The organism is Priestia megaterium (assembly GCF_009497655.1).
Classification (GTDB): Bacteria; Bacillota; Bacilli; order Bacillales; family Bacillaceae_H; genus Priestia; species Priestia zanthoxyli.
In genome coordinates this window covers 3,350,666-3,406,839 of the sequence record NZ_CP023317.1, presented here as the reverse complement: position 1 = coordinate 3,406,839, position 56,174 = coordinate 3,350,666, and the positions used below count along the sequence as shown (strand labels likewise).

The following is a 56,174-nucleotide window of genomic DNA, read 5'->3' as shown; positions in this document are numbered from 1 at the left end:
CGTTGAAGATTGGACTAGAATCAATAAAAAAGTTCCTCGTTTAGTCGATGTACTACCAAATGGTCCTGTAGGTCATACAACTGTTAAGGTATTCTTAGCAGGTGGAGTACCGGAGGTAATGCTTCATTTGAGAAAATTAGGTGTCTTGCATGAAGATGTGCTAACAGTTACTGGAGAAACTCTTGGTTCAAACCTAGATTGGTGGGAAAAATCAGAAAGACGTGCAATGATGAAAAAACAATCGTTAGAGGCTGATGGAATCAATCCTGATGATATTATTATGGATCCAGCCAAAGCAAAAGAAAAAGGTCTAACTTCCACAGTTACATTCCCGAAAGGAAATATCGCCCCTGAAGGATCAGTAATTAAATCAACTTCTATTGATCCATCTGTGGTAGGAGAAGACGGGGTATATCGACATAGAGGAAAAGCAAAGGTCTTTACTTCAGAAAAAGCAGCCATAAAATCGATTAAAACAGGAGGCATAGAAGCAGGAGATATAATGGTAGTTATGGGCGGTGGTCCTTCAGGAACCGGAATGGAGGAAACATATCAATTAACATCGGCCTTAAAACATTTGTCTTTTGGAAAACATGTTTCCTTAATTACAGACGCGCGTTTCTCTGGTGTTTCTACTGGTGCCTGTATCGGACATATTGGACCTGAGGCATTAGCTGGGGGACCAATTGGAAGATTACGTGATGGAGACATAATTGAAATCATTATTGACCGTAATCAATTAGTGGGTTCAGTTAATTTTGTTGGAACTGAGAATACAAGACTTTCTTTAGAAAAAGCAACTAAAGTCTTGCAAGAACGTGACCTTCATCCAGAGCTAAAACCGGATCCGGGTCTTCCAGATGATACTCGTTTGTGGGCTGCGCTTCAATCAGTCAGTGGAGGAACATGGCGTGGAAATATCTATGACACAGATCGAATTATTGAGGTTCTAAAAGCAGGCGTAGAAGCATTAGACAAAGAAAAAACATTAGTACAGAATTAACCTATTAATATTAATTTTAAAATATTTATGACTTTAATTGAAAGCGTTTACTAAAGGGCGTTTTTTCAAATAGTTGTACTTTATGACTAGTAAACAAAATAGCATAAGCGTCCTAGAGTTACTTACTAATTAAAATATAAAATTAGTGTTTCAATAAGTGGAGCAAGTAAAAATATTTTAATTATTTTTTGGAGGTATATCATGCCATTGTTTATAGTAGCGATTGGGATTATTCTGTTGCTAATTTTGATTACTGGATTTAAATTAAATACATTTGTTTCATTGATAATTGTATCTTTTGTTGTATCTTTAGCACTTGGAATGCCTATGGAAAAGGTTGTCACATCCATTGAAGCTGGATTAGGAGGTACACTTGGTCATATAGCTTTAATATTTGGACTTGGTGCAATGCTTGGTAGATTAATTGCTGACGCAGGGGGAGCTCAGCGTATCGCCATGACTCTAATTAACAAATTTGGAGAAAAAAGAATTCAGTGGGCTGTTGTAGTTGCTTCGTTTATTGTAGGTATAGCTTTATTTTTTGAAGTAGGATTAGTTTTATTAATCCCAATTGTATTTTCGATTGCGAAAGAATTAAGAGCCTCTATCTTGCACTTAGGTATTCCTATGGCTGCAGCTTTATTAGCAACTCATAGTTTCCTTCCCCCACACCCAGGACCAACAGTCATAGCTGGTGAGTATGGTGCTGACATTGGATTAGTTTTACTCTACGGTATTATTGTTGCAATACCAACCGTCATTATAGCAGGTCCTCTATATACTAAGATGGCTAAAAAAATCGTACCTGATGCATTCAAGAAGACGGGTAATATAGCTTCTTTAGGTGAACAAAAAACGTTCAAACTTAACGAAACACCAGGTTTCGGCATAAGCGTATTAACTGCAATGTTTCCTGTTTTATTAATGTCTATATCTACAATTCTTGATATGATTCAAAAATCAGTAGGATTTGAAGATGATACAACGATTGAAATAATTCGTCTTATAGGAAACCCTTCATCTGCAATGTTGATATCTTTAATTCTTGCATTTTATACAATGGGAATAGCAAGAAATACTCCTATAAAAGAAGTTATGAACTCCTGTGCATCATCAATTGCTGCAATTGGTATGATGCTATTAATTATTGGAGGCGGGGGTGCCTTCAAGCAAGTACTAATTGATGGTGGTGTAGGAGATTATGTAGCAGAATTGTTTAAAGGAACTTCAATGTCACCTATCATACTTGCTTGGGTAGTTGCTGCATTATTACGTATCTCTTTAGGATCAGCCACAGTTGCCGCTATATCCACTGCAGGATTAGTTATTCCAATGCTGTCTCAATACGATGCTAATTTAGCCTTAGTAACTCTTGCAACTGGAGCGGGAAGCTCAATATGCTCACATGTTAATGATGCAGGATTTTGGATGATTAAAGAATATTTCGGGTTAAGTATGAAAGAAACATTTTCAACATGGACAATACTTTCAACTATTACTTCCATAGCAGGATTAGGGTTTATTTTATTATTAGATACATCTGTAATTATCTCAATAATATTAATAATTTCCATTAGCACAGTAGCAATGTATCTCAGTATATTTAACAAACCTTTCAAGCAACCTAAGGATAAAAACGACGTTTTAGACGTATAAAGGTGTAAAGCTTTTTAAAAGACAAATAGTGATTTTATATTTTTGAAGATATGGAGTTAAACAAGGCAGCTATATATTTGGTTGCCTTGTTAGTGAAATTGAACAATTTGAATTACATTCCTTGTACGATCATTTGCACTCGAAATATATCTGAGTCCATAATACTTAACTTTTTCAATTTTTCTTTTCGTATCATTACTTACTGTATAATTTACCATGTAATTTATTCATCAGTTCCCCCTCAAACATAATTATCTTTTTTTAAAACCCTCTATGCAAACTATTACCAACGAAATAGTGCCCCAGCTAATACTAGTCTTTATTTTTAAATCCCAAAGACCGTATTCATTAAGGTTTAAACGATACGTAGACTACCAGTGTCTACAGTGACCTTTAGAAAAAAACAGGGTGATTCATAAAAAATAGAAACAAAACTCACCGAAAAATCACATTATTAGCTATTTCAGTTTTTAAAATTATGATGTATGATAAGGTTTGCAAAATGATAAATAGGATAATTAAATTCTAACCTTTATTTACTCTTATGTGTGATAATTTAATAATAGGCAATTAGAAAAGAGTGATTAGCTTGGAAGAGATAAATCTTGATAAAGTGTATTAATCCAATGAATGTCTAGATAAGGGAAGTAGGAAATGCCCCAATCGCAATTCAGCTTACTTCAAAATCTCCGTAAAAGGTGAAAATCTCTTATATGGATATTGAGAATGCAGTCTGTAACCATATAAAGAAGGAGAAAAATAATGAAAAAAGCTCTCATTTTTTGTTCAGTTCTTATACTCCTACTCTTAGGAGGAGGGATTTACATAGATCATTCTAGAGAAAAACAAATGGAGCAAAAACAAAATGATCAAATGTTCCATAAGGCAGAGCAGGCAGCCATTACATACTTTAAAGAAAAAAGACATAAAGACTTAGTGGTGGAAAAAGCAGATTTTGCGGACCGTGGTTTTGAGTATATAGAGGTAACGGGAAAGGTGAAAGAAGGCGAATCGAAGCAATACGTAGTAAACGTCAGCTATAATGATAACTACCGCGTTACTTCTATTGTTGATATGAATTAAAAACAGATAGAAAAGCTAAAAAAGCACTCACCACAAGTGAGTGCTTTTTCATTAAATAAACAATCCAACCATAATACCTGTTAAAATCGATCCCATTGTAGCGACTAACAGCATTTTCAAACCAAACTTTGCAACGCGTGAAGCTTGTTCGCCGTTGATTGCTTGGATCGTACCAAGAACGATACCGATTGAGCTGAAGTTTGCAAATGAGATTAAGTAAGCTGATACGATACCAATCGTTTTTTCAGAAAGGTGAGGCATCATTTTTTGGAAGTCAAGCATGGCAACGAATTCGTTTGCTACTACTTTTGTTCCCATTACGCCGCCGGCTCTCATCAGTTCGTCTGCCGGGATACCCATGATAAAGGCAATTGGGTAGAAGATATAGCCTAAAATGTCTTGAACCGTTAATCCGATGACACCGTTTAATACGTAGTTCACTAATGCTAAAAGACCAACGTATGTAACAAGCATAGCTGCTACGATTAACGCAACGCGTCCGCCGTCTAGGGCTCCGTCACCGATTGCTTCAAACAGCGTGCCTTGTTTAGCAGGCGCTTTGATATCGACTTCATTTTCATCTTCTACTTTTACTGGTGCAACGATAGAAGAAACGATTAAACCAGAGAATACGTTTAGCGGAAGGGCAATTAATACGTATTCAGCCGGGATCATCTGCATGTATGCGCCTAGAATCGAACAAGAAACGGATACTAAAGATGTTGTTGTAACGATAAATAAACGGTTTGGCGTTAAACCTCCGATGTGGTTTTTTACCGCAATTAATGCCGTTGTATCACCAAAAATCATCGCGTTCACGGCTGTGAAGCTTTCAATTTGGGGAAGTCCGGTAATTTTTGAAACAAGTCCTCCGATATATTTGATCCCAAAGGGTAAAATACGAGAGTAGTTTAAAATACTTAATAATGCTGAAACGAATACAATCATAACTAACGTTTGGATAAAGAAAATGCCTTTTCCTGCAAGATCTCCAAACACGAACGAAATTCCGTCGTTACCAAATGATAAGATCTTTGTAAATACACTTGTGATAAAGTCAAGCACCTTGCGACCAATCGATGTATTCATCATAAAAGCAGAGATAGCAAGCTGGATGACAAGCATAACTGCGATGCCTTTATAGTTGATAAGTTTCCTGTCGTTTGACATGAGGAATGCAACTGCTAAGATAATTACAATCCCGATAATTCCCATTAAAATTGACATTTACTTTTCTCCTTACATGTATTCTATATTTATAAAAGAGGGACGTGCATAGAAATGACTATGCAAATCGGCCTCTATTTTATACAAAAACGGAACTTCTACGCCAATTTTGTTAAAAATGGGCAAAATTTTTTAGGCCATTGTAAAAAATGACGTAAGTGTAAAATAATATTTACTATGTGCTAATATGTAAAAAAACATGCAGAACTGACATAATAACTTATATTTCGACAGCCTCTACTATCTTAAATCATTTTGAACAAAAGAAAAAGGGGAAATGAAGATATTTTTAATATAATTGTGAAATATTTTTAAAAATTTATGATACTTCCGGTTCTTGGAATTACAGCATGAGAAGTAAAAAAGAGACAAAACGACCTATAATACGTCGTTTGAGAGAAATATTTCCTTTTTAATGGTAGGATATTCATGAGGAATGACAAAGTAGTTATATAAAGGAGTTAGAAATGAATAGTATTCAAACCTTTTTTTCAAAGCATCCGAAATGGTCGTATACCGGAAATTTTTTGGTAACACTGGCGTGCGTAGCGGTGTTTCCATCTTTATTTATGCCGACCGTTTCAGGAGTGCTGCTTGGATTTGTTGCAGCTACCGCTATTAATTATGCATTAGGACTTAAGTGGAAGCCGCTGAGACAGCTCATAAGTACATCCAGTAAATAAAACGCTCTATAAATGTGGTAAACTAGTAAAAATGATAAAAGAGGTGTAAACATAATGACAACACCCGAGAGAAAGCTGATTCATTTAGCAACCGGCATGCCTGAACAAATGGCATACGGCTCTGACAAAGAAATGCGGACAGGTATATGCAAAAAGCAAGTAGACGAGACCTTTTTAGCAAAAGAAGGGTTTCAAGGCGACGGCGTAGCGAACTTAAAGTATCACGGCGGACCGGATCGTGCGGTGTGCGTGTATCCGTATGAGCACTATAAAAAATGGAACGAAGAATTTGATACGGAGCTGCCGATGTCTGCGTTTGGAGAAAATCTTGTCTTAGCGGGCATGGTTGAAAAAGACGTATGCATTGGAGACGTTTATCAAGTGGGGGACGCTGTTATTCAAGTGACGCAAGGTCGAAATCCATGCGACACGATTACAAAGAGAACGGGCGTTAAAGGTCTTTTAAAACGAATGATTGAGACAAGCTATACCGGCTACCTTTGCCGCGTGCTGAAAGAAGGCACAATTACGAAAGACGCGGAAGTGAAATTAATTCAAGCTCATCCAGATCAAGTATCCGTTTGGTTCACGCTTGATTTATATTTCCATCATTCAAAAGATGTAGAAGGGATGAAGCGGGCGTTAGAAGTTTCTGAACTTGCGGAAGACTGGAAAAATAAATTTCAAACGCGTATTGAAAAGGCTCTTTCTGTCGCGCAGCGATAAAAAGTAAATGCCCTCCAATCGTTAGAACGTATCTAACGATTGGAGGGCATTTTTTTCTTAGAAGCGTCCGTATCCTAAGAAATGATCTTGATAGTAAGAAACATCTAGGTCAGCTACTGCTACACCGTGTGAACCAGCATGAATCATTTGGCCGTTTCCGATGTAGATTCCCATGTGAGATGGGCCGCTTGTGTATGTGTTTTGGAAGAATACTAGATCGCCTGGTTGTGGAGACGAAATTTTTGTCGCCATGTTCCAGTAGTTGGCTACGCTTGTACGTGAAATGCTGTGACCGCTATGGTTGAACACGTATGCGATAAAGCCTGAGCAGTCAAATCCGCTTGGTGTGTTTCCTGCCCATTGGTAAGGTGATCCTACTAAACTACGTGCAACATTTACTGTGCTTCCAGAAGCCGTGCTTGTTGTTGGAGCAGGTGCTGGTGTGCTAGTTTCTTTTGCTGCAGATGTAGATGCAGATGCTGTAGAAGTAGAAGGAGTTGATGTGCTTACACCTTTTACTTGGCTTGCGCTTGGTTTACCTGATGCAATTGTTACGTAGCTTGAGCTTTTTGAAATCCATTTGTTTGGTGCAATTTCAACTAAGCCGTTTGCTTCTTTTAAAATAGCAAACTCTTGGCCTTGTGTTGCCGTTCCAACAACTGGAGATGAAAAGCTAGCTCCTTGACGAATATTTAACGCACTCACGTTTACGATGACTTTTTGATTAGTAGTAGTTGCTTGTTGTTGAGGTACGCTTGGCGTTACCTTTTCTTGTACGGGTGCTGGTGCAGCGCCTCCGTCATTTGCACTTGCTGAAGTTGTGCTAAATGTTAGGGCAGCGGGAACAAGTAATGCTGCTAACCCCATATTCATAACTGTACGATTTGCTTTCTTTAGCATGTTCTTTCTCCCTTTCCATAACTTGTTTTATTCACAACTGTGAGTCTATCAATCCTGACAGGAAAAGTAAACATCTAATTCCAAATTACGACATTTTGTAACATAGTTTTAATATTAAAGGGCGATATAAGTAGAATTGTCACCTTCTCTGTAATAATTCTGACAATTCATCTAGGTAGAAATGTTTAGGAGATTCATAGATTTATTAGAAAATATGTCAGCTAAATGAAAAAGGGGAGCAGAAACCCAGCAGCTGAATGGCTTCAAGGCTTTTAGGATGTATAAAAGCTATAGGTAAAAAGTGATATCGCCACTAGCGATACACTTTATTTTTTTCTAAATGAGCACATAGAGAAGAAAGATACGCTGTCATAAAAGAAACTCAGTTACTATAACTGCTATACATAAATTACATCAAAAGCATCCAGTTGAAGCGAGTGAAAAAGAAGCGTAGTATACAAGGAGGAATGAACGCGTGAATCATTTACATTCATATATGTAGGAGTGGTTGTTGTATGAAACAGTCATCATCTTTTATTAATGGGATTCTTTTAGCTGCTCTTGTACTGATTTGGGGATTAACATGGCCGATGTCGAAGCTTGCGCTTGGCTATTCATCGCCTATTTTGTTATCTGGACTGCGGTCATTAAGTGCGGGAATCATCTTATTAGCAGTCGCACTGCCAAGAGCTAAACAGCTTCACTGGAAGCAGAACTGGCGTAAATATATGGTGTCAGGTCTATTTAATTCAATCTTATTCTACGGTCTGCAAACGATTGGACTTATGTTTATGCCAGCAGGGGTCTTCAGCGTGATTGTCTATTTGCAGCCGGTGCTCATCGGCATCATTGCATGGATGTGGATTGGAGAAAGCATGAACGCTGTGAAGATAGGTGGCTTGCTTCTTGGTTTTGTAGGTGTGTAGCTACCATCAGCATGGGAGAATTATCTGCTAATGCTTCAGCCGTTGGAATTATTCTTGCTGTGCTTACGGCACTGAGCTGGGCGATTGGAACTGTCTATATCAAACGTATTAGTGACAGTGTAGATGGCATTTGGCTTATTACCATTCAAAGTCTTGTCGGCGGAGTCGTTATGACAGCGACCGGCAGCGGAGTGGAAGGATGGTCTCATATAGTGTGGAATTCATCATCTATACTGCTGCTTTTATTTTTAGCACTGTTTTCTGTTGCCGTTGCGTGGCTCATTTATTTTTATTTGATCAGTAAAGGAGAGGCCAGCAAAGTGGCGTCCTTTAATTTTCTTGTTCCCATTATTTCAATTGTCATTGGCACGCTCTTTTTAGACGAACCTTTTACATCGTCACTTCTTGTAGGGCTAGTGCTTATTATTATCAGTATTTATTTAGTGAATAAAAAAGCGAAGAATCAAAAGTTAAAGCCCTCTGATGGAGGAGATCAGGCAGCGTAAAGCTATCCATAAAAAAACCGTATTCGCAACTCGAATACGGTTTTTCTTCTATTCAGCAACTTCTGTTTCATTTGCTTTTAGCTTTTCATAAAATACGCCAAGCGAAGTCGTTACATACGGAACGAGCCATAATAACCCGATGCCAAGCGTGATCATACTTAAAATTCCCCAGCCGATAAAGCTTAAAAGGAGTAAAAAGTAGGTCCACTTGTAGCCGTTCATTAACCGTCTGCTTTCAGTAATAGACTGGTTCACCGAATAATCTGGGTTATCGCGGAATACGTAGTAAGCCTGTGAATAGGCAAGACTTTTGATGATGCCAGGAATGATTAATAAAATGCTCCATAGCACGGTATAAATAATCGTTAGCAAGTAAAGTCCGAGTGTTCTAAAGTATAAGCCTGCAGATGAAAACGAATCAAACACACTTTTAACGCAGACGTTTTCTCCTCTTACTAAACGCAGCAGTACCCAGTAGTAAGAAAAAAAGAGCGGTACGAGCAGCAGGGATACAATATTAGCTAAGGTAGACTGTGAGTATTCGGTTTCAGACCCGCTTGGAAATCCGTTAACAAGAAAGTCAATAAGTCCTGGAATACCGGCAGCAATTAGATACGTAACGAACGTAAGCAGTACGGCGAATCCCCAGCGGTTTTTCAGCGCTGTGAGTGCACCTTGCTTCACTTCTTTTATTCTCATAACTTGATGTCCCCCTCTAGGTGAGTTTATACAGAGAATTCAACCTGTACATTAGTCAATATATTAGCGATTTTTAAATATATGAATGCTTGCACTAATAAGTTGGATAAAGTTTTTTAGAGACTTGAAATTTATGGAAAGTCCTTTAAAATGGAAGTATAAGGATATTTTAAGTCGGAAGGAGGGACGGAAATGGCGCTTGTGTATTTGCTGATTCTGGCAGTCGTTTATATCTTTCTGGATCTTGCCATGCGAAAGAAGCTGAATACAAAGATGAAAAAAAGCTATTGGAGAAGCTTTAAGGGAAGGCGTCCGCTGTTTATCACACTTGAAATGGTGATGCTTGCTGCGTTTTTAGTGCTGATCTTTGTTATACCTCCAGCCTATACCTCCGTTTTTATGTTTCTTTTCTTTTTTTTCCTGTACGTAATTCGAGGATTTGAAGAATGGAAGTTTGAAAGAAAACAAAAAGAGCACTATCACTCGTGGTTTGGTGCAACTTTTTTCCTGTTTGGGACGTTTATATTACTGATGACAGATATGTAAAACAAAATTGTGAAACGACGAAATGAACCGCGGTTGATTTCCGTGCAAGACTTCGCTTTCCGCGGGCGGCCGGTGAGCCTCCTCGTCGCGAACGCTCCTGCGGGGTCTCACTTGTTCCGTTTTTCCCGCAGGAGTCTTCGTCCTGCCCTCCAATCAACCATTAGAAGCACCTACATATATGAAACAAACCTACTTGCACCATATCCATAAAAAAATCCGAACGAATTGGATTCTCCATCAGGAATCAAGTTCGTTCGAATTTTTCTTCAATTAAATAAACTACTTATATACAAGCCTCTTTTTTTACGTAAAGTATTGAACAACTGTGCCCTTATCTCTCTCTACGTTAACACTCGCATACGCGCCGTTAATAAGCGTGAGCTGAGGAGGGAGGTGGCCGCAGTCGATGTCATAGACAACGGGAATATGTAAGTCGGAGGCAAGATCATGATACACATCTTCAGCAGTGTAGAAATCAACGGGCTCATTAGCGCTGCTTCTACCGAATAAAATGCCCGAGCAGTTATCAAACCAGCCCGCTAGCTTAAGCTGAAGAAGCGAACGGCGAAGGTCTACAGTCGTCAGTTCACAGTTGTCAAAATACCAAATGACCGGTTCTGAAGGAATATGTTTTTCTCGAAAAGCTTTGACGTCTCCAAAAGAAGTGCCGGCTAAGTGTCTGATTACGTCTATACATCCCCCGAGCAGGCGCCCTTCGATATGAACGTCGCTTGACTCTGTATGTTTCCAAGCCGTTTGTTCCGTTAAATGAAACACGCATGGTGACGGGTTATCGTGCTGCCATTCTGTTTGATAGGAATCAGAAGAAACTTGAGCTACGCTTTCGCCTTCTTTGGTCGTCAGCACCTGTTGCCACATCGCAGTCGTTGGATCCCAGTATTCTCCGCGTAAATCCACAAAGTTGGTTCCATGAGCCGTTGCAATCCCGGTATTAAGTGTAATAGCCAGCAAAAGAACGCTGGTGTCAGAATAGCCAAGCACCCATTTTGTTTTCCATTTTGTAAAGTCAAGATGTTCAAGTATTTCAATGAGCAGCTCGCCTCCCCAAGGCGGAATAATGATATCAACGTTTTCATCAGCAATCATGCCTTGAAGCTCGTTTGCACGTTTTTTAGGAGAAGCAGATTTTGCTTTATGCTGCGTCCAAACGGTTTCACCCGGTATAACAGAAAAGCCTTTTTCTTTCATTCGTTCACACGATAAAGAAAACATGGAATGAAGAGCTTGAGGTACACCAGAAGAAGGTGCGGTTACGCCGATAGTTGGGTTGGATGTCAGAAAAGGATAGGTAATCATAGCGGCCTCCTTCAAAGGTTTTAGCTTATTTTACCAGCGAGAGAAATACTGAACAAGCTTATTTTTAATTTAATGTAGGAAGATTGATAGGTTTTGTAAAAAGAATCCGTATTAATAGATGTAAAAGCAAGCGGAAAGGAGCAATGTCATGGAAGATGACTGGATTGTTGTGTGTATAACACGGAAAAAAGAAAAAGGATTAGAGCTGTTAATCGATCAGTACGGAGGGTTAATTACGGCCATTGTACGTAAGCATCTAGGCACGCTGAAAGGTTATGAAGAAGAGTGTGTAAACGACGTATTGTTAGCGGTGTGGCATCATATTCACCGCTTTGATTCGGAGAAAAATACGTTTAAAAACTGGGTTGCGGCTGTTGCGAAGTATAAAGCCATTGACTATCAGCGCAAATACATAAAAACGCAGCACGAAGCGCTTGGTGAAGCGGAGTTTGGTGAAACACCAGGAGTTCATAACGTTCAAAGGGACGACTTGGAAGAACTTTTAGGTCACTTAAGTGAAGGAGACCGCGAGCTGTTTAAAGCGTATTACTTACAAGAAGTCGAGCTGAAGCAAATTGCGAAAAAACAAGAGACCACCATCAGCAATTTATATAACCGGCTGTCGCGCGGACGAAAAAAGTTAAAAGCGATTTTTAAATAAGAAATAAGGAGGGGCAGATATGAAAAATCAATATGACTTATTAAACGGATCTTCTGTAGACTTTGATGAATATGAAGAAATCGACCTAACGGCAAGCGAGAAAAAACGAATGAAAAAGCGCTTAAAACGTGAAATAAAGCCCGCGCGGAAAAAAGCGCGTCCGCTGATTGCCGCTGCGGTGCTGTTGCTTGCTGTAACACCTGTGATGATGAAAAACGAAACGGTATGGGCATCGGCTATGCGAATTAGTCAGCAGCTTGGTCAGCAAATTGAGCTGCTTATGAACAAGCCTGAAGGCAGTTTGAGCAGCTATAAAAAAGCGGTAAATGAAACGGCAACGGACCAAGGCATTCAAGTAAAAGTAAATGAAATGATGCTTGATGACGGACAGGTGCTGCTTGGGTTAACCATTAGCGCAGATGAATTTAGAAGAACGGCACTAGGTCTTAACCGAAACACCCCAATTCGACCGGGAGAGCTGCGCGTGAAAATTGGTAATATGTCGTTTTTTGATTCTGCTTCAAGTATTAGAGAGGAACCAATCAAAAACAAAGACGGAAGCTGGGACTATCTGTACGCTTTAAAACTAACGCAAGCGGACACGAACGGAGACGGGAAAATCGATGTGGAAGGCTACAGCGTGCTAGATCATATTGATCCAAACAAAAACTATCAAATCAGCGCGCAGTTCACAAGCCTCGAATTTGAAAAGAATCCTGGTCAGACGAAAAGCGGGAACTACCGGGATTCGTACGGAGAAATTAAAGGGAATTGGACCGTACACACCAGCGTAAACGGCTCAAAAATTATTGCTGATACTAAAGTGTATCCGTTAAACAAGGAAATTCCGATTAGCGAAAAGGGAATAGAAGGCGTATTGTCTATTAAAGAAGTTCGCGTATCGCCTGTTTCGATTAAAATGCACTATACGTTTACATCATCAAACGGAAGCATCCGAGGCGGAACGGATGTTGGTGTAGACATAAAAGATCAAAATGGAAGAAATCTTTCTGAAAGCGGCAGTGGAGGAGGAACAGACACAGTGATAGAGATGGACGGAGAGTACCGAAATGATAAGGACGTCACTATGCTTCGATTTATTCCGTATGTAAGTGAACACGAAAAAGACTGGTCAAAAGACTTAACTTCAGACGCCTTTAATTTGAAGGTAAATGACAACTAACACAAATAAAAACCAGAGGCCTGCTTAGCGGGCATCTGGTTTTTTATTAAATATCCATTTTATTTAACAAGCGAAGAAACGTCTGTAATTCTTCATCCGTAAAATGGCTAAGCTTTTCACCGTATTCTTTGGTGAGCACTTTTTCCATTTCTTCTGCAAACGCTTTTCCTTTACCCGTAATCGATAAGTAGACAACGCGGCGGTCTTTTTGACTGCGTACGCGCGTGACAAATTCTCTTTCCATGAGACGGTCGCTGACGCACGTCATGCTGCTGTTTGAGATATGCATATGCTCGGCAATCTCAGAAACGATATGATTGCCTTCTTTATACAGCAGGCGAAGCGCTAAAAATTCATTTAAAGGAATATATGATTTTAAAGTGGGGATAACCGACAGCTGCATTTTTTTCGTTTGGTTTCGCATCGTGGAAACCACATTTTGGATAAGTTGATCTCGTGTATTCATAGAGGTTGTATGCTCCTTTTTCCGTTCAAACAATTCTTTTTCTTTTCTATTGTACCATATTGTACATAAAGAGAAGCGGCAGGTTTTTTAGAGGGAAAAAGAGAAGTAGTAGGTATCTGTTGCGATAGAAAGGGGCTTGAGTGATGGGAAAGGTAATTGAATTTAAAACGACGCTGCTTCCTTTTGATGGAGCAAAAAAGCTTGTGAACGCAAATAATTCGGAAAGTGACTTACTATACAAAGAATATTATGACCTTGGAGACGGCAAGCAGCTGTGCACACTTGTGTTTGAACGCTATTTTTTCCGCACCGGCGGCAGAGGATCACTAACCATTATTCTAGAAAATGTGTCGGGTCCAAACAAAGTTAAGTGTATTCCTTCAGGAAGCGCAGAAGGAGTATTAAATATTGACTGGGGAGCAAGCAAAGATTTTGTACGATGGGTCGAAAACGCACTGTCTGCTTATACCCTAGAAGAACCGCAGAGATAAAGGTAAAGCTGGAGAAGGCAATACGCTTCTTCAGCTTTTTTGTGAAGGAAATGACGATTAGAGAAATGAAAAGATGTAAAAGCTACTGTAGAAATAAGAACTTTATGTGGACAATAAGCAATTTTTCTCTTTTTACCGGATAAATGAGTATAATATGAAATTGCAGGAAGACTTCACATTTACATAACAAAGGAGAACAACATAATGAAAAAACTCAGCATCGTATTATTTGTTTTAATGATAGCTATAGTAGGCTGTTCAAAGGCAAATGATTCACGTTCAAAAGAAGTAAAAGGAACGATTGAAGTACCGGAATCCATTCAAGCAAACGAACAAGTCAAGCTTAAAGTCCTTGTGACGCAAGGAGATAAAAAAGTAGAAAACGCAGATGACGTACAGTTCCAAGTTGAAAAAGAAGGCTACATCAATCAAGAAATGACAAAAGCACCGCACGAAGGAAAAGGTGTATACAGTACGGACTATACGTTTAAAGAAGACGGCGAATATATGATTACCGCTCACGTGACGGTAGATGATGACATGAAAATGTTTACGAAAAAAGTAGAGGTAGGCAAGTCTAAAGAGTAGTACCTTATATAGCCATTTAAAAAGAGAATGCCTTGTGCATTCTCTTTTTTTAATAAGTTCCTTTTTCAACGTCTTTTACCGTTGACACAAAATGGTTTAATTTTTTAATCATTTCGTTTCTTCCTAGACAGTAAACCAAACGTTAGGAAACCTATGTTAAAATTAGGATAATAACAGTAATCTTATTCAACTAACGGGACAGTCAAATTGAACAAACCCTTTTTTCTAAAAAAGAATATTCTCTTTCCTTAGGGAATTAACAATTGGGGATGAAAAGAATGAACCATTTTCTGAATCAAATTGCCAAGGACTTAACTAATACGAACGTAGAAAGGTATTGGCCAAATTTTGAACTTGTTGCCTATGCATTGTACGACCAAAACAGTGTATTCCTGTTCAATCATCCTAGGTATAATGACATTCCTCCTAAATCATATGAAATTTTAAAACGGGACGAGCAGTTTGTGGGAAATACGCTTATTCTATTTGATGGCTATCCTACGGCTATTGCTGATATGGAACTGTACGATGACTATGAAGGATTTTTTTCGATATTGGTTCACGAATTATTCCACGGAAATCAATATGTAAAAGGGGAAAAACGCTTTCCTGATGAAACGCTGGGAATAACCTATCCCTTAACAAAAGAGAATGTAGAAATTCGAAATCGCGAAAGGAAAAGTCTTTATAATGCATTGTTAGAAACTGATATCAGTAAAAAGAAGCAGTATTTGAACGAATTTATCAGCCTAAGGGAAAAAAGGACAGAAGGAATAAAAGAGCATTTAACATATGAAAACTTAATTGAATCTGTTGAAGGACCTGCCTGGTATGTTGAAATAAAGGCTTTTTCAGAAAAATCCCCGCTTGCTAATGATTTGATTTTAAAAAAATATGGGGAAAATCTAATAGACGTAGTTGAATCCACTTCCAATATAAGGCGGAGCTGTTATAGTTCAGGCTTATTTATGTGTTTGCTGCTGGATGAATTGTCACCTGATTGGAAGGAAAGTTTTTTTGATATTAATGTAACACTATTTGATTTAATTAAACGTCTTAATATTGTCCCTCGAAAACAGGCAATTGAAGATGTTCAAATAAGCCATGAAACAGAAGAAGCAGTAAATTTTGCTGTTGAATCAAGGAAGAAAGAACTTGATGAATTCGAAGCACAGATAGGAACCCATCTTTTCATTGAAGGAGAAATCATTGCTTTATCCTTTGATCCGATGAATATTGTTCCTTTGGAAGGCAGGTTATTACATAAAAATTATATAAAAGTAAGGATAATTAACCAAGAATACCTTATTCAACAACCATCCCTTGCCTATTGTGCGGTTGGATTGAAAAATATAAATAAATTACTTATCGTATTACAGGATAAACCATTGGAAACGGGTGATTCACTTTTTATCACTGGTATTGGAGAAATAAAGGGTCAGTATGAAATACAAAAAGATACGATCAATTTGGTTGTTAAATAGATTGTAAGGACGCAGTTTATAAGAAGCGGGGTCCCTTATATAATAAAGAAAACTCGCAAATTTCTACTGCGAGTTTTCTTTTGAGCCTCTATAACATAGCAATAATATTTATGAAAACAGCCTTTTTTAAGAAGGTCGCCTTAATCTACGTAGTTCGACAGCTCAATCAAATTGTAATCAGGATCTCTAATATAAACAGAAACAATAGGCCCTACAGCACCTGTACGTCTGACCGGTCCTTCTTCAATTTCTACATTATGTTTTTGTAAATGATGGATTATGCTTTCGATCTTTTCTTCTGTAATAAAACATAAATCAGCGGAACCCGGAAGAGGGTGATTTGCTTTAGGCTCAAATTCATGCCCTGTTTGATGTAGGTTTATTTTTTGATCACCAAAACGAAGCGCTACTCTTCCTTCTCCGAACGTCTCTTTCTGCATACGTAAAATAACCGTATAAAAGTGAATGGTTCTTTCAACGTCTTTTACTGTTAACACAAAATGGTCTAGTTTTTTAATCATTTCGTTTCCTCCTAACAAGGTACACTTTTTTCTTCTGACGGTAGGGTAAGTACTGGGTGAGATCTGAGAGGTTTTTCTATAAATAAGTATATCATTTGTAAAGTGGAGAATAGCCAGAGACAGCTTTATGTTCATTTCCAGTTCAAATGAGCGTTTTATAAATAGCTTATTTTCTAAAATGCTGCGGTTTTTACATCACACATTAAAAAATATGGAATTTTATGTTAATATTAAGTAGAGAGTAGCATTTATTTTAGTAACTTATTCCGGAAAGTTTGTTGATTAGATGTGTTGAAAATTTAAATACATATATGAATGGAGATGCTCGTATGCCTATGGGGATACTTTCTTTAATCACTTTTGTTATCTGGTTTGTAGCCATTCAAGAGTTTTTAAAACCTGAAAAGAATCAGAGTAACCGAAAAATAATGATGTTAACATCCGCAGGCTCCTTGCTGACGTTAGCTCTGACCATTTCACTTTTTCAAACACTATAAAAATACCTTGAAAAGCGGTTTTTCGTCTGCTACAAGAAGCGTAATGCATGCGGCCCTGAGTTCTTCCGTGGTTGTATTGGATGATTTGGTTTTCGGAAAATGATGAGGAAGGGGAGAGTAGAGATTGTGAAGAGGAACTACACATTACTGTTTTATTTTCTGTTTGTATTGTCAATGATAGGCGGCCTAGCGTTAAGAGATACGTTTTCCTATTCAATGATGGTTGGAGGCGGAATAGGGCTCACCTTTCTTTTTTGCTCCGCTTATTCTGCAGAAAAAAAGAAAAAGAAGCATGTGAACTGATGGTTCGCATGCTTCTTTTTTTATGTTTTTTTGTACGACTATCTTATTTATAAATGGTGGACGGAATTTTAAACGTATGAATGCCGTTAGAATACGGGCCGTACTCATACTCACCAAATATAATGGCAATGCCGCTACTTGTATAGTAAAACTGATCGTCTTTTAAATTTACAGACGTAAATTCATTAACCCAGAACTGAGCACCTTTTTTATTACGCGCAATCATTTCATTCCGGATATAGTTATTAACCTTGTTTAACTTAGTGTTGGTGTTAATAATATCTTTTAAGCTAATTTGTCGAGCTTTTAACAAATCGTAATTGTAAGTATCAATCCAAGCGTTGCCGTGAACGCCGCCAGCGTACGCATCATTCGTAACAGCAACACTTAAAATATTATCTTGATTGTAAGGTACAGAGTATGTCATATTACGAGAATAAGGACCTGGCGCCCAGCCGTTTTTGCGGTCTTCCTTCTCTTGTTCTTTTAGCTCGTTATGTTCTTTTTGTGCTTCTTTCGCAATATTTAAGAACTTTCGATTATAGCTAGCTTCAAATGGTTTATTGATAAGACCAGATACCTGAGGGTAATTAATGTTGCTTGCTAAAGATTTCTTCGTAACTGTTACCCCTAAGGCTTGAATTTTGTCACTAGGGGCTTTTTCATACTTAATACTTGATGACTTTTGAGCATAGGTACCCTTTGATACCCCATACAGACCACCAAATTTGCTAGATTCAGAATAAACGCGGAATACTTGCCCTTTTGTCACTTTTCTAGCCGCTACTAACTTGTTGTTTTTTATGTTGTAAAGATTCGTGTTCTTTAAAACGGTAACGCGTCCTATTTGCCCTTTAACCAGTTCCTGATTCCCCCACACGACTTTTGCTTCTGCAACTGTTTGCGGAGCAAGCGGTGAAAATAACAAAGCAAAACCTAAAACAACTGCGCTAACCCTTTTGAACCTTTTCATAAAAGCCCCCTAAAGTGATTTTTGTAGGTTTTAAAACTAATACATACTTTATTTTCCAAAAAAGCTCATTCACTAGTATAGCACAACTTTACATTTTTTTACTTTTATTAATTCCTTTTTACGTAATTATTTTTTGACTTACTTTTATTAGAAAAAATAGACCAGCACTTACCACTTTATGCCTTCAGTAAAAAGAAGAAAAAAGTCAGTTATTTACCCTGGACTAAAAAAGTTTCCTGTGGTAAACTTTCGGTATTATTATAAGTGAAAACTAAAATTTTTAAATAATTGATGCAGACAGGTTCACTTTTCTGCTTAAGCAGAATAGCCTATTACAAATCAACGAGTATATTTTTTTACCTTAAAAGTTGGTCTAACGAAAAAAATATAACCTTGTATAAAAAACAAGAAGGGGTGAAAAATAGATGGCTAGTGTAAAAAATTCTCCGCTGTCTACATTTACGACAGGTGAAACGGTGCAGCTAGAGCGAATTGAAATCGAAGGTGCCTTAAAGCGCCGCTTGTTAGATTTAGGGTTTATTCCAGGAGCCATCATCAAAGTGCTTCAAAAAAGCCCGTTAGGAGATCCTGTTGCTTATCAAGTCAGTCATACAACGATTGGTCTCAGAAAAGAAGAAAGCTCAAAAATTTATGTGAAAAAAGTAGGTGACGACGTTGAGTGAGTATCGCATTGCATTAGCAGGAAATCCGAACACGGGAAAAAGTACGTTATTTAACGGGTTAACCGGTCTTAAGCAGCACACGGGAAACTGGACGGGAAAAACTGTAGCCAAAGCAGAAGGGACGTTTGAACATCACGAGCAGCTCTACACAATCGTCGATCTGCCTGGAACGTATTCACTTTATTCAAATTCGGCAGACGAAGAAGTAGCGCGCGATTATATTTTATTTGAAAGACCTGACGTGACGGTTGTTGTGGTGGATGCAACGGCGATGGAACGAAATCTTAATCTAGCCCTGCAGGTAATGGAAATGACGGAAAACGTCGTGATTTGTGTGAACTTAATGGATGAAGCAAAGAAAAAAGGAATTGTGATTAACGAAAAAAAGCTCGCTGAATCGTTAGGGGTACCGGTTGTGCCTATATCAGCACGTAATAAAAAAGGCATTACGAATTTGCTGGATGCGATTGAAGGAGTCGTGCGCGGGGAAGTAAAGCTTACTCCTTACCAGGTGCAGTATACAAAAGAAATTGAAGCGTCACTAAAGGAGCTAGAACCTCAAGTTGCTTCTATTGTGGGAAATCAATTTCCTCTCCGCTGGATTGCTTTACGGGTTCTTGATGGAGACACGTCGTTTTTAGAAACGATTCAGCAGCATCAGCAGCAAGATATCAGCCACACAGAAAGGAGGAACAGCGCATATGGGAAATCCGTTAACTCCTGAAAACTCATTAGCGATGGAACAGCTAACGCGCTATGCGCAACAGGCAAAAGAAAAAGATCATCGTTCAAATATGGTGGCAAGCATTTATCAGTCGTCACAGCAAATATGTAAAAAAGCCGTTGTGTACCAAGACCGCTCAAAGCTTCAGCGCACGGAGAAATTGGATAAAGTCTTCACTTCGCCAATCTGGGGATTTCCGATTATGCTTGGTATTTTATCGATCATCTTTTATATCACTATAGCAGGGGCAAACGTTCCTTCTGGATTAATTGCAGAAGGGTTCGGCTGGGCGGAAGGATATTTAACAGCTTTCTTTCAAGCGATGCATGCACCAGAATGGCTACACGGAATTCTTGTATTAGGACTGTTTCGCGGTACGGGTTGGGTCATTAGCGTCATGCTGCCTCCGATGGCTATCTTTTTTCCGGTGTTTGCGCTTTTAGAAAACTACGGCTATTTGCCTCGCGTGGCGTTTAATATGGATCGTTTGTTCAAACGAGCGGGCGCACACGGCAAGCAGTCCCTGACGATGGCGATGGGGTTTGGATGTAACGCCGCAGCGATTATGTCAACGCGTATTATTGAATCGCCGCGTGAACGTATGATGGCGATTTTAACAAATAACTTTGTTCCATGTAACGGCAGATGGCCTACGCTGATTTTGTTAGCTTCTTTATTTATGGCAACAGGCTTTACAAGGAGTGCTAAAACTTTCGTAACGGCGCTTGTGGTAGTGGGAACCGTGTTATTTGGAATTGTTGTGACGCTGTTTGTATCATGGGCACTGTCTAAAACGGCACTGCGCGGAGTACCAACACACTATACGCTCGAGCTTCCGCCTTACCGTAAGCCAAAATTTGTAGATACAATTGTACGCGCAACGCTGGATAAATCGCTTTTTGTGTTAAAACGCGCGATTATTGTTGCAGCACCCGCAGCGGTGTTAACGTGGGTATTGGCTAATATCTATATTGGCGATACGAGTATTTTAATGCACTTCGTTCAGTTTCTTGATCCGTTTGCCAAGACGCTAGGGCTAGACGGGTATATACTAGCTGCTTTTATTATTGGCTTGCCGGCTAATGAAATTGTTGTACCAGTTTTACTAATGGCGTATTTATCAACAGGATCATTAATTGAAATTGAAGATGCAACAAGACTCAAACAAATTTTCCTTGATCACCACTGGACGTGGCTAACGGCTCTTAATATGATGCTGTTTTCGCTTCTGCATTTTCCGTGCGGAACAACGCTTGTGAATATTTATAAAGAAACTAAAAATGCAAAGTGGACGTTTCTTGCTTTTGCGATTCCAACAGTGATTGCGATTGGCGTTACGTTTACGGTTGCTCAAGTGGTAAAAGCGTTTAACCTTATTTAGATATGAAATAAAAGTGCAGGGCTCTTGAGAGAGTCCTGCACTTTTTTATAAGTCGCTGATTCAATAGATTTTTAGTCTTAGTGAGATTAATTGATATTTTTTAGGATAAATGGTAATTTGTATGATGTGTGTTTCTTTTATGATACGCACACATTTAACTTCTGGGGGAGAACAACTATGGCAAAAAACAAGGTGGCAGAAACCATCTGCTGGCTGGCAATCCTTGCTCTCCTTATTCTCAGTATCGGGAATGTCGTTTATAAAGGTACAAAACAAACGCTGTTATTTACGAGAGATGAGCTGAAGTCTGGAGAAGTAAGCAAAAGCTGGGAATTCTTTCGAAAAGAGCAGCAGCTCTCACAGCATAAAGCAAAAATAGAGGATTTTCGTTTAACGCTAGATAGGGATCAAAACATATCTTCTATGCGGTTTACAGTGATAGACCCTTCTGATTATAACTCCTATACGATGCTACATTACAGCTCATGTTTTTCATGTGAAGATCAAGGAGAGGACTGGTTGACGGTTACAAGTGACAAAGTTGATGGAAAGCCTGCTCAATATGACCGATTAATGACCGCAGATGAGTTTTTTTCGAAGGTAGAAATCCTTAACAACCAACACTTCTTTACAACTAGTCGCTATGCGTACACGCACCTTCATTCTTCCGGTGAGTACGAGAATACGAGTTATGACGGCCCTTACTTTGTTTTAGAGGGAACGGAGTTAAAACAACTACAAATCTCTCATTCTTCGAACAAAGATTATCATGATTACGGCAGCATACAAGTGATTGGCAGCAACAGTTCAGGTGGCTATCAGACAAGCGAGGGTACTACGAAAAGTGTCATCATTAGGTAAAAAGAAACTGCAGGTTGAGCCAAGAGAGATTAGTAGAAAAACTCACCGATAAAATGCTGAAAGGAGGCTGACCGTGAGGGTATTTTTTAATAAAATAGATTCAAAAAAAACGAGTAGGTATCAAACAAAATTATATTTCGGTTTCACCATCGTCATCATACTGAATGTCATTAACAGCTGGTTTCTGGACTGGTTTTGGCTTTATGTGACGACAAGCAGCGCTCTTATGATATTAGTGATCCTGCTGCTAACAACACCTAAACGTGATTCAAAGGAAGAGTGGAAGCAGCTAGAAATAGAGAGGGACGAAGCGTTTGAAAACAAAGTCAATCTGATGCTTATGAATGGCCGAAGCGACGTTCAGGCTATAAAATACATACGAAAAGAAAAAAATCTTGGCTTGCTTCATGCGAAGCAGTATCTTGACCGTATTAAAGAATCCAAGGAATAATAAAAACGACTTCTGGCAAGCAGAGGTCGTTTTTTAATAGGCAGTTTACTTTTTCTCGCCAACCGTCACTTTTTTCGTAAACATTTTCATGTCGCCTTTTATCGTAACGTGAGCAGTAATCGTATATTCACCGTCTGTTTTAAACGTGTAGTCAGTGCTGTATGTGCCATTACCCTGATGTTTGGCAGGGATCATTTTCTGGTTAATATAGCCTTCTTTTTCAACTTGAATTTGTACAGCGTCTGCATTTTTTATCTTTTTGTCTCCTTGTGTAACGAGCACGTTAATAGATGTTTGTTCATTTGCTTTAATGGTTTGAGGGACTTCAATTGTTCCTTTTACTTCCTGTGATTTTTGCTCGTTTCCTTTTGAACAGCCGACTACGGCAATGACTAAAATGAGCAGCAGCATACTAAGCTTTTTCATAAATATCTCCTTTTTATCTTACTTTCTACTAGTAAATAAATTTCTCCATAAAACTTTATCACTTAAGTTATAAAATAAAATCATCCCAATGAGTGATTTTTTATGAGTGTGACGGCAAGAAAATTGAACATTTTGTTACAAAAAATAGGTTACTATCGCAACGCGGCTTTACAGCATTGTGTCTTGACCTTAGGATTAAACATAATAAGCTAGGAAAGGGAGAGAAGGATATGCTTACACTTTATGATGAACTGTACGGAAATTTTGAAGCAGAAGGCGTTCTTTTAGAACTGATTCAAAGTGACCCCGTACAGCGTTTAAAAGGAATTTACCAAGGCGGAGCGAGCCGGTTTGTAAATGAAAAATGGAATACTACTCGATATGATCATTCCGTTGGTGCGATGATGCTTGTACATAGGCTAGGAGGCTCTTTGGAAGAGCAAATAGCGGCTTTATTACATGACGTTTCACATACGGCATTTTCTCATGTGATTGACTATGTTTTGGAACAAAAAGAAGAAAATTATCATGAAATGATTTACGAACAAATTGTGACCGGGTCGTCTATTCCTTCTATTTTAACGAGCGCCGGTTTAAACTGGCGAGATATCTTACTTGATGAAAGCCAGTGGACGCTGCTTGAACAGAACGCTCCGCGCTTATGCGCTGACCGCGTGGATTATACGCTGCGGGATTTGTACGTATGCGGCGAGATTACTTTACAAGAAGTGCATGCGTTTTTGGATCAGCTTGTCGGATTTAATGGACAAATGGCGTGCAGTAATTTATCAGCGGCAGAGTGGTTTGTGGATGCTTACTACAAAGAAGTCATTGGCTTTTTTATGAATCCGCTTAATATGTTTGGAAACTATCAGCTGACGGAAATTATCAAGCTTGCTTTGCAGAAAGATATAGTGTCTATGGAAGATTTTTTAAAGCAGGATGACGATGTGGTTCGGTTGCTGAAAAACGCTGGAGATAGCAGCATTGAAGGGATGCTATCTGCTCTTTTTAACAGCAAAGTAGAAACAGGAACGGCGTCTTGTTATGATGTTTACCAAACGACAAAAATGCGCTGGGTTGATCCTCTTGTTATTGGTTCAGATGGGGCGGCTCCTGTATCTCAGTTATCACTTACCGCTAAAAGAGTAATAGAGCAAGCGAAACAAAGGATAGAAAAAGGAGTATATATCAACGTTCAGGCTCCGTTATAAAATGAATCGTTACATAAAAAAGGGGATGCAATAATGTGCATCCCCTTATCTTATAAGAAGTTTTATAGACCTCTAAGGAAGCCTTCTCTTAACGAACTTCATCACGCTTCGCAGTTAATTCTTTAATCGTTTCTCCTTCAACTAACACAGGCTGATAGTAAGTTTCGTTTGGCAAATCTTTTTTGCCCTGCAGCTTTTTAATGATCCAATCCGCCGCGTCGCGTCCCATTTGTTCTTGCGGATGGGTTAACGTTGTTAAATTAATCGTCGCATTTTTAGCGATGTACGAATTGTCTTGACCAATAATTGACAACTTGTCCGGAATGGAAATGCCAAGCTGTCTGCATACATTTACGACTTCTAACCCTACTTCATCGTTATAGCAGACAAGAGCGGTCATTTCGTCTTGATTTTCAGTAAGAAACTCTTTTAAATTAGCGTACAAATCGAGCTTTGTTTCGGTGTTAAAAGACAAAATATGCTCAGGCTGAAAGCGGAGTTTTGCATCACCGAGCGCTTTTATGTAGCCTTTCATTCGGTATTTTCCTTGCAGGTCATCCATTTTGGCAATAAGTCCAATTTGTGTATGTCCTTTTGAAATTAATTCATTTGTGGCAAGGTAGCTTGACTGAACGTCATCTAAACAAAAAAACGGAACCTCTAATTCTTCGTAGTAGGCGTTAATCATCGTAAACGGAACGTCTTGTTCTTTGAATGATAAATAATAAGAGATGTTTGGATTGTACAAATTACTTTTTGTAGGCTCAACAATTAAGCCGTCTACTCCGTAGGAAAGCATCATTTCCAGCGCTTTTTTTTCTTGTTCCACATCATTATTTGTGCTCGCCAGCAGCAGCGAATAATTATCTTTATTTAATCTGCTTTCAATTCCGCGAATGATCGAAGGGAAAATATAGTCGGAAATATACGTGGTAATAACGCCGATCGTTTTGTTGGCAGAAGTCCCGCTCGCTTTGGATTGATACTGATTGCTTACATAGGTGCCAGACCCTTTTTCGCTTCTTAAAAATCCTTCATTCGACAGCTCTAAAATCGCTTTTCGAACCGTATGTCTGCTGACACCATACGTTTCTTGCATGACCGATTCAGTCGGGATTTGCTCGCCAATGCTGTAATCGCCTGAAAGAATTTTGCTTTTTATATCTTCAATAATCACCTGATATTTTGGCTTCATGTTTTCACTTCTTTCGTAGTTGTATACATTCAACTTTTTTTATGTGTAAAATTTGTATGGACATATTTTATCATGAACGTGAATAAATGAAAAGATTTCCGTAATTTTTAATCAAAAGGAAAATGATTTAAGGGTTGAATACCGATTTTTTAAAAGTTTAAGAAGAGAATAGTAGGGTGTTTTGAGTATTTGTGTGCATATATAATTTTATTATTGACAAATGTACGTACAAATAAATATACTTAAGTTGTTAACAAATTCAAACAGCGTTACATAAAACGGAAAGCGCTTCCTTACTGCTATAGGTATCTTTATAGCTATCAGAAAGGAGATTAAACGTGAAAACAACTCAAGAAAGCATAAAACAAGCAATTGCTAAAGGGAAAACGTCCCTTGGGATTGAACTTGGATCTACTCGTATTAAAGCGGTGCTGATCAATGAAAACTTTGAAACGATCGCATCAGGCAGTTATGAATGGGAAAATCTCTTAGAAGACGGTTTTTGGACGTACAACTTACTCGATATTATTACAGGTCTGCAAAGTGCTTACCGTGAAATGAAGCAAGAAGTGGAACGAAGCTACGGGATCACCATTCGAACAGTTGGCTCCATCGGCGTTTCAGCTATGATGCACGGATATATGGCGTTTGATAAAACGGGTGAGCTGCTTGTTCCGTTTCGAACGTGGCGTAATGCAACAACAAGCGAAGCAGCAAAAGAATTAACTGAACATTTTAACTTTAATATTCCTGAACGATGGAGCATTGCGCATCTGTATCAGGCAATCATCAATCAAGAAAAACATCTGCCACGCATCCATTACATAACAACGCTAGCCGGCTATATTCACTGGCTGCTAACGGGCAGTAAGGCGCTTGGCATTGGAGATGCTTCAGGAATGTTTCCAATTGATGAACGCACGCAAAATTACAGCGAAGCGATGATGAAGCAGTTTGACGAGCTCATTTCTTACAAAGGATATTCGTGGCAACTATCAGATATTCTGCCTGCAGTTCATACTTCAGGCGAGCAAGCAGGCACGTTAACAGCGATAGGAGCTAGTATTTTAGATCAATCAAAAAATTTGCAGCCGGGCATTCCGTTTTGTCCTCCAGAAGGAGATGCAGGAACGGGAATGGTGGCGACAAACAGCGTAAGAAAACGCACGGGAAATGTTTCAGTAGGAACGTCCGTTTTTGCGATGATTGTACTAGATAAAAAGCTCTCAAAAGTCTATCCGGAAATTGATTTGGTTACCACGCCCAACGGCAGTCCAGTTGCCATGGTTCATGCGAATAACTGTTCAAGCGACTTGAACGCTTGGCTCGGATTGTTTCGTGAATTTTCGGAGGCGATGGGGCAAAAAGTAGAGTCGGATAAATTATTCCAAGTGATGTTAAATAAAGCGTTAGAAGCTGATCCTGATGGAGGGGGCTTGCTTAGCTACGGCTATTTCTCAGGTGAAAATATTACCGGAGTAGAAAGTGGACGTCCGCTATTTGTCCGGTCAGCAAAAAGCAATTTTAATCTAGCAAACTTTATGCGAACGCATCTTTTTACAGCTTTTGGCGCTTTAAAAATAGGAATGGATCTTTTAGTCAAAGAAGAAAACGTAAAGATTCACAGCATTTTAGCGCACGGAGGATTATTTAAAACGCCGGTAGTGGGTCAAAAAATGATGGCAGCGGCAATTAATACCCCGGTTTCCGTCATGGACACAGCAGGAGAAGGCGGCGCGTGGGGCATGGCTATTCTTTCTTCTTATATGCTCAATAAAAGTGAGAATGAAAGTTTAGAAGATTTCTTGGATAATAAAGTCTTTAAAGAAGTGACCGCACAGGAAATCTACCCTGACGAACTCGATGTAAAAGGGTTTGAAGCATTTATTAAAAGATATAAAAAAGGGCTAGTAATTGAAAAAGCAGCTGCCGAGCATCACAGCGAAGAACGGGAGGAGTTACTGTGCTAGATAAATTAAAAGAAGAAGTATTTCAAGCAAACCTCGATTTGCCAAAACACGGACTGGTCAAGTACACGTGGGGAAATGTAAGTGCAGTTGATCGAGACAGCGGTTTGTTTGTGATTAAACCAAGCGGGGTGACGTATGAAAAAATGACGGCCAAAGATATGGTAGTCGTAGACCTAGATGGCCGCGTGGTAGAAGGTGAGCTTAATCCGTCCTCTGATACACTGACACACGCCGTACTATATAAACACTATCCCGAAATTGGCGGTATTGCTCATACGCATTCAACGTGGGCGACCATTTGGGCTCAAGCAGGGCTTGATGTGCAGGCAATGGGAACGACTCATGCCGATACCTTTTATGGTTCCGTACCGTGCGCGCGCTTTTTGACAGAAAAAGAAGTGAATGACGGATATGAAGTGGAAACGGGCAAGGTGATTATTGAAACGTTTGAAAAGCGCGGTTTAGATGTGCTAGCGGTTCCTGGTATTTTACTTCAAGGACACGGACCGTTCACATGGGGAAAAGACGCCAAAACGGCGGTAATGAACAGCGTCGTATTAGACGAAGTATCCAAGATGAACTTCTTTACACAAAAATTAAACGGGCTGGCTGAAGAGCTGCCGCAGCGCATATTAGACAAACATTATTTACGAAAACACGGACAAAACGCGTATTACGGGCAAGGGAATTAAAAGACTTACATACAGAAAAGGGGATTATCATGTTAAAAACAGCTCAAAAAGAATTTTGGTTTATTGTTGGTTCACAGCACCTTTACGGAAAAGAAGCGCTAGCAGAAGTAAAAGCACACGCGCAAAGTATGACTGATGCTTTAAATGAAAGCGGTGTCTTACCTTATCCGCTTGTGCTGCAAGATTTAGCTGTGAGTGCTGATACGATTACAAGCATGATGAAAGAAGTGAATTACCGAGATGAAGTTGCCGGTGTAATCACGTGGATGCATACGTTCTCGCCTGCAAAAATGTGGATTCGCGGTACCAAGTTACTGCAAAAACCGCTGCTTCATTTGGCAACACAATTTAACGAAAGTATTCCTTGGGAAACAATTGATATGGATTTTATGAACTTGAATCAGTCCGCTCACGGTGATCGTGAATACGGCTTTATCAACGCGCGTTTGAACAAGCAAAATAAAATTGTAGTAGGCTACTGGGAGCGCCCCGACGTACAGCAGCAAATTGCACAGTGGATGGACGTAGCCGCTGCTTATAACGAAAGCTTCAACATTAAAGTCGCGCGTTTCGGTGACAATATGCGCAACGTGGGGGTAACAGAAGGAGATAAAATCGAAGCGCAAATTCAATTTGGATGGACGGTTGACTACTTTGGAATCGGTGACCTTGTTCAATATGTCAATGCCGTTACGGAAGAAGAAATCAATGATTTATTTGCTGAATATGCAGACGCGTATGAATTTGTCTACGGTGATTATTCTGCAGAAGACTGGGAGTCTAGCGTAAAAGTACAGGCAAGCTATGAAATTGCGATTAAACGTTTTCTAGACGAAGGCGGCTACAGCGCTTTTACGACTAACTTTGAAGATTTGTACGGCATGAAACAGCTTCCTGGTCTAGCGGTACAGCGCTTGATGGCACAGGGATACGGCTTTGCCGGTGAAGGAGACTGGAAAACAGCCGCGCTTGACCGCTTGCTCAAAGTGATGAGCCATAATCAGTCAACGGGCTTTATGGAAGACTACACGTATGAATTGGCTCCCGGACGTGAGTCAGTGCTTCAATCACACATGCTTGAAGTAGACCCGACGCTAGCAGTAAACAAGCCAAAACTAATCGTTTCTCCGCTAGGTATCGGTAACCGCGAAGATCCGGCCCGCTTAGTGTTTGACGGTAAACAAGGAGAAGGCGTAGTCGTTTCTATGGCTGACTTCGGCACGCATTACAAGCTGTTAATTAACGAAGTATCGGCATTTGAGCCGGAAGTTCCAGCCCCAAACCTTCCGGTAGCACGCGTGCTTTGGAACATTAAGCCGAACTTTCAAGACGGCGTTAAAGCGTGGATTGAAAACGGAGGAGGCCATCATACGGTTCTTTCATTAAATTTAACTACGGATCAAATTGTGAGCTATGCAAAGCTTGTTGATCTAGAGTACGTCATTATTAAGTAAGCACCACTACTTCCGAGGGAGCACTGCTTCCTTGGAAGTGAAAATATAGCGTCAGTAAAAGAACGCCGTTTTTAGAAACAAATGAAAGCGTTTTAAATAAGTGTGGCAGGAAGCAAAACTAAGACAATACAAAGGGGATATAATCATGAGTAAAGTATCAAGTAAGTTTATCTTCTTCTTCGGCTCATTTGCCGGTATTTTATTCGGTTATGATATTGGGATTATTGCTGGTGCAGAAAGTCATATCCGTGAAGCGTTTCATTTAAGTCCGCTCTGGCTGGGGATTGTGGTTTCATCGCTAATGGGCGGAGCCATTATCGGTTCTATTTTAAGCGGATTATTAGGTGATAAGTTTGGACGAAGAAAGTTAATTTTAATTTCCTCTATCATTTTTCTGTTAGGCTCCATCGGTTCAGCGATTGCACCGGAGGAAATTACGTTAACGATTGCGCGCGTCTTTTTAGGTACAGCAGTAGGAACGGCTTCTTCTTTAGTTCCTGCTTATATGTCAGAAATCGCACCCGCTCATATTCGCGGGAAGCTTTCAGGTTTGAATCAGCTAATGATTGTAATTGGATTATTATTAAGCTATATCGTAGCCTTTATTTTTGAACCGATTCCAAACAGCTGGCGACTTATGCTTGGCAGTGCCGGTATTTTTGCGATCGTCTTATGCATCGGTATGATCAAGCTTCCAGAGTCACCTCGTTATTTAATTAAAAATGGAATGGCAGATAAAGCGCGTGAAGTGCTGCGCACGCTTCGTTCCTCAGCAGCGGAAGTCGAAGCTGAAGTGTCTGAAATTGAAAGCGTAGCTGTGCATGAACAATCAGGCATTAAACAGCTGTTTCAGAAAAAGTTTCGTTTAGCTTTAATTATCGGTGTCGGAATGGCAACTTTCCAGCAGATTCAAGGCTCAAACTCAATTGTTTATTATGCAACAAGCATTGCTCGTCAAGTTGGTTTAGCGCCGCAGGTAGCTGCTGGTTTTACGGTCATCGTTGGGGTAATCTTCGTTGTGACAACACTTATTTTTCTGCAGTTTGTTGATAAATTCAACCGCCGTACCATTCTTACGGTTGGCGGTGCGGGTATGGCTCTTTCATTTTTTACACCGGCTATTCTAGGAGCATTAGGCGTGAATGAAGTCGTCGTGAACTGGGTTACGTTAATTGCCCTTTGCTGCTTTATCCTTTGCTATGCGTTTTCTTGGGCGCCGCTTACGTGGATCATTGTAGGAGAAATTTTCCCGCTTTCTGTACGCGGAATCGGTGCTGGTATTTCATCTGCCTTTAACTGGACAGGATCGCTTGCAGTAGGGCTTGTGTTCCCAATTTTAGCCGACCAGTTTAGTTTAGGCGTGATCTTTTCAACGTTCGGAATCATTTGTATTCTCGGATTATTCTTCATACGTTTTGTAGTTGTTGAAACAAAAGGACGCAGCCTAGAGCAAATTGAAACAGACATGGCAGCTCGTTCTGAAAGAAATTCTTTAAGTCCAGTTGAGCGTAATAAATATGTTTAATTGTCGTAAATGTTTTAAATGTAAGGTGCTGAGATAAAAATATTTTAGCTGAAGTGAAAAACGAACCACTAATCAAACACTTTGATTAGTGGTTCGTTTTTTGTGGTGAACGCAGGTTTCAGCTGTTTCATTTCTTCTAGCAGTTGATTGGAGAGCAAGGCGAAGACTCCTGCGGAAAGCGAAGCCTTGCACGGAAATCAACTGCGGGGCAACAAGCGGTTCAGCTCATGTCGGCCTTTGTTCGTCTTTGGATTATGCTCCAGCTCTTATTAATAGATACTGAGATTCTAGCTTTTATGTTGTCTTATCAGTGCTTAACAAAATGAAAGAATAGATAGGCTATAGAAACGCATTTAAATGTGCGTTCTGCTTACAAGAAGATAGTGACCTTCATCAGCAAATTTCCATATAAATAAGTAAGCTTGTTTACTTTTAACTAAATTTATTTAGTAATAGGGGGATTAACTAGTTGATGAATTTGACGCTTCATGAACGTTCTGAAAAGTTATTAAAGCAAAGAATTAAACAATTAAATCCGAGAGATCCATTCAACTTTGTTTTTATGGGCGACAGCAGAGGTGACGGACCAAACGATAATTGTTTCACGATGAGCGGTGAATTTGAGCTTGTGTTAAAAAAGGCGGTGGAATTGGACCCGCTGTTTATTATTCATGGGGGAGACACCGTCTATACAGGGAAAAAAGAGTATTTGGAGCACTTTGTTAAGGTTGTCGACAAAATCGCACCAAACATTCCTGTGTTTGTATGCGTGGGGAATCATGATGAACTGTACCTTGATGAAAGCAATCTCGAAAACTTCAGAGCCACTATCGGAAAAGTACACTGGGTCATCGATATTCCTGTCTTTAACTTCCGGTGCATCGCATTAAATAATGTCATCAGTCCCAAAAATAAAATATATGGATTTACAGATAGAGAGCTTAATTATTTAGAGCAGCAGCTAGAGGATGCTCCTCGTAATACCGTTATAGCCATGCATGCGCAGCCAAATATCGGTCGGTGGACAAACCTTGAAGGGTTTCCTGTAACGACTCCTCAAAGTCAAGAATTTTTTGATTTAATTCAAGAACACCGCGTGAAAAAAGTGTTAGTCAGCCACGTGCATGCGTATGACGAGCAGTTTATTAGAAAAAACAGAAACGGGTCGTTTACGCTTGGAAGAGGCACTGATTTTGTATTGTCAGGAGGCGCGGGTGCTCCCCTTGATTTTGAGCCGCCTTTAATTTTAAATAATTATAATTTTACGGAGTTTTTTGTTAGTCGGTACGACATTTTAGGACCTCTTCTTTGGAAGGATTTTGGACGACCTCGAAGAAGTTGTTTGTAAAAACAAGAGAATAGAAAGTTATGTTTAATGGAGAGCCTGCCTGTGATTCACAGGCAGGCTTTTGGAAGATTGTGCATAATGTTTAAAGAAACCTTGTAGCAGAAGGCTCAGTCAAACGTTATAATAGATAGTGAATGATGATATATTCTCTGTATTTGTCATATATTTGTATTACATATGTAATTGAAGAAAAACATTCACTTGATATACTGTTTAATGGCTTAACTTTATCTTGAAATTTACAGTGAACTGCCTGTTTATAGAGGCTTAGAAGATACACAGCAAATGGAGGAGCTATCATGGCAAACGAAAAGATGCAAGAAGGACTTAATCGTTTTATTAAGGAAGATTTAAATGACCTTTTAGGTAGACTGTTCCCCCTAATGGACCGAGAATGTGCGGAAGAAAAGAGAATGCTTATCGAAACGGCGGTAGAGTACATCTATTCTTCAGGGTATCATCAAGGAGCAAAAGACTTGATCGAAACACATCGAAAAGATGATTACAAATTATTAAGGCAAAAATTAGCGTCAACGCCTCCTGAAAACTAATTTTTTTGAAATTTCTTTTGACAACATAAATGTAAGGTGTTAAGATGACTCTACATTCAAAATATTATAAACAATTAAAACTCTTATTGAGAGAGGCGGAGGGACTGGCCCTGTGAAGCCCGGCAACCATTTAACAATCTTGTTAAAAAGGTGCTACATCCTGCAAAGCGTACAGCTTTGAAAAATAAGAGAGGATTTCATAGATACTATGCCTCTCTATTCATGATAGAGAGGCTTTTTATTTTATGTGAATATGTTTTGAATGAACAATTTCATAGAAATGCATCAGGTGCTGTGTAACGAATGTACGCAGCTTAAAAGGGAAGACCGGTGAAAAGCCGGCGCGGTCCCGCCACTGTAATGGGGAGCAACTTATTAACCACTGTTTCATGTTGAAATGGGAAGGGATAGGAAGCGATGAACCTAAGTCAGGAGACCTGCCTGTTGTATGCACTTAAGCTCTACGGGATATAGAGAGGAGTGAGGAATACGTGTTGAGAAAAACAGGCTATCTCAACTTTAGTTAAGTATGCGTATCATCTCTCTTTTCATTTCGAAAAGGGAGATTTTTTAGTTTAGCGATAAAAAAATATATAGGGAGTGGAAAAAATGAGCAGTGTAAAAAGTTCAAATGTAGGTTATCCAAGAATTGGTGAAAAACGAGAATGGAAAAAAGCGCTTGAGCAGTTTTGGGCAGGAAAGATAGAGAAAGATATCTTTCTTCAGGAAATTGAAGCTCTTCGTCTTGGGCATCTGAAAAAACAGCGTGACGCAGGAATTGAATTAATTCCAGTCGGCGATTTTAGCTTATACGATCACGTGTTAGATACAGCCGCTATGTTTGGTTTGGTGCCAAAGCGCTTTGAATATAACGGAGGCCCGGTATCCCTTGAAACGTATTTTGACATCGCCCGAGGAACAAAAGGTGCGGTAGCCTCTACGATGACAAAATGGTTTAACACAAATTATCACTATATCGTACCAGAGCTTGACGAATGTACGCCTGCCCTTGTAGAAAATCGTCCGCTTCAATTTTACAAAGAAGCAAAACAAAAGCTGAATATCAAAGGCAAACCCGTTATTTTAGGTCCAGTAACATTTGTGAAGCTGTCAAAAGGATATAAAAAAAGTGAGTTTAAAAAAGTAGTTGAACAGTTTGTTCCTCTTTATGCAACAATCTTAGCGGAGCTGGAGGCAGAAGGGGTCGAGTGGGTACAAATAGATGAGCCGATTTTAGCTACAACGCTATCAAAAGAAGACCTGGCACTGTATAAAGAAGTCTATGAAGCTTTGAAAAAAGCGGCACCGAATGTAAAAGTCATTTTGCAGACGTACTTTGACAGCGTAGATTACTATAAAGAAGTAGTTGCTCTTCCTGTTCACGGAATTGGATTGGATTTTGTACATGACCGAGGCGAAAATCTCACGGCGCTTAATAAATATGGTTTTCCAACTGATAAAGTGCTGGCAGCAGGAGTGATTGACGGACGAAACATTTGGCGTGAAAACTTGGACGAACAGCTTTTAACAATCAGTGAAATTGAAGAAGCTGTATCAAAAGACCGTTTGATTCTGCAGCCTTCATCAAGTTTATTACATGTTCCTGTCACGGTGAAAAGCGAAAAAACCATTGAGCCAATTCTAAAAAACGCGCTGTCTTTTGCAGATGAAAAGCTGAAGGAAATCACGCTTTTAACAAAAGCGGTGCAGCAAGGAAAAGAAGCAATTGAAAAAGAAATAAGTGTAAGCAAACAAGCGATTCAAGCATTAAATGGATCATCTTTTCGAAACCATCAAGACGTTCAAAAAGAGCTGAAGCAGCTGCACAGCTATAAAGCGGAGCGCCAAGCGCCGTTTGACGTACGTCAACGCGTTCAGCAAGAAGCATTTCAACTGCCGCTTCTTCCAACGACAACAATTGGAAGCTTTCCGCAAACAAAAGAAGTGCGAAAAGAGCGTCTGAAGTGGCGTAAAGGAGAGTTAAGCGATGAAGCATATGAAGCGTACATTAACGCTGAAATCAAAAAATGGATTGAAATTCAAGAAAACATCGGCTTAGATGTCCTTGTGCACGGAGAGTTTGAGCGCACGGACATGGTTGAATACTTCGGTGAAAAATTAGGAGGTTTTCAGTTTACGAAGTTTGGCTGGGTGCAATCATACGGTTCTCGCTGCGTGAAGCCGCCGCTTATTTACGGAGATGTCTCGTACGAGCAGGCGATGACAATCAAAGAAACGGTCTACGCACAGTCTCTAACCAATAAGCCTGTTAAAGGAATGCTGACGGGGCCAATTACAATTTTAAACTGGTCGTTTGTACGTGATGATATCTCACGCTACGACGTGGCCAATCAAATTGCGCTTGCTCTTAGAAAAGAAGTGGAAGCACTTGAAAGTCAGGGCATCTCAATGATTCAAGTAGATGAACCGGCGCTGCGTGAAGGACTGCCGTTAAAACGAGAAAACTGGGAAAGCTACTTGAACGCGGCGGTGTATGCGTTCAAACTAGCCACGGTATCGGTGCAAAACGAGACGCAAATTCACACGCATATGTGCTATTCAGAGTTCGAAGAGATTATTGATGCGATCAAAGCGCTTGATGCCGACGTGATTTCCATTGAAACGTCCAAAAGCCACGGTGAATTAATTTATGCGTTTGAAAAACATACGTATAACCAGGGAATTGGACTTGGCGTATATGATATCCACAGTCCGCGCGTACCGAAGCTTGAAGAGCTGACACGAAACATTGACCGAGCTCTGAAGGTGCTTGACCCTGCACTGTTTTGGATTAATCCCGACTGCGGCCTTAAAACAAGAGGAATCAGCGAGACGGTTGAAGCTGTAAAAGTGATGGTTGAGTCTGCAAAACAAACAAGACAAAATTTATTACAAAACGTTTAATAACAAGAAAGTAAAGACCAAGCACTGTAAACGCTACACTGCTTGGTCTTATAGGTTTTTTAAAGGCCAAAAATATCCATTGACACTTCCCGTAGATTTTTGTATCTTTTTAAAGGTGTTTTTAAAATCAGGGAGGTACAACATGAGTAACAACAGCACGCAGCACGTTAAAATTGTAACAGCGGATCCATCAGCGCTAGGCCTATTCGGACTTGCCATGGTGACACTTGTTGCATCGTTTCAAAAGCTTGGGGTAACCGATGGTGTTTCATTGGTATTGCCATGGGCAATTTTTTTAGGCGGGATAGGACAGCTAATTGCGTCTATGCAAGATTTCAAACATAATAATACCTTCGGCGCAACTGCTTTTGGTGCCTTCGGTTTATTTTGGCTAGGTGTAGCTATGACATGGCTTATTCAGCTTGGCGCATTTGGGGAAGCGCTCGCAAAAGAAGCGGATCCGAAGCAGCTCGCATTTGCTTTTGTCGGCTACTTAATTTTCAGCGTTTTTATGACGATTGGAGCAATGGGCACTCATAAAGTATTATTTATTATTTTTGTATTAATTGATTTCTTATTTATTGGATTATCGCTAAGTACATTTGATGTGGCCTATGAATACACACATTTACTAGCAGCAGTCTCAGAGCTATTAATTGCTCTGTTTTCATTCTATGGATCTGCCGCGGCTGTATTAAATACTCACTATGGTCGAGTTGTGCTTCCAGTGGGCAAGCCATTTGGTGCATTTATTAAATAATCAAGACGTTCATTAAACAGCGAAGTAGGGTTGAATTCTGTATGATGCAGAGGTCAATCCTTTTTTGTTTGTGCGTTTTTATATATAGTAGAAAGAGATAGTTATATCTAATAGAAGCTTTTAGAGAAAAAAGAGAAATACATAATGAAAGGAACCGTTTCAATGATTATAAGACAAGTGGATGAAAAAGATTTAAACCAATTAATTACGTTAGAAAACAAAGGCTTTACACCTGAAGAAGCTGCCTCAAAAGAAGCGTTTATCACGCGAATTAAAACCATTCCTGATACGTTTATCATCGCCGAAGAAAATGAAGAAATAATCGGATATGTGAACGGACCCGTCATTTCAGCTCCGTTTATTACGGATGATTTGTTTGAAAAAACGATTTCCAACCCTGAGACAGGTGGTCATCAAAGTATTTTAGGTATCGTTGTAAACCCCAAGCATCATCATAAAGGAATCGCCAGTATGCTGCTAAAAGAGTTTGAAAAACAGGCACGGAACAAACAGCGCGTAACGGTGACTTTAACATGTAAAGAAGAATTGATTCCTTTTTATGAAAAAAACGGATATGTGAATCAAGGAGTTGCGCAGTCCCAGCATGCAGGCGTGCAGTGGTTTAATATGAGTAAGGAGCTTTAATTTTTACGAAAAATAAAATGATATAAAAAAAGCACAAGTTCTCTTTTAATGAATTTGTGCTTTTTTTACTCTTTATTATGTATAATTATTGTAAATATGTAAAAGTGAGGGTGTTTACATGAATAAGTACGGCGTGCTTTCTTTTATACTAGTAATCATCAGCTTTTCATTTTTTATGGTAAGAAGAGGTCCCGGTGTGAATATGTATGTCGATATTGCAGTGCTGGGGATTCTTTCGCTGGTGGGCATTGTTTTTGCGTCTGTGTCGAAAAAATGGTATTCAATTATTGGCGGAGTTGTTTTAAACTTTTGGATGCTTTCATTAGCAGTGTTTTTGTTCGTTGTAGGCATTATAGAAAAGTAAGAAGTGAGGGGTTTTTAACTAATTTTAACAAATGTATAACAATAAGGGAAAAATGGACAGGACAAAAGTATTTTAGTTGAAGGAAGATCCGAACGATGAATTGAGATTCTTAATGAAGAATTAAATTCGTTCGGTTTTTTTTATTGTGATAATGAACATGTGCTTAATCTATTTCGTTGCTTCTAGCGGTTGGTTGGAGGGCAAGGCGAAGACTCCGCGGAAAGCGAAGTCTTGCACGGAAAGCAACAGCGGGATACATCCTCAATCATTTATCCCGTTTGCTCGTCTTTAGATTGAATTAATTTTGTTATATCTCAATCTCTTTTTTAGGTAGGTAAGAGACATTAATTTGTCAAACATATTTGACAGTAACAAGGAAGATAATATAAGATATGGGTGTAAAAAGTTTTTTACATTTTAGAGATGAGTGATGAATGGTGGAAAATCTAATTAAAGAACTGCGTAAAGTCAAGCGGATGTCTCAAGATGAATTGGCGAAAGTATGCGGTGTATCTAGACAAACGATTAACGCAATTGAAAACAATAAGTATGATCCAAGCTTAGCGCTGGCTTTCCAGCTGGCCCAAGAACTGGGAGCAACAGTAGATGAGCTGTTTTTATTTCATAAATCATAAGTTGGTAAAAAAAGGTAATGTGAAGCAACGATCTTCCTAGTAGGCGTGTTGACGATTCTGACCTATAAGCGAACAATACATAAGTAGGTAGAAGATTAATACTATTTCTATTGCTTCATATAAAAAATTCACCAAGAGATGGCGGTGAAATGAATGAAAAATCGAGCTGCACGAGTAGCTCTTACAAGTACGGGCATGTTACTGTTGATGATAACGTTAATACTTCCTGTTCCGGGATTAATCTATAGTTTACTTGTAGGAAGCAGCATTGTACTAAAAGGATGCGGAACAGGAGGAATAAAAAGGTGTATCACCTGAATGTAGCGTGATGCGGAAAAGGAGGTTCCTTTTGAAAAAAAGAACGATTATTATAGCTGCACTTTTATTTATCGTCATATTTTATTTTACATATACCGGGAAAGCCTATCAGTTAAAAGACGTCATAAAAGTAGAGGAAGCAAACGTTACGCGTATTGAAATAGATACGGACGAAGGAAAACGTGTAGTAGATGATAAAAAAGAGATAAAGCAAATCGTACATTCTTTGGCAAAAGTAGAAGTGAAAAAAAGCAAGGAACTCGATCCAAAGTTTGACCAGTCTTACTGGGTAAAAATCGTTGAAAACGGAAAAGATGCGTACGGATTAACGATTTACGATGACGATTACATAAAAGCGTTTAACTTTGAAGATAAAAAACAGGCGACGTATACGATTGTTAAAGATCAAAAAGTAGATGTTAAAAAGCTGTTTTCAACTAAATAAAAAACCTACTAAAAAAGACAGCCTGCGCTGTCTTTTTTTATGAAAATAATAGATTGAAAATTTTGACTATTTTAAGTGGAATTAATCCTTGCCTATATAATTAATAAATGATTGAATTAGGTCAATATCAGGGTTAACTAACAGTGCTGGAAGAAGGCCAAATGTTAATAATACAAGGACGTTTGATCCAATAAAGATGCGAAGTGCTTTTTTGATTTTCATGATATTTCCTCCCTTTTTTATATTTTCGTATAAAAAGAGAAAAAAATCAATAGAAATGTGACGAAATTGTGAACTTTTTGTCTGATAGTCCCTGATAGATTATAAAAATTCCCTCTCTATACTAGATAAAGAGGGGATATAGTAAATCATAAAATATGTAGAAACATTAAAAGTACATGCGCAGATTCCCGATAAATCGGTAGAGAAAATAGCATGAAAAGCCAATTAAGATACATCCAGCTGCAATAGAAACCCATTTGATATAAAGCTGATTCAGCACTTTTCTAGTTCCAGAGACAATTGTCATTAAGCCCAGATCATGAATTAAAATTCCCGTTAATATTCCGGCAGCAATCACTAGGAAATGAAAAGAGTGAGAGGATTGAAGCGAATTTGTCAGCACTGTTCCAAACACGCTCAGCCAAAAAATGAGATTGCTCGGAGAAATCGCAACAAAGATTCCGTTCACATAAGAAGAGGCAAACGACTTTTTTACGTGTTCTCCAGGAGCCGTTATATCATGATCCGCGTGTCTAATGCTGTCATAGCCAATATAAAGTAAAAAAAGTGCCCCTACAAGCCACATAACAAGCTGGATAAAAGGAGCAGACAAAAAAGAAGCCAGTCCAGAGTAAAGAAGCACAATTAGCAACAAATCAACCGTCATGCCTCCAAGTCCCACAACCCAGCCGTGAAGAAAACCATTTTTTAAACCCTGCTTCGTCATTTCAATCGTTACCGTACCAACGGGAAGGGCAATCGAAAGACCGAGCAGCACATTTGTTAAAAATAACGTCACCAAAAACAAAACCTCTTTCAATCTCGTATCTACTATCGTTTTCCGTTTAAGTGGTCTTTCATTATATAAAAATATGTAATAAAATTCAATATTATGAATAAAAAAACATACAGTGAAGATAAGAGGAGGAAAAAAGTAAATGAAGTTAATTTGTGAATCGTTACAAAAAGAAGACTATATACAAGAACTTTCTGAAGTGGATTTTACACATCCTTTAATTCAACAAAAGGTACGTGAACTCAAAAGCGGCTCGCCTTATTCTCCAATAGCGTACATAAAAAAAGCGTACGAGTTTGTGAGAGATGAAGTTTCTCATTCATGGGATATTCAAAGCAGAATCATCACGAAAACGGCTTCAGAGGCTTTAAAAGAAAAGGAAGGAATTTGTTACAGCAAATCTAATCTACTAGCCGCTTTGCTGCGTGCAGAAGGGATTCCGACAGGCTTTTGTTATCAAAGATTAATCCTTGGGGATACGATAGACACAGGCTACTGTATTCATGCGTTAAATGCTGTCTACATCAAAAGTGAAGAGAAATGGATTCGATTAGACGCGAGAGGAAATAAAGAAGGAGTGCAAGCCGACTTTTCGCTAAAAAAAGAAAAACTGGCTTTTCCAGTAAATCCTACACAGGGTGAAGTAGACTATGCGACTATTTATACAAAACCTCGCAAAGAAACAATGGACGTGTTGTCTCAGCACGAAGACTGCTTGGATATGTATTTGCACTACTTGCCTACCGAGCTATAAAAAGCGGCTGGGATAAACGTATTTTAGTTGAAGGAAGATCCGAACGATGAATGGAGAACCTTAATAGAGAATGAAATTCGTTCGGATTTTTTATTGATAGTTTCATGTATGTGGCTGCTTCTAGCTGGTGATTGGAGGGCAAGACGAAGACTCCTGCGGGGAAAGCGGAACAGGTGAGACCCCACAGGAGCGTAAGCTACGAGGAGGCTCACCGGCCGCCCGCGGAAAGCGAAGTCTTGCACGGAAATCAACAGCGGTGTAACAAGCGGTTCAGCTCATCTCTCCATTTTATTCGTCTTTAACTGAAAAATTAGTATGCCATCTCTTCACCATTTTAAACGCTTTCCTGCACGGTGGTTGACGGTCTTTTAAACGCAGCAACTAACCACACAATATTCGTAATCAGTAAGCCTAAGCAAGAAATCATTACACCTATGATGGAAGCTAAGTTTCCTGAGAAATCTTCCAGTCCAAATAAAAACAGAGCCGGCATTAGTAATAGAGTACTAGCAGCGATTAAAAGTCCAATGCTGCAAAAAGCAGCCATCACAAATTTTAAGAAATGCATTCCTAGGAGATAAAATGCTAAAGGCAACAGATATAAAAACAGAATCATGCCAAGCGATAACCACATCCCAACTGAACCGAACGTGTTAACGTTGGGGCCTGAATCTGCTAGAGGTGAAAGCGAAGCAAGAACCAAGATAAAGCAGAAAAATAGGGCGGAAAGCAAAGTGGTGACTATCACACTATTTTTTGCTGTAGAATTACGCACTGTTTGTTAACCTCCTTTCTCAATAAAAAAAGTATATGGATTAATTTTACAATATAAAAGTCCGGAAATCACCAATTTTTTACAAAAATGTTCGATAGGCTGGATAATAATGAAGAGAAGATGGGTTGAGATAATACACGTGAACATATTTTTTGTGTGGGCCTGGATAGTGGGTTTCGTGCCAGTATTGCGTCAGTATTGTTTGGATAGGGTGCGAATGAGGGGCTTCTCCGTAATGTCCGTAGTAGATACCGCTGCCTGAATAAGGAGAATACATAAAATCACCTGCCTGCTTAAATGAATGTGTTACACGGTATGTTTTTATACGGATTAACGTTCTTCTAAAGTGTAAAAAGGGCACAAATAGTTCGTTTGCTGTATAAATGCCTCACTCCAGTAAAAAAGACCTCTAAAAGCACGAGGTCATAAGCTAAGCATCTGTATGTTCTTTACTTGGATTCCTTTGAAAATCCAAAAAACGAGTTCCTTGAAACGTCAGCATTCCTTCATCACCTTCTGCAAGCTTGCCGTATTCGCTGCCTGAAACAGTAAATTCAGAGCGGTCGGTGCTTTCAAACTGAAAGGTTACGTAGTAAGTTGTAGACGTGTGAGAGTGGTGATGTTCGTGAGCGTGACTGTTATGGTGATGAACGTTTGTCCGTTTGCCCGTAATTTTTGCTTTTACAGATAGACGAGGAGACTGCTCATTTTTGCTCCACGTGCTGATTCCTTTAAAAATAGAAAATAAGAAAATACCAATAACAATAACAAAAAATAGCATAACAAACGTAGGCATTCCGTTAAATAACGCATCGTCTGGAAAAAAAGCGCCTCCGCTTAGGTCAGCATCACCTTCAAAAACAATGTCATCTCCGGACGGATCATCTTCAAATATCATTTCATCTTCAAACATTCGTATTCCCCCTTACTATAAATACGGTTCCTGAATGGAAAAAGTTTCATCTTTATAGTAGTCTTATGATAGGATAGCTAGTTACTATTCATACATATGAGTGAACAAGGAAAAGGAGAGATCAACATGGGGAAATACAAAGTTGTTATGTCTGGAAAGACGTGGCCAAACGCTTACGAAAAGCTAGCGGAACACTGCGATATTCAAATGTGGGAAGGAGAAGGGAAAATTCCACAAGAAACGCTGCGCGACTGGCTTCGTGATGCTGATGGCTTTTTTAATATCGGCCACATTACAGTGGATGAAGAGCTGTTAGAAGCAGCACCGAATCTGCGCGTTATTTCTCAATCAGGCGTCGGGTATGACAGTGTAGATGTCGAAGCGTGTACCAAAAAAGGCGTGCCGTTTAGCAATACGCCAGGAGTGCTAGTAGAAGCAACGGCAGACTTAACGTTTGGTCTCTTATTGTCAGCAGCTCGCCGCATTCATGAAGGCTATGAAAAAGTGAAACAAGGAAACTGGGAAACGGTATTCGGCGTTGATTTATTTGGAAAAACGCTTGGTATTGTTGGAATGGGCGATATCGGAAGCGCCGTTGCCAGACGAGCAAAGGCATCGGGTATGAACATCGTTTACCACAACCGAAGCCGCAAGCATGAAGCAGAAAAAGAGCTTGATGCCGTATATCTTTCGTTTGAAGAACTGCTTCACACAGCTGACTGTATCGTATGCTTAGTACCGCTTTCAGATCAAAGCAAAGGCATGTTTGGAGAAGCGGAATTTAAAGCTATGAAAAACAGCGCGTATTTTGTGAACGCAGCGCGCGGAGGATTAGTGGACACTGAAGCACTGTACGAAGCGCTGAAAAATGAAGAAATTGCGTATGCTGCACTGGACGTAACAGACCCAGAGCCGCTTCCGGCAGATCACAAGCTGCTGCAGCTTTCAAATGTGCTAGTAACGCCGCATATTGGAAGCGCTACGTACGAAACGCGCAATCGTATGGCGGATCTAGCCGTACAGAACCTGCTTTTAGGCCTTGAGAAAAAGCCTTTAGTGACGTGCGTGAATGAAGAAGTGAACTACAAGTAAGGAGAGATTTTTTGTTAAAAGCATTACAGCTTATTTTTTCAATTATTACCGTTGGACTGGCTCTTTATATTATGCTCACTCACAATGACCAGTTCCTTTCGCTTTTAAATATACTTCTAGGCTTAACGATGCTAGTTTTAGGAGCAATTGAGTGGAAAAAAAGAAAGAAAACCAGCGCGTGGCTGCTGTTTTTCGTTGCGCTATTCAGCTGGTTTGCCGGTCTTTATCGCATGACGATTTAAAAACGCTTGGCATTTGCCAAGCGTTTTTTTAATGTGCTTTTAGCTGCGTTTCTAACACGTTTTCAATAACGGAAGCTACTCCGTTTTCATCGTTTGTTAATGTAACGTCATCAGCTAGTGCTTTAATTTCTGCATGCGCATTTGCCATAGCGATTCCTTTTCCAGCTCTTTGCAGCATCGATACGTCGTTAAAGCTGTCTCCAATGGCAATGGTATCGTGAAGAGAAGCGCCAACCTCTTTTACAACGTAGTTTAATGCGTTTCCTTTTGACGCATCTTTGTGTTCGAGTTCAAAGTTATGATCAGCGGAAGAGACAAGGGTCATGTCGTGCTGCTTGCTAAAGTGATCCCAGCCTTTTTTTCGTTTTTCATCATCAAATGAAAAAGCCAATACGTTATAAAGCTCAGCGTTTGTATTTAAAATATCTTTATACGATGCAACAAAGGCAAATCCCGTTTGGCTGTACTGCTTAGCCGCCGCGTGATGAAGTCTTTCTTCGTCCACGTTTTTATTGGCGCTTTTTACTCGGTCAATTTCAATGGCCAGCAGCTCACGGCCTGAGTTTGGCGTATAAATGGCATGTTCAGCAAACACTTCATAATAAAATTCGTTTGCATCCAGCCACTGAAGCGCTTCTTTTACGTGATGGGCATCAATTGGAACAGAATGTCTGAGCTGTCCGTCCGGGTCATGAATAGTCGCTCCGTTTGCGGCAATCACCCAAAGGTTGGAAAGCTCAGCTTTTTTTAAAATTTCCTGCACGTCGAAATAAGCGCGCCCCGTAGCAACCACGACTTCAACTCCGTGTTTTTGCGCTTTTTTAATTGCTTCTGCATTAATTGTGCTAATTTCACTGCTGCTATTTAAAAGAGTTCCATCTAAGTCTGTAAAAATCATCTTCATAAACTATCTCTCCCTTTGACTGTTATTACTTGTTTTTGCATGTTTTATCTTGTTTATCCTACAATAAACGAAAAAACACTGATAATCAAGCGTTTTTACATTGTTTTTACAAAAGAAACAAGTATAATAAAGTAAAAAGCAGAAAGAAAACAGGTGAACAAGCAATGTTAAAACAAGAAAGACGCAAACAAATTATGAATTTGCTTGAAAAAGAAGGGCGCATTGTAGCTACGACGCTTAGCCAAACGCTGAACGTTTCAGAAGATACAATCCGCAGAGATCTGCGGGAAATGGACGCGCTTGGTCTGTTGCAGCGCGTACACGGAGGAGCGCTTCCTCGTTCCACGTCTGCGGTTGATTACAAAGAGCGTAAACGTGAATTGATGGATGTTAAGCATTCACTTGCCGTTGCGGCGCTTCCGTTAATTAAAGACGGGCAGGTGCTCTTGATGGACGGAAGTACAACAAATATTCAGCTCGTCAAAGCTTTTCCAAAGAATTTAAACGTTACGGTTATTACAAACAGTCCGTTAATTACCGTTGCACTAGCGGAACATGACTTTGTAGAAGTTGTTTCTCTTGGAGGAACGTTTCGAAAAGAATCGATGGTCACAGTAGGACAAAGCGTGGTTGATACGCTTAAGCAAATTCGAGCGGATCTTTGTTTTTTAGGCGTATACGCAATCGATCCTAAAATCGGTATGAGCATTCCTTTGCTTGAAGAAATGCACATCAAAAGTCAAATGATAAAAAGCGCGAGTGAAGTAGCGGCTATTGTAACAGCTAAAAAACTCAATACGTCTTCAACGTACACGTTCAGCTCAGCCAACTCACTAGATTGGCTCATTACAGAAGAACATGTGAACGAAACCGTGTTAAATGCTTATCGCGAAATCGGCATTGAAGTGATCACAAATAAATAGTAGTTTTGGTAAGGAAGTATATGGTAATGTAGAGTAAAAAAGGAGCTTGAGCGATGAGCGAACAAATAGATGTTACGCAGGAATTAGCGAAGCTTCAGCAAAGAGTCGAACACCTAGAGGAAAGAGTGGAAAAAGCAGAGTCCAGGCAAGGCCCTTTATGGTTTCTATGGGAAGCTATACGATCAATTTTAATTGGACTATTTATTGTAGGACCTGTGGTCGCCATTATTTTTGGCGTGTTAGGGGCACTATCCGGAAAATAAAAGACCCGTTTCTTTATTGAAACGGGTTTTTTATTATTATTTGTTTTCTGAATCAGAACGAAACTTCGTGCTGACAAAAATGATAATGGCTAATAGAATCACAATTGGCAGCCAAATAATTTCAAATTTATAAGCTGGCTCTGCAAGTGCGGCGATAACAGCGCCAAAGCAGTAAAGCACAAGAGACAGCGCGCGAAGAATCGCATCGGTGTTAAACGTTTTGCGGTAGCGAGGGCTGCGAAAACGTGCCGTTACGTCTTCAAAGAAGTTAGCAAGCGTCCCTGTTAATACAGTTGTAGAAATTCCGGCTACGCCAAGCTTTCGAGCGGCCGTTGTTTGAAGACCCATTGCTGAGCTTAATAAGAAAATAAATAAGTAAGTTAAGTGTAAAGAAGGAGAAAACGAAGATAAAAGTGCAAAAACAAGTAAAATCAATCCTTCTATTCCAAGGGCAATCGTTACGGCTTTAGGCCAAAACGTTTTTTCTTTGTTTCCAACTAGGATTGCAGCTCCTACAACTCCTACAATAAAACCTCCTAAAGCTGTGAGGGAATGAAAAACAGTTGTTTCAAGCGAGTTTCCGATTGCTAACCCAAGCAGCACGATGTTTCCCGTCATATTTGCAGTAAAGATATGGCCAAGGCTTAAGTAGCCAATTACATCCACAATACCTGCTGTTACGCAAAGAACGAGCAAAATAATGTTTCGATAAGTAGAATTCGTCACGGTAAGTCATCCTTTCTTTTTATACCAACTAAACAGTTTACCGTGAAGAAAAAAATCTGTCCAGAGAGTTGTCCTACAAATTTTCAAGTGTGTCCCACCCAAAAGCCACTTCAGATAGAGATGTACCATCAATGATAACGTCGGCGCGATCGATTCTTTTTCCGCCAAGCGCTTCATAAAATTGACAGGCGCCGTTTTGTTCAAAAGCCCATGTGAGCATCGTATGTATATCACGGTCTACAAGCTCTTGCGCTATTTTATGCATAAGCGCTTTGCCAATTCCTTTTCGCTGATGCTCTGTGAGTAAATACATGGCATACAGTTCTCCGGTATAGGAAGGATGCTTGTTGGTTCTTTCTTTACCATAAGAAGCAAAGCCTACGATTTGACCGTTTTCTTCTGCAACGAAAACAGAATTTGATTCCAGCTGCTTTTTCCAGATGGCTTTTCGTTTTTCAGCGTTCAACGAATGTAAAAAAGAATCCGGAACAAGTCCTTTATAAGTCGATTTCCAGCTTTCTACATGTACGTGGGCAATGCCCGCTTCATCACCAATCCTCCCTTGACGTATCATCTGCTCACCTCGTTTTTTCTATATTTTAACATAAATTTAAAGGTGGTATCCCCGTTTTTCCGTTTTCTTTGTATATATATAGTAGCTATTTTACATAACAAAGGAGATGACGTAATGAGTAAATTATTATTAAAAGATCAGCCGTTACTTGTACTGCCGGCGCTTGCAGTCAAAGTAGGAGTGAACGGAGCGCTGTTTCTTCAGCAGCTTCACTACTGGCTTAAAAAAAGCGTAAACGTGCAGGACGGATATACGTGGGTATACAATACCAATCAGCAGTGGCTGCAGCAGTTTCCGTTTTGGTCGCTTTCAACAATTCAACGCATCATTTCAAAGCTTGAAAAAGAAGGGTTGATTATAAAAGGAAAATACAACCGCTCTAAATTTAACAACACGGTTTGGTACCGAATTGATTATGAGCAATTAGAAAAGCTTATGCCAAGCGATGAATTTGAAGAGCTCGAAGATGTCAATTTGACAGAAAGGGCTAGTCAAATTGAAGCAGCGGAGCCGGTCACAGTGACGGCGTCATTAACAGAGACTACAGCAGAAAATACAAATCAAATAAAAAGAGAAGAAGATGCGGATGACGCTTACGTCCAAAGGTTGGAAGCTGCTTTTATTGCTAGAAGAAACCGAGGGATGTATCCTTCAGCCAGTGATTTAAAGCATATGTACGAAGTCGCAAAAAGCGAAATACCACTAGAAACGGCGCTATCAGGACTGCATGAAGCATTCGATCGCTACGTGCCTAAATACAGTGGTGATACGATTCGAGCGTTTGCTTATATCAAACAGCATCTTTTTCATAAGCATTATGTAACATCACAGCGAGCGCTAGCGAGTCAACAGACTGACAAGCCGATTTCCTACCTCAATAAAAAGCGTGTCGTTCGCAGAGAATTGACGCCGGATTGGCTAAGAGAAAATGAAGAGGCAGCGCCTTTAGCTTCAGCTTTTAAAGACGATGCTCACTTTGAAGAAGAAAAGAAAAAGCTGGCAGAAAGTCTTCGCGAGCTGGAGCAAGAATTAAAAAATAATTGAAAATAACACTGGACTTTTATAAGATAAAAGATAGTAAACCTTTTGAAGACGAAAGGTTTACTTGGTAAATGAAAAGCGGCTTTTAAAGAAGGTGCGCCATAAACGTGATAAAATTTTTGTTTTTGCTGTTCATGCCTACAATCTTTGTTTTTTTCGGTTTGTGGCTTATCCAAAATGTGTTGGTAACATTTGTTTGCTTTTACGGCTGGATGTTTATGATTTTATATGCGAATAATAAAATTAACTTTAAGGTAGCGCTTACAAAGAAATCTCTGTATGTGGGAACTCTCAGCGGAATTCTATGTGCCGCTGCGATAATTGGAAGCAGCCTGCTTTTTTCTGGTAAAATCTTTCATGTGAAAGATATGCAAGCGGTTTTGCAAATATGGGGATTTAGCGGGTGGAAAGTTGCCGTTTTAGCCGTCGTTTTAATTTTTATTAATCCTGTTTTAGAAGAAATGTATTGGCGGGTGTATATACAAAATAAAGTGAAAAAGCATGTTTCTGTACTTGCTTCAAGCGCTGTCACATCAAGCTTTTATACGCTTTATCACGTATTCATTATCCTTCCTGTTTTTGTATTTCCGTTTAATGTGATCTCGGTAATAGGTGTCTTTTCAGCAGGTATGATGTGGGCGTATATAAGAGAGCAATATGGTATCAAAGGGGCCATCATCAGCCATGCGCTAGCGGATGCGGCGATTATGATTGTATACGGATTATATGTAAGATAGTGGTATTATATCAAAAAACCATGAATCGTTATTCATTTATAACTTGTTTTCATGGTATAATAACAATAATAGTAAAATTTTATCAACACATTTGAATTGAAATAATGTATACTTGTAATACAAAGATTGAAGCGTTTACATAAATCGGAATACACATAGTTAATCTGGGTCCGATGAAAACTAAAAAAAGAGAGAGAGATAATTACTTGGAGGAGGAATAGAAGTATGTTTGTACCTATTGAGCGTAAAAAAGTATCTAGTCAAGTGCTTGATCAATTAAAGAAAATGATTAAAGAGAAAACGTTCCCGCCAGAGTCTCGTTTACCGTCGGAACATGAACTGTCAAAAATGTTTGGAGTGAGCCGCGCACCAATTCGTGAAGCGCTAAGCGTTCTTTCTGCCAGTGGATTGATTGAATCAAGACAAGGCGGAGGAAGCTACGTAAAGCGTGTAAACTTAGTGGGCATGCTTGATCCAATGACGTTTGAAATGGTTGAAGCAGATCAGGTTCTTGAATTAATTGAAATGCGTATTATCATCGAGTCGCAGGCAGCAAGCTTAGCCGCGCTGCGCCGCACAGATGAAGAACTGATTGAAATTAAAGAATCGTTAGAAGCATTTAAAAAGACGGTTCATAACAGTGAAGAAATTGGACATGAAGCAGACTATCGTTTTCACCATGATATCGTGAAAGCAGCTCATAATTCATTCCTTCTTCATGCCGTAGAAGATTTAGGGCATTTATATCGAAAAGCGCTTGCTTATTCGTTAAATAAAAGCCAAAAAGAAAATCGCAAGCAAACGGATGCTGACCATGAACGCATTTTTGAAGCGATTAAAAATGGAGAGCCAGAAGAAGCAGCAGAAGCGGTTCGTGATCACTTAGAGCACGTTCGCCAAAAAGTAATGGTATCTCAATAATAAAAAAACGATAGCCCTTGAGGCTATCGTTTTTTTATTGCTCTATAGACTAATATTACGTGTACAGTGGGACTTCATTTTCATGAGCCGTCACGATATTTTTAGAAGAAGCAGATTCATCATAAATATGTCTCTTCTGTAAACCAATATCTGTTCCATAAAGGTGAATGGTAATAGCCGGTTCAGCAAATGGATTACGGACACTGTGTATATCTCTATTCGGAGGGTATACATACGAAATATCCTGAGCTTTAGCTGTTACTACCTCCACTTTCTTTAAGGCGTAGCTGTCTTGTTCGCTTTTAACTCTTTGGTACCTTGTTTCCTCAATTGCTCCCTCATATATCCCGACCAATCCCCATACTAAATGATCGTGTATAGGAGCGGTTTGTCCAGGTCCCCATACGAAACCAACGATTGAAAAAGCTTCATCCTCTGGTTTATATAACAAGAACTGGCTATATTTATTTTTCTTAGGCTGTCTATATGTAGCGGGCAATAAATCTTTTGTTTTTAAAAATAAGTCGAAGTGAGGTTTGAGTTGTTCCACAACTTCTTTTTCTAAGCTTGTTTGCTGTAAGACGTTGCGAATGGCAACTTCTAATTTTTTAATGTGTGTTGAAATAGTCATTGATTTTCCTCCAGGTCAAGGTGGTTTTTATAATTTTGCAGCGTCCAGGTGCCAAGGCGCTGAATTTCATAATTGATAGGGGCGTGCAGGGATAGGGTTCTAATATTCCTCCAGAAGCGATCGTAGCGGTACGTGTTAGACGTTGCTCTGCTACCCATGACGTCAAAGATTCTTGAGGTAATATCTAATCCTGCTGTAGTAATAAATGCTTTAGCTACCCCTATAGAATTTTGAATGCTGGTTTTTTCTTTTTCTGTAAGGTTCCAACCTTTCTCCCAAGCCTCTTGAAATGCAGCAGTAGTTTGGGAAATTAACGATTCAGCTGCTTCGTATTGAATGTGGAATTTTCCAAGATGTCTTTGAATGTAAGGGTCATCTATGGCAGATGAATGTTGGGCAAAACGAGCTCTCGTCTTCGTTGAAACGTATTGTAGGGCTTCGTTGATGGCGCTTTTTGTAACCCCTAACATAATGTGTGAAATAAGAAAATTAGCAATGCTTGATCGGATGCTTAAAAATTCATCGTTCGGTGGAACAGCTGCTAGAATATCTTCTTTGTAAACAGGCACATTTTTAAATGTAATGGACCCACTGTCTGTTTGCCTCTGTCCAAAATGATCCCAGTCACCGTTAACTTCAATGCCTTGACGGTTAGTTGGTATGACTGCAATTAATGGAATCTCGGTCTCTTCAAAAATACTAGATACAATTAAATAATCAGAGTCTGCACTTCCAGAACAAAAGGTTTTTTTTCCGTTTAACAAAATGCTTGAATTCTTTTTTGTAGCAAAAAGATTTAAATCAATAGGATTGAAGGCATTGCCCCAAAAGAGATTTTGTTGAATTGTTTGTTGGTAGTAAAAATCTGATTGCTCCGATGTTCCATAAAAGTAAGGAGTTGTAAGGTTAAGGAAATGATAGCCGTACACATGCGCTAGCGAGCTGTCTGCTTGAGCAAAAATCTGTACAACTTCACACACATCTCCCCAAGTTTTACCCATTCCACCCAGCCTTTCGGGAGTTAAAAGATTCAGCAATCCACTTTCTCGAATAAGGTCTCGCTCCCATTTCGGATTTCCACCTTCCCTGTCGCGCTGAATGGCCGTTTTCTGAAATTCAGCTGCTAATAGATAAGCTTGTTCTTGTATTGATCTTTTCATAGGGGAATGAATTGGCATATGTTATTCCTCCTTAAGCTTTAATTGAGTAGAGATATGTCATATAAAACCAAAAACTTAGTTAACATGATAAAGGGAAAAGAACCTTTTGTATAATTGAAAAAAAAGAATTGATTATTCAATAAAAATGAATTGTTTTATTTTAATACCTAATTCAAACGTGATTTTTGTAGACATCAAAGGGGTTTGACTTATAAAGTAAATAGCTAAAGAAGTGATAAAACTTACTTACTAGATAACTAATAACGAAGTAGTTGCTGTAGGTTTTTGAGCTATCTATAAAGGAGGAGGTAGCAAGTAAATGGATTTACGAACGATTAAAACATTCCAAACTATTGCGCGCTTAGGAAGTTTTCAAAAAGCAGCAGAAGAGCTAAAGTACGTACAATCAACGGTTACGATGCAAATACAAAAACTCGAATCAGATTTGGGCGTAAAGCTCATTGAACGAGGGAAAAAAATACATTTAACAGAAGCAGGGAGGCTTTTTCATGAGAAAGCAGACCTTTTATTAAGAGATTTGGAGTACGTACAAGATACTATGCAGCAATGGCTTCATGGAGAAGCTGGTAAAGTACGGGTAGGAGCCATTGAGCCCATGGCGATTTTTCGCTTGCCGAGCATCTTACTGCCGTTTAATGAAAGATACCCTAATGTTCAATTAAGTATCCAAATTGATAATACACAGAACTTAACAAAGATGATTAAAGAAGGAGAGCTTGATTTGGCTATCTGCAATACGCCTAATTTGGATCATACAACATTATTTGAGCCGCTTTTTATTGAAGAAGTATCCCTGTTAGTACCTAAAAACCATCCGTTAGCTGTGAAAAATCAAGTAGAACTTGCTGATTTCAAAGGAGAACGCCTTCTTTTGAGCGGGTTTGTGTGCAATTACCGAATCAGTTTGGAGAAGTCGTTGGTGGAAGCTGGTGTTAGTCCTGACATTCGACTTGAAGTGAACAGCATGTCCGCATTAAAAGAATATGTGCAAGTGGGATTTGGAATCGCTGTAGTACCTGATGTTATGGTAAGGAACCCGCCACCCGGAACGGAAATAAAAAAGATTTACGACCTCAAAATTGGCGTAACAACAGGTATTTTAAGAAAAATTAATGCTGTAACCAATGGAACGGCCGTTGAGAATTTAATTCGGCTCATAAAGACCCACTTTTAATGACTCTATTTTTTGAAGTTCATTTTTTTTGAATCAACTATTCGGATTTATCAATTATACAAATCTAGGAAAGTGAGATATACTTTGTGAAAACATAGTAAGTTGATTGATTAAGTTTAATTAAAAATGAGTTAAATTACGAAAAGAAAGGAAAAGTGAAATGAATTTACCTAGTAACCAACCGCTATCTGGTATACGCGTTCTTGAATTCGGTCAAATTGCAGCCGGTCCATATACTGGAATGCTGTTAGCTGATTTAGGAGCCGATGTTGTCAAAGTCGAAAATCCAAATGGTGGGGACGGCATGAGGCTTTGGCCGCCATTTGTAAGAAATGAAGAGGAAGAAGAGTACAGTGCTAACTTTTCATCTCTAAATCGGAATAAGAGAAGTATATGTATCGATTTTAAAGATGAAGATCAATTAGCAACTTTAAGGGAGTTGTGTTTACAAGCTGATGTAATTGTAGAGAATTTTCGTCCAGGAGTATTAAAGAAGTTTCGACTAGATCACGAGAGTTTATCTAGTATTCATCCCAAGCTAATCTATTGCTCTATTTCAGGGTATGGACAGGAAGGGCCTTATGCTCATAAAGGAGCTTTTGATGTAACAGTTCAAGCAATAAGCGGATTAATGAGCGTCACAGGTGAAGAAAATGGAGAAGCAGTTAAATGCGGTGTGCCGGTAGCCGATTTTGCTGTTGGACTGTACGCCGCCTATACAATCACAGCAGCTGTTTTAAATGTTCAAAAAGGAGGAGAAGGTACTCATATTGATTGCTCCATGTTAGGAAGTGTACTAGGTATTTCAGCTTTGCAAACGAGTGAATATTTCGGGAACAAGCAGCCGCCGAAACGGTTAGGAACTGCGCATCCCCGCAATGCTCCTTATCAAGGATTCTACGGAAGTGATAAACCATTTGTCATTGCAGCTGGTAATAATAAACTTTGGAAAGAAGTATGCGAAGCAACCAAATTAGAAGAGTTGTTTACAGATCCTAGATTCGTGGACCAAACCGCACGTGCTAAAAATCAAAAAGAGCTTGCAGCTCTTTTACAAAAGGTATTCAGCACAAAGCCAGCTGAAGTGTGGATTGCTGAATTTGATCAAAGAGGCGTTCCATCAGCCCCGGTAAATGATTTCTCTGAAGCATTAGCTAGTCCGATGGCACAGTCATTGGATATCGTTAGAGATGTGCCTTTACCAAATGGTTCATCTATACCGACAGTAGGGTTCCCTGTAAAGGTTAAAGGGTATGAATTTCACGTGTATCGAAAGCCACCCTTACTAGGCGAGCACACAAATGAAGTCCTTCAAGAATGGAAGAAAGTATCCGTAAAGGCCTAAATTTGTTTTAAAACATACTATTTTTATAGAAAAAATATGATATTGGAGGAATAAGAATGGTTGAAATCCTTACAATGTCTCCTACATCAGGAGACGGAAAATATGTTGGAGTGCCCTGGGACATTGAGCCTTCTTTTGAATATAATCATCAAATTGCTCAAATGGCCGAGCAGACAGGTTTTTCAGCGCTGCTTCTCCCGGTAGGAGCAGAATGCCTAGATGCATCAATTGTAGCTTCATCTTTGATACAATCAACTGAAAATTTAAAATTCTTATATGCAGCTAGACCAGGCTTTATTAGCCCAACAGTCTTTGCAAAGCAATTTGCTACGCTCGATTATTTATCAAATGGAAGAGCTGTTATTAATGTGGTTACAGGTGGTTCGCAGGCTGATTTAGAAAGAGATGGTGATAGTCTTCCCCATCATTTACGCTACAAAAGAACCGAAGAATTTGTTCATATTTTAAAACGTTTATTTACCGAAGACGTGGTAAACCATCAAGGAGACTATTACTCTATAAAAAATGCATCTCTTTTCCCAAAACCAGTGCAACGCCCAAGACCTGAGATTTTTATGGGAGGAGCATCTGAAGCTGGTAAACAAGTGGCTGCTAAATTAGCAGATGTCTACATGATGTGGGGAGAAACATTGGAAAATACAAAGCATCGAATCGAAGAAATGAAACACCTAGCAGCCAAAGAAGGAAGAACGCTGAAGTACTCGGTTTCTCTTCAAGTTATTACAGCAGATACGGAAGAGAAGGCTTGGGAGAAAGCCCATAATCTAATTAGCAAAGTAACTCAAAGTAGCTTAGAAAGTAAAAAGAAATTTAGATTAAAAGATGAATCTGTTGGTCATCAAAGGTTGGAAGATTTAATGCAAGAATCAAAAGAAAAGGATTTTATTATTGGACCTAACCTTTGGGCAGGCTTAACTCAAGTTTTAAGCGGGAACTCTATTGCATTAGTTGGAACACCAGATCAAATAGCTGATCGCGTGGTAGAGTATGTAGATTTGGGGTTCGAAAAAGTATTGCTAAGAGGGTTTCCTCATTTAGAAGTAATTGAAGATATTGGGAAAAAAATCATTCCAAAAGTTAAAGATCGATTAAAAGAAAATCAAGCAAGTGTTCGTTTGTAAGATAGTAAAGCAGAGGAGGTCTAATTGTGAATAGCAAGCAAGCAAACATTTATAGCAAACGAGTAGCACCTTGGGTTTTACCAATTCTATTAGTTGCACTCTGGGAACTATTTTCGGTTACAGGTATTGTATCAAAAGAAACACTTCCTTCTCCATTAGATATTTTATATAGTGCAATTCATCTAGTTCAAACTGGTGAGCTGTTCAATCATATTAAAGTAAGCTTTAGCCGAGCGTTTATTGGTTTTGCCATTGGAGGAAGTATTGGTCTTATTTTAGGAATTGTAAACGGAGTATATCCTGTTGCCGAAAAACATTTGGATACAACCATCCAAATGTTTCGGAATATTCCGCATTTAGCTCTTATTCCACTAGTGATTTTATGGTTAGGAATAGGAGAAGAAGCGAAGATTTTTTTAGTAGCGATCGGCGTATTCTTCCCTATCTATGTAAATACGTATCATGGAATCATTTCAGTTGATAAATCGTTAATTGAAATGGGGAAAGTATATGGTTTAAGCAAAAATAAACTTTTAGTACGAGTGATTTTTAAAGGAGCCCTTCCATCCGTTTTAGTTGGTATTCGCTATTCGTTAGGGATTATGTGGCTGACTTTAATTGTAGCAGAAACTGTAGCAGCTGATTCTGGCATTGGTTACATGGCGATGAATGCACGTGAATTCATGCAAATTGATATTGTTATTGTTGCTATCTTGCTATATGCCATCTTAGGAAAAGTTGCTGATTCTTTAGCAAAGCTATTAGAAGTAAAGCTATTGAAATGGAATCCAAACTATCAAAAATCGTAAAGTAAGGAGTGAGAGAATATGAAA

At 39.2% G+C, this 56,174-nt stretch carries 64 protein-coding genes, 1 pseudogene and 2 riboswitches (2 of these 67 running past the window's edge); of the genes and pseudogenes, 46 read left to right on the top strand and 19 right to left on the bottom strand.

Going from position 1 to position 56,174, the window contains the following annotated elements; genetic code table 11:
- The 3 genes from CEQ83_RS17440 to CEQ83_RS17430 form a co-directional block, all read left to right on the top strand.
- A protein-coding gene (locus CEQ83_RS17440) for a YjhG/YagF family D-xylonate dehydratase (RefSeq protein ID WP_098113258.1) crosses the window boundary here: on the top strand, positions 1-1,003 show its 3' portion. The gene continues 986 nt to the left of window position 1, outside the view; the window shows 1,003 of its 1,989 coding nt (coding positions 987-1,989); the start codon falls outside the window, past its left edge; the stop codon is at positions 1,001-1,003.
- A gap of 201 nt (positions 1,004-1,204) precedes the next feature.
- Positions 1,205-2,659, top strand: coding sequence for a GntP family permease (locus tag CEQ83_RS17435; RefSeq protein ID WP_098113257.1), 1,455 nt, complete (start codon positions 1,205-1,207; stop codon positions 2,657-2,659).
- An 849-nt stretch (positions 2,660-3,508) separates the two neighbouring features.
- The gene (locus CEQ83_RS17430; protein WP_141483543.1) at positions 3,509-3,742 is read left to right on the top strand and encodes a hypothetical protein; all 234 of its coding nucleotides are present in this window, start codon (positions 3,509-3,511) and stop codon (positions 3,740-3,742) included.
- A gap of 51 nt (positions 3,743-3,793) precedes the next feature.
- Here CEQ83_RS17430 and CEQ83_RS17425 read toward each other — a convergent pair whose 3' ends face one another.
- The gene (locus tag CEQ83_RS17425) at positions 3,794-4,969 is read right to left on the bottom strand and encodes a NupC/NupG family nucleoside CNT transporter (RefSeq protein ID WP_098113255.1); all 1,176 of its coding nucleotides are present in this window, start codon (positions 4,967-4,969) and stop codon (positions 3,794-3,796) included.
- Between the two features lie 467 nt (positions 4,970-5,436).
- Between CEQ83_RS17425 and CEQ83_RS17420 the strand changes: the two genes are divergently transcribed.
- The gene (locus CEQ83_RS17420; RefSeq protein ID WP_098113254.1) at positions 5,437-5,652 is read left to right on the top strand and encodes a hypothetical protein; all 216 of its coding nucleotides are present in this window, start codon (positions 5,437-5,439) and stop codon (positions 5,650-5,652) included.
- Between the two features lie 54 nt (positions 5,653-5,706).
- Positions 5,707-6,378 (top strand): MOSC domain-containing protein, encoded by a 672-nt coding sequence (locus CEQ83_RS17415; protein WP_098999715.1) that lies wholly within the window; start codon positions 5,707-5,709, stop codon positions 6,376-6,378.
- Positions 6,379-6,435: 57 nt separating this feature from the next.
- On the opposite strand, the gene CEQ83_RS17410 is transcribed toward CEQ83_RS17415, so the two are convergent.
- Complete coding sequence (locus CEQ83_RS17410; protein WP_034267107.1) at positions 6,436-7,278, bottom strand: C40 family peptidase; 843 nt, start codon at positions 7,276-7,278, stop codon at positions 6,436-6,438.
- A 515-nt stretch (positions 7,279-7,793) separates the two neighbouring features.
- On the opposite strand from CEQ83_RS17410, the pseudogene CEQ83_RS17405 reads away from it, so the two are divergent.
- Positions 7,794-8,710: pseudogene (locus CEQ83_RS17405) on the top strand (DMT family transporter).
- Positions 8,711-8,758: 48 nt separating this feature from the next.
- Here CEQ83_RS17405 and CEQ83_RS17400 read toward each other — a convergent pair.
- The gene (locus CEQ83_RS17400) at positions 8,759-9,409 is read right to left on the bottom strand and encodes a DUF975 family protein (RefSeq protein WP_098999716.1); all 651 of its coding nucleotides are present in this window, start codon (positions 9,407-9,409) and stop codon (positions 8,759-8,761) included.
- Between the two features lie 192 nt (positions 9,410-9,601).
- On the opposite strand from CEQ83_RS17400, the gene CEQ83_RS17395 reads away from it, so the two are divergent.
- On the top strand, positions 9,602-9,955 hold the full coding sequence (locus CEQ83_RS17395; RefSeq protein WP_099331212.1) for a DUF4181 domain-containing protein: 354 nt from the start codon (positions 9,602-9,604) through the stop codon (positions 9,953-9,955).
- Here CEQ83_RS17395 and CEQ83_RS17390 read toward each other — a convergent pair.
- Positions 9,930-10,112: a hypothetical protein gene (locus CEQ83_RS17390; protein ID WP_108674812.1), complete on the bottom strand. Its 183-nt coding sequence runs from the start codon at positions 10,110-10,112 to the stop codon at positions 9,930-9,932. The genes CEQ83_RS17395 and CEQ83_RS17390 overlap by 26 nt on opposite strands.
- A 146-nt stretch (positions 10,113-10,258) precedes the next feature.
- The gene (locus CEQ83_RS17385; protein WP_099331210.1) at positions 10,259-11,272 is read right to left on the bottom strand and encodes a S66 family peptidase; all 1,014 of its coding nucleotides are present in this window, start codon (positions 11,270-11,272) and stop codon (positions 10,259-10,261) included.
- Positions 11,273-11,420: 148 nt separating this feature from the next.
- On the opposite strand from CEQ83_RS17385, the gene CEQ83_RS17380 reads away from it, so the two are divergent.
- On the top strand, positions 11,421-11,933 hold the full coding sequence (locus CEQ83_RS17380; protein WP_108674811.1) for a sigma-70 family RNA polymerase sigma factor: 513 nt from the start codon (positions 11,421-11,423) through the stop codon (positions 11,931-11,933).
- Positions 11,934-11,952: 19 nt separating this feature from the next.
- Positions 11,953-13,116, top strand: a complete 1,164-nt coding sequence (locus tag CEQ83_RS17375; protein WP_108674810.1) for a DUF4179 domain-containing protein — start codon at positions 11,953-11,955, stop codon at positions 13,114-13,116.
- Positions 13,117-13,162: 46 nt separating this feature from the next.
- Here CEQ83_RS17375 and CEQ83_RS17370 read toward each other — a convergent pair whose 3' ends face one another.
- Positions 13,163-13,582, bottom strand: coding sequence for a MarR family winged helix-turn-helix transcriptional regulator (locus tag CEQ83_RS17370; RefSeq protein ID WP_108674809.1), 420 nt, complete (start codon positions 13,580-13,582; stop codon positions 13,163-13,165).
- Positions 13,583-13,725: 143 nt separating this feature from the next.
- Between CEQ83_RS17370 and CEQ83_RS17365 the strand changes: the two genes are divergently transcribed.
- The 3 genes from CEQ83_RS17365 (at position 13,726) to CEQ83_RS17355 (ending at position 16,145) form a co-directional block, all read left to right on the top strand.
- Entirely contained in the window at positions 13,726-14,073 is a 348-nt protein-coding gene (locus CEQ83_RS17365; protein WP_028414741.1) for a DUF6054 family protein, read from the top strand.
- A 204-nt stretch (positions 14,074-14,277) separates the two neighbouring features.
- Entirely contained in the window at positions 14,278-14,661 is a 384-nt protein-coding gene (locus tag CEQ83_RS17360; RefSeq protein ID WP_108674808.1) for a FixH family protein, read from the top strand.
- A 278-nt stretch (positions 14,662-14,939) separates the two neighbouring features.
- On the top strand, positions 14,940-16,145 hold the full coding sequence (locus CEQ83_RS17355) for a hypothetical protein (RefSeq protein WP_028414739.1): 1,206 nt from the start codon (positions 14,940-14,942) through the stop codon (positions 16,143-16,145).
- Positions 16,146-16,285: 140 nt separating this feature from the next.
- On the opposite strand, the gene CEQ83_RS17350 is transcribed toward CEQ83_RS17355, so the two are convergent.
- The gene (locus CEQ83_RS17350) at positions 16,286-16,666 is read right to left on the bottom strand and encodes a VOC family protein (protein WP_028414738.1); all 381 of its coding nucleotides are present in this window, start codon (positions 16,664-16,666) and stop codon (positions 16,286-16,288) included.
- 329 nt (positions 16,667-16,995) lie between these two features.
- On the opposite strand from CEQ83_RS17350, the gene CEQ83_RS27185 reads away from it, so the two are divergent.
- Positions 16,996-17,163, top strand: a complete 168-nt coding sequence (locus tag CEQ83_RS27185) for a hypothetical protein (protein ID WP_165573574.1) — start codon at positions 16,996-16,998, stop codon at positions 17,161-17,163.
- A gap of 346 nt (positions 17,164-17,509) precedes the next feature.
- On the opposite strand, the gene CEQ83_RS17345 is transcribed toward CEQ83_RS27185, so the two are convergent.
- Complete coding sequence (locus CEQ83_RS17345; RefSeq protein ID WP_108674806.1) at positions 17,510-18,439, bottom strand: DUF3298 and DUF4163 domain-containing protein; 930 nt, start codon at positions 18,437-18,439, stop codon at positions 17,510-17,512.
- Positions 18,440-18,864: 425 nt separating this feature from the next.
- Here CEQ83_RS17345 and CEQ83_RS17340 point away from each other — a divergent pair, with 425 nt between their 5' ends.
- The 5 genes from CEQ83_RS17340 (at position 18,865) to CEQ83_RS17320 (ending at position 22,539) form a co-directional block, all read left to right on the top strand.
- Positions 18,865-19,122, top strand: coding sequence for a FeoA family protein (locus tag CEQ83_RS17340; RefSeq protein WP_108674805.1), 258 nt, complete (start codon positions 18,865-18,867; stop codon positions 19,120-19,122).
- On the top strand, positions 19,115-19,846 hold the full coding sequence (locus CEQ83_RS17335; RefSeq protein ID WP_034267073.1) for a FeoB small GTPase domain-containing protein: 732 nt from the start codon (positions 19,115-19,117) through the stop codon (positions 19,844-19,846). Before CEQ83_RS17340 ends, CEQ83_RS17335 begins: the two co-directional genes overlap by 8 nt.
- Before the next feature lie 13 nt (positions 19,847-19,859).
- Positions 19,860-21,227 carry a ferrous iron transporter B gene (locus CEQ83_RS17330; RefSeq protein ID WP_165573979.1) on the top strand — a complete coding sequence of 456 codons (1,368 nt, stop codon included), beginning with the start codon at positions 19,860-19,862 and terminating at the stop codon, positions 21,225-21,227.
- 177 nt (positions 21,228-21,404) lie between these two features.
- A complete protein-coding gene (locus CEQ83_RS17325; RefSeq protein ID WP_108674803.1) occupies positions 21,405-22,088 on the top strand; it encodes a hypothetical protein in 684 nt (227 codons plus the stop codon).
- Between the two features lie 73 nt (positions 22,089-22,161).
- A complete protein-coding gene (locus CEQ83_RS17320; protein ID WP_108674802.1) occupies positions 22,162-22,539 on the top strand; it encodes a hypothetical protein in 378 nt (125 codons plus the stop codon).
- 45 nt (positions 22,540-22,584) lie between these two features.
- Here the strand turns inward: CEQ83_RS17320 and CEQ83_RS17315 are convergent, their stop codons facing one another.
- Positions 22,585-22,965 carry a FixH family protein gene (locus CEQ83_RS17315; protein WP_028414730.1) on the bottom strand — a complete coding sequence of 127 codons (381 nt, stop codon included), beginning with the start codon at positions 22,963-22,965 and terminating at the stop codon, positions 22,585-22,587.
- A gap of 230 nt (positions 22,966-23,195) precedes the next feature.
- Here CEQ83_RS17315 and CEQ83_RS17310 point away from each other — a divergent pair, with 230 nt between their 5' ends.
- Positions 23,196-24,179, top strand: coding sequence for an HD domain-containing protein (locus CEQ83_RS17310; protein WP_028414729.1), 984 nt, complete (start codon positions 23,196-23,198; stop codon positions 24,177-24,179).
- An 88-nt stretch (positions 24,180-24,267) separates the two neighbouring features.
- On the opposite strand, the gene CEQ83_RS17305 is transcribed toward CEQ83_RS17310, so the two are convergent.
- Entirely contained in the window at positions 24,268-25,374 is a 1,107-nt protein-coding gene (locus CEQ83_RS17305; RefSeq protein WP_028414728.1) for a GntR family transcriptional regulator, read from the bottom strand.
- A 338-nt stretch (positions 25,375-25,712) separates the two neighbouring features.
- Here CEQ83_RS17305 and CEQ83_RS17300 point away from each other — a divergent pair, with 338 nt between their 5' ends.
- The 13 genes from CEQ83_RS17300 to CEQ83_RS17245 all read left to right on the top strand — a co-directional run bounded on the left by CEQ83_RS17300 (position 25,713) and on the right by CEQ83_RS17245 (position 38,985).
- Positions 25,713-27,344 carry a xylulokinase gene (locus CEQ83_RS17300; RefSeq protein WP_108674801.1) on the top strand — a complete coding sequence of 544 codons (1,632 nt, stop codon included), beginning with the start codon at positions 25,713-25,715 and terminating at the stop codon, positions 27,342-27,344.
- Entirely contained in the window at positions 27,338-28,036 is a 699-nt protein-coding gene (locus tag CEQ83_RS17295) for an L-ribulose-5-phosphate 4-epimerase (protein ID WP_108674800.1), read from the top strand. Before CEQ83_RS17300 ends, CEQ83_RS17295 begins: the two co-directional genes overlap by 7 nt.
- 29 nt (positions 28,037-28,065) lie before the next feature.
- A complete protein-coding gene (gene araA, locus CEQ83_RS17290; RefSeq protein WP_108674799.1) occupies positions 28,066-29,490 on the top strand; it encodes an L-arabinose isomerase in 1,425 nt (474 codons plus the stop codon).
- A gap of 145 nt (positions 29,491-29,635) precedes the next feature.
- Entirely contained in the window at positions 29,636-31,015 is a 1,380-nt protein-coding gene (locus CEQ83_RS17285; protein ID WP_155017440.1) for a sugar porter family MFS transporter, read from the top strand.
- Positions 31,016-31,487: 472 nt separating this feature from the next.
- Positions 31,488-32,363, top strand: a complete 876-nt coding sequence (locus CEQ83_RS17280; RefSeq protein ID WP_228123067.1) for a metallophosphoesterase family protein — start codon at positions 31,488-31,490, stop codon at positions 32,361-32,363.
- A gap of 299 nt (positions 32,364-32,662) precedes the next feature.
- On the top strand, positions 32,663-32,914 hold the full coding sequence (locus tag CEQ83_RS17275) for a hypothetical protein (protein WP_028414722.1): 252 nt from the start codon (positions 32,663-32,665) through the stop codon (positions 32,912-32,914).
- 80 nt (positions 32,915-32,994) lie between these two features.
- Positions 32,995-33,105, top strand: a riboswitch (SAM riboswitch).
- Between the two features lie 79 nt (positions 33,106-33,184).
- A riboswitch (cobalamin riboswitch) is annotated at positions 33,185-33,373 on the top strand.
- Positions 33,374-33,523: 150 nt separating this feature from the next.
- Positions 33,524-35,818 carry a 5-methyltetrahydropteroyltriglutamate--homocysteine S-methyltransferase gene (gene metE, locus CEQ83_RS17270; RefSeq protein WP_108674796.1) on the top strand — a complete coding sequence of 765 codons (2,295 nt, stop codon included), beginning with the start codon at positions 33,524-33,526 and terminating at the stop codon, positions 35,816-35,818.
- Positions 35,819-35,960: 142 nt separating this feature from the next.
- Complete coding sequence (locus tag CEQ83_RS17265) at positions 35,961-36,578, top strand: acetate uptake transporter (protein ID WP_028414720.1); 618 nt, start codon at positions 35,961-35,963, stop codon at positions 36,576-36,578.
- A gap of 144 nt (positions 36,579-36,722) precedes the next feature.
- A complete protein-coding gene (locus tag CEQ83_RS17260) occupies positions 36,723-37,223 on the top strand; it encodes a GNAT family N-acetyltransferase (protein ID WP_028414719.1) in 501 nt (166 codons plus the stop codon).
- 118 nt (positions 37,224-37,341) lie between these two features.
- Positions 37,342-37,587 carry a hypothetical protein gene (locus CEQ83_RS17255; RefSeq protein ID WP_028414718.1) on the top strand — a complete coding sequence of 82 codons (246 nt, stop codon included), beginning with the start codon at positions 37,342-37,344 and terminating at the stop codon, positions 37,585-37,587.
- 434 nt (positions 37,588-38,021) lie between these two features.
- Positions 38,022-38,222, top strand: coding sequence for a helix-turn-helix transcriptional regulator (locus CEQ83_RS17250; protein WP_034328143.1), 201 nt, complete (start codon positions 38,022-38,024; stop codon positions 38,220-38,222).
- 153 nt (positions 38,223-38,375) lie between these two features.
- A complete protein-coding gene (locus CEQ83_RS27180; protein WP_165573570.1) occupies positions 38,376-38,540 on the top strand; it encodes a hypothetical protein in 165 nt (54 codons plus the stop codon).
- 31 nt (positions 38,541-38,571) lie between these two features.
- A complete protein-coding gene (locus CEQ83_RS17245) occupies positions 38,572-38,985 on the top strand; it encodes a DUF5301 domain-containing protein (RefSeq protein WP_155017439.1) in 414 nt (137 codons plus the stop codon).
- Positions 38,986-39,066: 81 nt separating this feature from the next.
- Here CEQ83_RS17245 and CEQ83_RS27175 read toward each other — a convergent pair whose 3' ends face one another.
- Positions 39,067-39,207, bottom strand: a complete 141-nt coding sequence (locus CEQ83_RS27175) for a hypothetical protein (protein WP_013058226.1) — start codon at positions 39,205-39,207, stop codon at positions 39,067-39,069.
- A 166-nt stretch (positions 39,208-39,373) separates the two neighbouring features.
- Positions 39,374-40,006: a LysE family translocator gene (locus CEQ83_RS17240; protein ID WP_048019640.1), complete on the bottom strand. Its 633-nt coding sequence runs from the start codon at positions 40,004-40,006 to the stop codon at positions 39,374-39,376.
- Positions 40,007-40,145: 139 nt separating this feature from the next.
- Between CEQ83_RS17240 and CEQ83_RS17235 the strand changes: the two genes are divergently transcribed.
- Positions 40,146-40,757 (top strand): transglutaminase-like domain-containing protein, encoded by a 612-nt coding sequence (locus CEQ83_RS17235; protein WP_155017438.1) that lies wholly within the window; start codon positions 40,146-40,148, stop codon positions 40,755-40,757.
- A 127-nt stretch (positions 40,758-40,884) separates the two neighbouring features.
- On the top strand, positions 40,885-41,019 hold the full coding sequence (locus tag CEQ83_RS27660; RefSeq protein ID WP_255293408.1) for a hypothetical protein: 135 nt from the start codon (positions 40,885-40,887) through the stop codon (positions 41,017-41,019).
- A 72-nt stretch (positions 41,020-41,091) separates the two neighbouring features.
- Here CEQ83_RS27660 and CEQ83_RS17230 read toward each other — a convergent pair whose 3' ends face one another.
- A complete protein-coding gene (locus CEQ83_RS17230; RefSeq protein WP_155017437.1) occupies positions 41,092-41,532 on the bottom strand; it encodes a DUF5391 family protein in 441 nt (146 codons plus the stop codon).
- 430 nt (positions 41,533-41,962) lie between these two features.
- Positions 41,963-42,445: a DUF2500 domain-containing protein gene (locus tag CEQ83_RS17225; protein ID WP_155017436.1), complete on the bottom strand. Its 483-nt coding sequence runs from the start codon at positions 42,443-42,445 to the stop codon at positions 41,963-41,965.
- 126 nt (positions 42,446-42,571) lie between these two features.
- On the opposite strand from CEQ83_RS17225, the gene CEQ83_RS17220 reads away from it, so the two are divergent.
- Together CEQ83_RS17220 and CEQ83_RS17215 are read left to right on the top strand one after the other, a co-directional pair.
- Positions 42,572-43,537 (top strand): 2-hydroxyacid dehydrogenase, encoded by a 966-nt coding sequence (locus CEQ83_RS17220; RefSeq protein ID WP_155017435.1) that lies wholly within the window; start codon positions 42,572-42,574, stop codon positions 43,535-43,537.
- 11 nt (positions 43,538-43,548) lie between these two features.
- Positions 43,549-43,779, top strand: coding sequence for a DUF3953 domain-containing protein (locus CEQ83_RS17215; protein WP_155017434.1), 231 nt, complete (start codon positions 43,549-43,551; stop codon positions 43,777-43,779).
- Between the two features lie 28 nt (positions 43,780-43,807).
- Here the strand turns inward: CEQ83_RS17215 and CEQ83_RS17210 are convergent, their stop codons facing one another.
- Positions 43,808-44,683, bottom strand: coding sequence for a Cof-type HAD-IIB family hydrolase (locus CEQ83_RS17210; RefSeq protein ID WP_155017433.1), 876 nt, complete (start codon positions 44,681-44,683; stop codon positions 43,808-43,810).
- Positions 44,684-44,847: 164 nt separating this feature from the next.
- Between CEQ83_RS17210 and CEQ83_RS17205 the strand changes: the two genes are divergently transcribed.
- Together CEQ83_RS17205 and CEQ83_RS17200 are read left to right on the top strand one after the other, a co-directional pair.
- Entirely contained in the window at positions 44,848-45,606 is a 759-nt protein-coding gene (locus tag CEQ83_RS17205) for a DeoR/GlpR family DNA-binding transcription regulator (RefSeq protein ID WP_014458988.1), read from the top strand.
- Between the two features lie 53 nt (positions 45,607-45,659).
- Entirely contained in the window at positions 45,660-45,869 is a 210-nt protein-coding gene (locus CEQ83_RS17200; RefSeq protein WP_028414708.1) for a hypothetical protein, read from the top strand.
- 36 nt (positions 45,870-45,905) lie between these two features.
- Here CEQ83_RS17200 and CEQ83_RS17195 read toward each other — a convergent pair whose 3' ends face one another.
- Positions 45,906-46,595 carry a YoaK family protein gene (locus CEQ83_RS17195; RefSeq protein ID WP_028414707.1) on the bottom strand — a complete coding sequence of 230 codons (690 nt, stop codon included), beginning with the start codon at positions 46,593-46,595 and terminating at the stop codon, positions 45,906-45,908.
- 73 nt (positions 46,596-46,668) lie between these two features.
- Entirely contained in the window at positions 46,669-47,169 is a 501-nt protein-coding gene (locus tag CEQ83_RS17190) for a GNAT family N-acetyltransferase (protein ID WP_033580165.1), read from the bottom strand.
- 114 nt (positions 47,170-47,283) lie between these two features.
- Between CEQ83_RS17190 and CEQ83_RS17185 the strand changes: the two genes are divergently transcribed.
- The 3 genes from CEQ83_RS17185 (at position 47,284) to CEQ83_RS17175 (ending at position 49,868) form a co-directional block, all read left to right on the top strand.
- Complete coding sequence (locus tag CEQ83_RS17185) at positions 47,284-48,213, top strand: hypothetical protein (protein WP_155017432.1); 930 nt, start codon at positions 47,284-47,286, stop codon at positions 48,211-48,213.
- A 104-nt stretch (positions 48,214-48,317) separates the two neighbouring features.
- Complete coding sequence (locus CEQ83_RS17180) at positions 48,318-48,947, top strand: CPBP family intramembrane glutamic endopeptidase (RefSeq protein ID WP_099331206.1); 630 nt, start codon at positions 48,318-48,320, stop codon at positions 48,945-48,947.
- A gap of 225 nt (positions 48,948-49,172) precedes the next feature.
- Positions 49,173-49,868, top strand: coding sequence for a FadR/GntR family transcriptional regulator (locus CEQ83_RS17175; RefSeq protein WP_013058211.1), 696 nt, complete (start codon positions 49,173-49,175; stop codon positions 49,866-49,868).
- Positions 49,869-49,923: 55 nt separating this feature from the next.
- On the opposite strand, the gene CEQ83_RS17170 is transcribed toward CEQ83_RS17175, so the two are convergent.
- Both CEQ83_RS17170 and CEQ83_RS17165 read right to left on the bottom strand, forming a co-directional pair.
- A complete protein-coding gene (locus tag CEQ83_RS17170; RefSeq protein WP_053074042.1) occupies positions 49,924-50,499 on the bottom strand; it encodes a cysteine dioxygenase family protein in 576 nt (191 codons plus the stop codon).
- Positions 50,496-51,677: an acyl-CoA dehydrogenase family protein gene (locus CEQ83_RS17165; protein WP_155017431.1), complete on the bottom strand. Its 1,182-nt coding sequence runs from the start codon at positions 51,675-51,677 to the stop codon at positions 50,496-50,498. Before CEQ83_RS17165 ends, CEQ83_RS17170 begins: the two co-directional genes overlap by 4 nt.
- Before the next feature lie 301 nt (positions 51,678-51,978).
- Between CEQ83_RS17165 and CEQ83_RS17160 the strand changes: the two genes are divergently transcribed.
- The 5 genes from CEQ83_RS17160 to CEQ83_RS17140 form a co-directional block, all read left to right on the top strand.
- Positions 51,979-52,854, top strand: a complete 876-nt coding sequence (locus tag CEQ83_RS17160) for a LysR family transcriptional regulator (RefSeq protein WP_014458996.1) — start codon at positions 51,979-51,981, stop codon at positions 52,852-52,854.
- A 160-nt stretch (positions 52,855-53,014) separates the two neighbouring features.
- The gene (locus CEQ83_RS17155) at positions 53,015-54,199 is read left to right on the top strand and encodes a CaiB/BaiF CoA transferase family protein (RefSeq protein WP_115654529.1); all 1,185 of its coding nucleotides are present in this window, start codon (positions 53,015-53,017) and stop codon (positions 54,197-54,199) included.
- Between the two features lie 56 nt (positions 54,200-54,255).
- The gene (locus CEQ83_RS17150; RefSeq protein WP_155017430.1) at positions 54,256-55,341 is read left to right on the top strand and encodes an LLM class flavin-dependent oxidoreductase; all 1,086 of its coding nucleotides are present in this window, start codon (positions 54,256-54,258) and stop codon (positions 55,339-55,341) included.
- A 26-nt stretch (positions 55,342-55,367) separates the two neighbouring features.
- Positions 55,368-56,150, top strand: coding sequence for an ABC transporter permease subunit (locus tag CEQ83_RS17145; RefSeq protein WP_014458999.1), 783 nt, complete (start codon positions 55,368-55,370; stop codon positions 56,148-56,150).
- Between the two features lie 18 nt (positions 56,151-56,168).
- A protein-coding gene (locus CEQ83_RS17140; RefSeq protein ID WP_014459000.1) for an ATP-binding cassette domain-containing protein crosses the window boundary here: on the top strand, positions 56,169-56,174 show its 5' end (the start). It continues 765 nt past the right edge of the window; 6 of the gene's 771 nt are visible here — the first part of the coding sequence; the start codon lies at positions 56,169-56,171; its stop codon lies off the right edge, out of view.

Bases quoted from the DNA above. Each gene is read 5' to 3' on its own strand.
- CEQ83_RS17205 (WP_014458988.1), top strand. From the start codon at position 44,848: ATGTTAAAACAAGAAAGACGCAAACAAATTATGAATTTGCTTGAAAAA.
- CEQ83_RS17260 (WP_028414719.1), top strand. From the start codon at position 36,723: ATGAAAGGAACCGTTTCAATGATTATAAGACAAGTGGATGAAAAAGAT.
- CEQ83_RS17400 (WP_098999716.1), bottom strand. From the start codon at position 9,409: ATGAGAATAAAAGAAGTGAAGCAAGGTGCACTCACAGCGCTGAAAAAC.
- CEQ83_RS17385 (WP_099331210.1), bottom strand. From the start codon at position 11,272: ATGATTACCTATCCTTTTCTGACATCCAACCCAACTATCGGCGTAACC.
- CEQ83_RS17190 (WP_033580165.1), bottom strand. From the start codon at position 47,169: ATGATACGTCAAGGGAGGATTGGTGATGAAGCGGGCATTGCCCACGTA.
- CEQ83_RS17360 (WP_108674808.1), top strand. From the start codon at position 14,278: ATGAAAAAACTCAGCATCGTATTATTTGTTTTAATGATAGCTATAGTA.
- CEQ83_RS17315 (WP_028414730.1), bottom strand. From the start codon at position 22,965: ATGAAAAAGCTTAGTATGCTGCTGCTCATTTTAGTCATTGCCGTAGTC.
- CEQ83_RS17250 (WP_034328143.1), top strand. From the start codon at position 38,022: ATGGTGGAAAATCTAATTAAAGAACTGCGTAAAGTCAAGCGGATGTCT.
- CEQ83_RS17175 (WP_013058211.1), top strand. From the start codon at position 49,173: ATGTTTGTACCTATTGAGCGTAAAAAAGTATCTAGTCAAGTGCTTGAT.
- CEQ83_RS17395 (WP_099331212.1), top strand. From the start codon at position 9,602: ATGGCGCTTGTGTATTTGCTGATTCTGGCAGTCGTTTATATCTTTCTG.
- CEQ83_RS17255 (WP_028414718.1), top strand. From the start codon at position 37,342: ATGAATAAGTACGGCGTGCTTTCTTTTATACTAGTAATCATCAGCTTT.
- CEQ83_RS27185 (WP_165573574.1), top strand. From the start codon at position 16,996: ATGCCTATGGGGATACTTTCTTTAATCACTTTTGTTATCTGGTTTGTA.
- CEQ83_RS17380 (WP_108674811.1), top strand. From the start codon at position 11,421: ATGGAAGATGACTGGATTGTTGTGTGTATAACACGGAAAAAAGAAAAA.
- CEQ83_RS17225 (WP_155017436.1), bottom strand. From the start codon at position 42,445: ATGTTTGAAGATGAAATGATATTTGAAGATGATCCGTCCGGAGATGAC.
- CEQ83_RS17365 (WP_028414741.1), top strand. From the start codon at position 13,726: ATGGGAAAGGTAATTGAATTTAAAACGACGCTGCTTCCTTTTGATGGA.
- CEQ83_RS27175 (WP_013058226.1), bottom strand. From the start codon at position 39,207: ATGAAAATCAAAAAAGCACTTCGCATCTTTATTGGATCAAACGTCCTT.
- CEQ83_RS17275 (WP_028414722.1), top strand. From the start codon at position 32,663: ATGGCAAACGAAAAGATGCAAGAAGGACTTAATCGTTTTATTAAGGAA.
- CEQ83_RS17415 (WP_098999715.1), top strand. From the start codon at position 5,707: ATGACAACACCCGAGAGAAAGCTGATTCATTTAGCAACCGGCATGCCT.
- CEQ83_RS17235 (WP_155017438.1), top strand. From the start codon at position 40,146: ATGAAGTTAATTTGTGAATCGTTACAAAAAGAAGACTATATACAAGAA.
- CEQ83_RS17170 (WP_053074042.1), bottom strand. From the start codon at position 50,499: ATGACTATTTCAACACACATTAAAAAATTAGAAGTTGCCATTCGCAAC.
- CEQ83_RS17410 (WP_034267107.1), bottom strand. From the start codon at position 7,278: ATGCTAAAGAAAGCAAATCGTACAGTTATGAATATGGGGTTAGCAGCA.
- CEQ83_RS17345 (WP_108674806.1), bottom strand. From the start codon at position 18,439: ATGAAAAGGTTCAAAAGGGTTAGCGCAGTTGTTTTAGGTTTTGCTTTG.
- CEQ83_RS17430 (WP_141483543.1), top strand. From the start codon at position 3,509: ATGGAGCAAAAACAAAATGATCAAATGTTCCATAAGGCAGAGCAGGCA.
- CEQ83_RS17165 (WP_155017431.1), bottom strand. From the start codon at position 51,677: ATGCCAATTCATTCCCCTATGAAAAGATCAATACAAGAACAAGCTTAT.
- CEQ83_RS17355 (WP_028414739.1), top strand. From the start codon at position 14,940: ATGAACCATTTTCTGAATCAAATTGCCAAGGACTTAACTAATACGAAC.
- CEQ83_RS17340 (WP_108674805.1), top strand. From the start codon at position 18,865: ATGGCTAGTGTAAAAAATTCTCCGCTGTCTACATTTACGACAGGTGAA.
- CEQ83_RS17330 (WP_165573979.1), top strand. From the start codon at position 19,860: ATGGAACAGCTAACGCGCTATGCGCAACAGGCAAAAGAAAAAGATCAT.
- CEQ83_RS17425 (WP_098113255.1), bottom strand. From the start codon at position 4,969: ATGTCAATTTTAATGGGAATTATCGGGATTGTAATTATCTTAGCAGTT.
- CEQ83_RS17420 (WP_098113254.1), top strand. From the start codon at position 5,437: ATGAATAGTATTCAAACCTTTTTTTCAAAGCATCCGAAATGGTCGTAT.
- CEQ83_RS17310 (WP_028414729.1), top strand. From the start codon at position 23,196: ATGCTTACACTTTATGATGAACTGTACGGAAATTTTGAAGCAGAAGGC.
- CEQ83_RS17160 (WP_014458996.1), top strand. From the start codon at position 51,979: ATGGATTTACGAACGATTAAAACATTCCAAACTATTGCGCGCTTAGGA.
- CEQ83_RS17280 (WP_228123067.1), top strand. From the start codon at position 31,488: ATGAATTTGACGCTTCATGAACGTTCTGAAAAGTTATTAAAGCAAAGA.
- metE (WP_108674796.1), top strand. From the start codon at position 33,524: ATGAGCAGTGTAAAAAGTTCAAATGTAGGTTATCCAAGAATTGGTGAA.
- CEQ83_RS17150 (WP_155017430.1), top strand. From the start codon at position 54,256: ATGGTTGAAATCCTTACAATGTCTCCTACATCAGGAGACGGAAAATAT.
- CEQ83_RS17265 (WP_028414720.1), top strand. From the start codon at position 35,961: ATGAGTAACAACAGCACGCAGCACGTTAAAATTGTAACAGCGGATCCA.
- CEQ83_RS17435 (WP_098113257.1), top strand. From the start codon at position 1,205: ATGCCATTGTTTATAGTAGCGATTGGGATTATTCTGTTGCTAATTTTG.
- CEQ83_RS17220 (WP_155017435.1), top strand. From the start codon at position 42,572: ATGGGGAAATACAAAGTTGTTATGTCTGGAAAGACGTGGCCAAACGCT.
- CEQ83_RS17350 (WP_028414738.1), bottom strand. From the start codon at position 16,666: ATGATTAAAAAACTAGACCATTTTGTGTTAACAGTAAAAGACGTTGAA.
- CEQ83_RS17325 (WP_108674803.1), top strand. From the start codon at position 21,405: ATGGCAAAAAACAAGGTGGCAGAAACCATCTGCTGGCTGGCAATCCTT.
- CEQ83_RS17305 (WP_028414728.1), bottom strand. From the start codon at position 25,374: ATGAAGCCAAAATATCAGGTGATTATTGAAGATATAAAAAGCAAAATT.
- CEQ83_RS17210 (WP_155017433.1), bottom strand. From the start codon at position 44,683: ATGAAGATGATTTTTACAGACTTAGATGGAACTCTTTTAAATAGCAGC.
- CEQ83_RS17375 (WP_108674810.1), top strand. From the start codon at position 11,953: ATGAAAAATCAATATGACTTATTAAACGGATCTTCTGTAGACTTTGAT.
- CEQ83_RS17185 (WP_155017432.1), top strand. From the start codon at position 47,284: ATGAGTAAATTATTATTAAAAGATCAGCCGTTACTTGTACTGCCGGCG.
- CEQ83_RS27180 (WP_165573570.1), top strand. From the start codon at position 38,376: ATGAAAAATCGAGCTGCACGAGTAGCTCTTACAAGTACGGGCATGTTA.
- araA (WP_108674799.1), top strand. From the start codon at position 28,066: ATGTTAAAAACAGCTCAAAAAGAATTTTGGTTTATTGTTGGTTCACAG.
- CEQ83_RS17370 (WP_108674809.1), bottom strand. From the start codon at position 13,582: ATGAATACACGAGATCAACTTATCCAAAATGTGGTTTCCACGATGCGA.
- CEQ83_RS17155 (WP_115654529.1), top strand. From the start codon at position 53,015: ATGAATTTACCTAGTAACCAACCGCTATCTGGTATACGCGTTCTTGAA.
- CEQ83_RS17285 (WP_155017440.1), top strand. From the start codon at position 29,636: ATGAGTAAAGTATCAAGTAAGTTTATCTTCTTCTTCGGCTCATTTGCC.
- CEQ83_RS17200 (WP_028414708.1), top strand. From the start codon at position 45,660: ATGAGCGAACAAATAGATGTTACGCAGGAATTAGCGAAGCTTCAGCAA.